59 protein-coding genes and 9 pseudogenes (1 of these 68 cut by a window edge) are annotated in these 57,671 nt (G+C 31.3%); 19 read left to right on the forward strand and 49 right to left on the reverse strand.

The features are described from left to right. The 23 genes from MHB70_RS27430 to MHB70_RS27540 all read right to left on the reverse strand — a co-directional run. On the reverse strand, positions 1-893 hold the 5' end (the start) of the coding sequence (locus tag MHB70_RS27430; RefSeq protein WP_061530332.1) for a phage tail protein. Its footprint begins 1,492 nt before the window's first position; 893 of the gene's 2,385 nt are visible here — the first part of the coding sequence; the start codon lies at positions 891-893; the stop codon falls past the left edge of the window. 18 nt (positions 894-911) lie between these two features. After that, positions 912-1,328: a hypothetical protein gene (locus tag MHB70_RS27435; protein WP_061530331.1), complete on the reverse strand. Its 417-nt coding sequence runs from the start codon at positions 1,326-1,328 to the stop codon at positions 912-914. Next, positions 1,307-1,804 (reverse strand): hypothetical protein, encoded by a 498-nt coding sequence (locus tag MHB70_RS27440; RefSeq protein WP_061530330.1) that lies wholly within the window; start codon positions 1,802-1,804, stop codon positions 1,307-1,309. The genes MHB70_RS27435 and MHB70_RS27440 overlap by 22 nt, the downstream gene beginning before the upstream one ends. Positions 1,805-1,846: 42 nt before the next feature. After that, positions 1,847-2,443, reverse strand: coding sequence for a hypothetical protein (locus tag MHB70_RS27445; RefSeq protein WP_061530329.1), 597 nt, complete (start codon positions 2,441-2,443; stop codon positions 1,847-1,849). A gap of 12 nt (positions 2,444-2,455) precedes the next feature. Continuing rightward, a complete protein-coding gene (locus MHB70_RS27450) occupies positions 2,456-2,872 on the reverse strand; it encodes a hypothetical protein (protein WP_061530328.1) in 417 nt (138 codons plus the stop codon). After that, positions 2,869-3,285, reverse strand: a complete 417-nt coding sequence (locus MHB70_RS27455; RefSeq protein WP_033663286.1) for an HK97-gp10 family putative phage morphogenesis protein — start codon at positions 3,283-3,285, stop codon at positions 2,869-2,871. Before MHB70_RS27455 ends, MHB70_RS27450 begins: the two co-directional genes overlap by 4 nt. Position 3,286: 1 nt before the next feature. Then, on the reverse strand, positions 3,287-3,613 hold the full coding sequence (locus MHB70_RS27460) for a hypothetical protein (protein ID WP_000392019.1): 327 nt from the start codon (positions 3,611-3,613) through the stop codon (positions 3,287-3,289). Between the two features lie 28 nt (positions 3,614-3,641). Further along, entirely contained in the window at positions 3,642-4,175 is a 534-nt protein-coding gene (locus tag MHB70_RS27465; protein WP_061530327.1) for a hypothetical protein, read from the reverse strand. A gap of 13 nt (positions 4,176-4,188) precedes the next feature. Continuing rightward, on the reverse strand, positions 4,189-4,353 hold the full coding sequence (locus MHB70_RS27470) for a YqbF domain-containing protein (protein WP_000691127.1): 165 nt from the start codon (positions 4,351-4,353) through the stop codon (positions 4,189-4,191). A 16-nt stretch (positions 4,354-4,369) separates the two neighbouring features. Further along, positions 4,370-5,350, reverse strand: coding sequence for a phage major capsid family protein (locus tag MHB70_RS27475; RefSeq protein WP_061530326.1), 981 nt, complete (start codon positions 5,348-5,350; stop codon positions 4,370-4,372). 20 nt (positions 5,351-5,370) lie between these two features. Further along, positions 5,371-6,561: an XkdF-like putative serine protease domain-containing protein gene (locus MHB70_RS27480; protein ID WP_061530325.1), complete on the reverse strand. Its 1,191-nt coding sequence runs from the start codon at positions 6,559-6,561 to the stop codon at positions 5,371-5,373. Between the two features lie 28 nt (positions 6,562-6,589). Further along, complete coding sequence (locus MHB70_RS27485; RefSeq protein WP_061530324.1) at positions 6,590-7,930, reverse strand: phage portal protein; 1,341 nt, start codon at positions 7,928-7,930, stop codon at positions 6,590-6,592. 93 nt (positions 7,931-8,023) lie between these two features. After that, the gene (terL, locus tag MHB70_RS27490; protein ID WP_230306532.1) at positions 8,024-9,271 is read right to left on the reverse strand and encodes a phage terminase large subunit; all 1,248 of its coding nucleotides are present in this window, start codon (positions 9,269-9,271) and stop codon (positions 8,024-8,026) included. A 189-nt stretch (positions 9,272-9,460) separates the two neighbouring features. Continuing rightward, positions 9,461-9,952, reverse strand: coding sequence for a hypothetical protein (locus MHB70_RS27495; protein WP_000113634.1), 492 nt, complete (start codon positions 9,950-9,952; stop codon positions 9,461-9,463). A 17-nt stretch (positions 9,953-9,969) separates the two neighbouring features. Next, positions 9,970-10,155: a hypothetical protein gene (locus MHB70_RS27500; protein WP_000892958.1), complete on the reverse strand. Its 186-nt coding sequence runs from the start codon at positions 10,153-10,155 to the stop codon at positions 9,970-9,972. Between the two features lie 233 nt (positions 10,156-10,388). Beyond that, positions 10,389-10,889 (reverse strand): sigma-70 family RNA polymerase sigma factor, encoded by a 501-nt coding sequence (locus tag MHB70_RS27505; protein ID WP_001205172.1) that lies wholly within the window; start codon positions 10,887-10,889, stop codon positions 10,389-10,391. A 271-nt stretch (positions 10,890-11,160) separates the two neighbouring features. After that, entirely contained in the window at positions 11,161-11,541 is a 381-nt protein-coding gene (locus MHB70_RS27510; protein WP_061530322.1) for an ArpU family transcriptional regulator, read from the reverse strand. 63 nt (positions 11,542-11,604) lie between these two features. Next, the gene (locus tag MHB70_RS27515; RefSeq protein ID WP_080451889.1) at positions 11,605-11,781 is read right to left on the reverse strand and encodes a Fur-regulated basic protein FbpA; all 177 of its coding nucleotides are present in this window, start codon (positions 11,779-11,781) and stop codon (positions 11,605-11,607) included. Then, positions 11,762-12,400 (reverse strand): hypothetical protein, encoded by a 639-nt coding sequence (locus MHB70_RS27520; RefSeq protein ID WP_061530321.1) that lies wholly within the window; start codon positions 12,398-12,400, stop codon positions 11,762-11,764. Before MHB70_RS27520 ends, MHB70_RS27515 begins: the two co-directional genes overlap by 20 nt. A 236-nt stretch (positions 12,401-12,636) precedes the next feature. Beyond that, positions 12,637-13,419, reverse strand: a complete 783-nt coding sequence (locus tag MHB70_RS27525; RefSeq protein ID WP_176548852.1) for an ATP-binding protein — start codon at positions 13,417-13,419, stop codon at positions 12,637-12,639. Beyond that, positions 13,403-14,167, reverse strand: coding sequence for a conserved phage C-terminal domain-containing protein (locus MHB70_RS27530; protein WP_061530320.1), 765 nt, complete (start codon positions 14,165-14,167; stop codon positions 13,403-13,405). Before MHB70_RS27530 ends, MHB70_RS27525 begins: the two co-directional genes overlap by 17 nt. Positions 14,168-14,247: 80 nt before the next feature. Next, the gene (locus MHB70_RS27535; RefSeq protein WP_061530319.1) at positions 14,248-14,532 is read right to left on the reverse strand and encodes a hypothetical protein; all 285 of its coding nucleotides are present in this window, start codon (positions 14,530-14,532) and stop codon (positions 14,248-14,250) included. Between the two features lie 529 nt (positions 14,533-15,061). Continuing rightward, a complete protein-coding gene (locus tag MHB70_RS27540) occupies positions 15,062-15,262 on the reverse strand; it encodes a helix-turn-helix transcriptional regulator (protein WP_061530318.1) in 201 nt (66 codons plus the stop codon). A gap of 137 nt (positions 15,263-15,399) precedes the next feature. Between MHB70_RS27540 and MHB70_RS27545 the strand changes: the two genes are divergently transcribed. Continuing rightward, on the forward strand, positions 15,400-16,044 hold the full coding sequence (locus MHB70_RS27545; RefSeq protein ID WP_000834515.1) for a LexA family protein: 645 nt from the start codon (positions 15,400-15,402) through the stop codon (positions 16,042-16,044). Between the two features lie 539 nt (positions 16,045-16,583). Here MHB70_RS27545 and MHB70_RS27550 read toward each other — a convergent pair. The 4 genes from MHB70_RS27550 to MHB70_RS27565 all read right to left on the reverse strand — a co-directional run bounded on the left by MHB70_RS27550 (position 16,584) and on the right by MHB70_RS27565 (position 19,390). Then, entirely contained in the window at positions 16,584-17,108 is a 525-nt protein-coding gene (locus tag MHB70_RS27550) for a nuclear transport factor 2 family protein (RefSeq protein WP_048566947.1), read from the reverse strand. A gap of 152 nt (positions 17,109-17,260) precedes the next feature. Beyond that, the gene (locus tag MHB70_RS27555; RefSeq protein ID WP_061530316.1) at positions 17,261-17,653 is read right to left on the reverse strand and encodes a nuclear transport factor 2 family protein; all 393 of its coding nucleotides are present in this window, start codon (positions 17,651-17,653) and stop codon (positions 17,261-17,263) included. A 4-nt stretch (positions 17,654-17,657) separates the two neighbouring features. After that, positions 17,658-18,479, reverse strand: a complete 822-nt coding sequence (locus MHB70_RS27560) for an MBL fold metallo-hydrolase (RefSeq protein WP_061530315.1) — start codon at positions 18,477-18,479, stop codon at positions 17,658-17,660. Between the two features lie 290 nt (positions 18,480-18,769). Beyond that, positions 18,770-19,390, reverse strand: coding sequence for a DsbA family protein (locus tag MHB70_RS27565; RefSeq protein ID WP_061530313.1), 621 nt, complete (start codon positions 19,388-19,390; stop codon positions 18,770-18,772). Between the two features lie 1,169 nt (positions 19,391-20,559). Here MHB70_RS27565 and MHB70_RS27570 point away from each other — a divergent pair. Both MHB70_RS27570 and MHB70_RS27575 read left to right on the forward strand, forming a co-directional pair. Beyond that, entirely contained in the window at positions 20,560-20,964 is a 405-nt protein-coding gene (locus tag MHB70_RS27570; RefSeq protein ID WP_061530312.1) for a DUF3221 domain-containing protein, read from the forward strand. 201 nt (positions 20,965-21,165) lie between these two features. Beyond that, positions 21,166-21,270: pseudogene (locus MHB70_RS27575) on the forward strand (recombinase family protein); the annotation flags it as partial. Positions 21,271-21,457: 187 nt separating this feature from the next. Here MHB70_RS27575 and MHB70_RS27580 read toward each other — a convergent pair. Together MHB70_RS27580 and MHB70_RS27585 are read right to left on the reverse strand one after the other, a co-directional pair. After that, positions 21,458-21,586: a hypothetical protein gene (locus MHB70_RS27580; RefSeq protein WP_000737532.1), complete on the reverse strand. Its 129-nt coding sequence runs from the start codon at positions 21,584-21,586 to the stop codon at positions 21,458-21,460. Next, positions 21,586-22,695: a response regulator aspartate phosphatase gene (locus tag MHB70_RS27585; protein WP_061530311.1), complete on the reverse strand. Its 1,110-nt coding sequence runs from the start codon at positions 22,693-22,695 to the stop codon at positions 21,586-21,588. The genes MHB70_RS27580 and MHB70_RS27585 overlap by 1 nt, the downstream gene beginning before the upstream one ends. Before the next feature lie 427 nt (positions 22,696-23,122). Between MHB70_RS27585 and MHB70_RS31215 the strand changes: the two are divergent. Next, positions 23,123-23,261: pseudogene (locus MHB70_RS31215) on the forward strand (BtrH N-terminal domain-containing protein); the annotation flags it as partial. A 100-nt stretch (positions 23,262-23,361) separates the two neighbouring features. Next, complete coding sequence (locus MHB70_RS27590) at positions 23,362-23,820, forward strand: hypothetical protein (protein WP_061530310.1); 459 nt, start codon at positions 23,362-23,364, stop codon at positions 23,818-23,820. A 177-nt stretch (positions 23,821-23,997) separates the two neighbouring features. On the opposite strand, the pseudogene MHB70_RS27595 reads toward MHB70_RS27590, so the two are convergent. Further along, a pseudogene (locus MHB70_RS27595) lies at positions 23,998-24,290 on the reverse strand (DUF3967 domain-containing protein); the annotation flags it as partial. Positions 24,291-24,698: 408 nt separating this feature from the next. Between MHB70_RS27595 and MHB70_RS27600 the strand changes: the two are divergent. Beyond that, the gene (locus MHB70_RS27600) at positions 24,699-24,887 is read left to right on the forward strand and encodes a hypothetical protein (protein WP_061530452.1); all 189 of its coding nucleotides are present in this window, start codon (positions 24,699-24,701) and stop codon (positions 24,885-24,887) included. Between the two features lie 414 nt (positions 24,888-25,301). On the opposite strand, the gene MHB70_RS27605 is transcribed toward MHB70_RS27600, so the two are convergent. The 3 genes from MHB70_RS27605 to MHB70_RS27615 form a co-directional block, all read right to left on the reverse strand. Further along, a complete protein-coding gene (locus tag MHB70_RS27605) occupies positions 25,302-26,051 on the reverse strand; it encodes an ADP-ribosyltransferase (protein ID WP_061530309.1) in 750 nt (249 codons plus the stop codon). 164 nt (positions 26,052-26,215) lie between these two features. After that, on the reverse strand, positions 26,216-26,362 hold the full coding sequence (locus MHB70_RS27610) for a hypothetical protein (RefSeq protein ID WP_154698711.1): 147 nt from the start codon (positions 26,360-26,362) through the stop codon (positions 26,216-26,218). 649 nt (positions 26,363-27,011) lie between these two features. Beyond that, on the reverse strand, positions 27,012-28,448 hold the full coding sequence (locus MHB70_RS27615; protein ID WP_061530307.1) for an IS4 family transposase: 1,437 nt from the start codon (positions 28,446-28,448) through the stop codon (positions 27,012-27,014). A 334-nt stretch (positions 28,449-28,782) separates the two neighbouring features. Between MHB70_RS27615 and MHB70_RS27620 the strand changes: the two genes are divergently transcribed. Further along, positions 28,783-29,136: an SdpI family protein gene (locus MHB70_RS27620; RefSeq protein ID WP_061530306.1), complete on the forward strand. Its 354-nt coding sequence runs from the start codon at positions 28,783-28,785 to the stop codon at positions 29,134-29,136. A gap of 601 nt (positions 29,137-29,737) precedes the next feature. Here the strand turns inward: MHB70_RS27620 and MHB70_RS27625 are convergent. Continuing rightward, a pseudogene (locus MHB70_RS27625) lies at positions 29,738-30,036 on the reverse strand (DDE-type integrase/transposase/recombinase); the annotation flags it as partial. 379 nt (positions 30,037-30,415) lie between these two features. On the opposite strand from MHB70_RS27625, the pseudogene MHB70_RS27630 reads away from it, so the two are divergent. Next, a pseudogene (locus MHB70_RS27630) lies at positions 30,416-31,459 on the forward strand (Fic family protein). A gap of 383 nt (positions 31,460-31,842) precedes the next feature. After that, positions 31,843-32,099: pseudogene (locus MHB70_RS27635) on the forward strand (hypothetical protein). Positions 32,100-32,194: 95 nt separating this feature from the next. On the opposite strand, the gene MHB70_RS27640 reads toward MHB70_RS27635, so the two are convergent. Beyond that, on the reverse strand, positions 32,195-32,632 hold the full coding sequence (locus tag MHB70_RS27640) for a hypothetical protein (protein WP_230306530.1): 438 nt from the start codon (positions 32,630-32,632) through the stop codon (positions 32,195-32,197). Positions 32,633-34,121: 1,489 nt separating this feature from the next. On the opposite strand from MHB70_RS27640, the gene MHB70_RS27645 reads away from it, so the two are divergent. Next, a complete protein-coding gene (locus tag MHB70_RS27645) occupies positions 34,122-34,418 on the forward strand; it encodes a hypothetical protein (RefSeq protein ID WP_061530304.1) in 297 nt (98 codons plus the stop codon). A gap of 129 nt (positions 34,419-34,547) precedes the next feature. Here MHB70_RS27645 and MHB70_RS27650 read toward each other — a convergent pair. Together MHB70_RS27650 and MHB70_RS27655 are read right to left on the reverse strand one after the other, a co-directional pair. Next, positions 34,548-34,670 (reverse strand): annotated as a pseudogene (locus tag MHB70_RS27650) (IS3 family transposase); the annotation flags it as partial. Further along, entirely contained in the window at positions 34,664-34,834 is a 171-nt protein-coding gene (locus MHB70_RS27655; protein ID WP_176546226.1) for a hypothetical protein, read from the reverse strand. The pseudogene MHB70_RS27650 and the gene MHB70_RS27655, both read right to left, overlap by 7 nt. A gap of 471 nt (positions 34,835-35,305) precedes the next feature. Between MHB70_RS27655 and MHB70_RS27660 the strand changes: the two genes are divergently transcribed. The 3 genes from MHB70_RS27660 (at position 35,306) to MHB70_RS27670 (ending at position 38,136) form a co-directional block, all read left to right on the forward strand. Further along, positions 35,306-35,980: a hypothetical protein gene (locus MHB70_RS27660; RefSeq protein ID WP_061530303.1), complete on the forward strand. Its 675-nt coding sequence runs from the start codon at positions 35,306-35,308 to the stop codon at positions 35,978-35,980. Between the two features lie 456 nt (positions 35,981-36,436). Next, entirely contained in the window at positions 36,437-37,798 is a 1,362-nt protein-coding gene (locus MHB70_RS27665) for a YncE family protein (RefSeq protein ID WP_061530302.1), read from the forward strand. A 71-nt stretch (positions 37,799-37,869) separates the two neighbouring features. Beyond that, positions 37,870-38,136 carry a hypothetical protein gene (locus MHB70_RS27670; RefSeq protein ID WP_000404246.1) on the forward strand — a complete coding sequence of 89 codons (267 nt, stop codon included), beginning with the start codon at positions 37,870-37,872 and terminating at the stop codon, positions 38,134-38,136. Between the two features lie 260 nt (positions 38,137-38,396). Here MHB70_RS27670 and MHB70_RS27675 read toward each other — a convergent pair whose 3' ends face one another. Then, complete coding sequence (locus MHB70_RS27675; protein ID WP_061530301.1) at positions 38,397-38,690, reverse strand: ArsR/SmtB family transcription factor; 294 nt, start codon at positions 38,688-38,690, stop codon at positions 38,397-38,399. Between the two features lie 301 nt (positions 38,691-38,991). Here MHB70_RS27675 and MHB70_RS27680 point away from each other — a divergent pair, with 301 nt between their 5' ends. After that, positions 38,992-40,086 carry a Rap family tetratricopeptide repeat protein gene (locus tag MHB70_RS27680; protein WP_061530300.1) on the forward strand — a complete coding sequence of 365 codons (1,095 nt, stop codon included), beginning with the start codon at positions 38,992-38,994 and terminating at the stop codon, positions 40,084-40,086. 431 nt (positions 40,087-40,517) lie between these two features. Here the strand turns inward: MHB70_RS27680 and MHB70_RS27685 are convergent, their stop codons facing one another. From MHB70_RS27685 to MHB70_RS27710, 6 genes and pseudogenes are all read right to left on the reverse strand, one after another. Further along, positions 40,518-42,881 (reverse strand): putative mucin/carbohydrate-binding domain-containing protein, encoded by a 2,364-nt coding sequence (locus MHB70_RS27685; RefSeq protein WP_061530299.1) that lies wholly within the window; start codon positions 42,879-42,881, stop codon positions 40,518-40,520. 1,799 nt (positions 42,882-44,680) lie between these two features. Next, positions 44,681-44,864 (reverse strand): annotated as a pseudogene (locus MHB70_RS27690) (trypsin-like peptidase domain-containing protein); the annotation flags it as partial. A gap of 450 nt (positions 44,865-45,314) precedes the next feature. Continuing rightward, positions 45,315-45,773 carry a CcdC protein domain-containing protein gene (locus MHB70_RS27695; RefSeq protein ID WP_000370728.1) on the reverse strand — a complete coding sequence of 153 codons (459 nt, stop codon included), beginning with the start codon at positions 45,771-45,773 and terminating at the stop codon, positions 45,315-45,317. A gap of 100 nt (positions 45,774-45,873) precedes the next feature. Beyond that, the gene (locus tag MHB70_RS27700; RefSeq protein WP_061530298.1) at positions 45,874-46,542 is read right to left on the reverse strand and encodes a response regulator; all 669 of its coding nucleotides are present in this window, start codon (positions 46,540-46,542) and stop codon (positions 45,874-45,876) included. Continuing rightward, complete coding sequence (locus MHB70_RS27705; RefSeq protein WP_061530297.1) at positions 46,539-47,696, reverse strand: sensor histidine kinase; 1,158 nt, start codon at positions 47,694-47,696, stop codon at positions 46,539-46,541. Before MHB70_RS27705 ends, MHB70_RS27700 begins: the two co-directional genes overlap by 4 nt. A gap of 245 nt (positions 47,697-47,941) precedes the next feature. Further along, the gene (locus MHB70_RS27710; RefSeq protein ID WP_001095938.1) at positions 47,942-48,448 is read right to left on the reverse strand and encodes a hypothetical protein; all 507 of its coding nucleotides are present in this window, start codon (positions 48,446-48,448) and stop codon (positions 47,942-47,944) included. A gap of 1,379 nt (positions 48,449-49,827) precedes the next feature. On the opposite strand from MHB70_RS27710, the gene MHB70_RS27715 reads away from it, so the two are divergent. Further along, complete coding sequence (locus tag MHB70_RS27715; RefSeq protein ID WP_001160625.1) at positions 49,828-50,220, forward strand: hypothetical protein; 393 nt, start codon at positions 49,828-49,830, stop codon at positions 50,218-50,220. 491 nt (positions 50,221-50,711) lie between these two features. On the opposite strand, the gene hepT is transcribed toward MHB70_RS27715, so the two are convergent. The 3 genes from hepT to MHB70_RS27730 form a co-directional block, all read right to left on the reverse strand. After that, positions 50,712-51,125, reverse strand: coding sequence for a type VII toxin-antitoxin system HepT family RNase toxin (hepT, locus tag MHB70_RS27720; RefSeq protein WP_000787543.1), 414 nt, complete (start codon positions 51,123-51,125; stop codon positions 50,712-50,714). Beyond that, positions 51,115-51,522: a type VII toxin-antitoxin system MntA family adenylyltransferase antitoxin gene (gene mntA / locus MHB70_RS27725; RefSeq protein ID WP_000577212.1), complete on the reverse strand. Its 408-nt coding sequence runs from the start codon at positions 51,520-51,522 to the stop codon at positions 51,115-51,117. Before mntA ends, hepT begins: the two co-directional genes overlap by 11 nt. Before the next feature lie 233 nt (positions 51,523-51,755). After that, positions 51,756-51,893 (reverse strand): hypothetical protein, encoded by a 138-nt coding sequence (locus MHB70_RS27730; RefSeq protein WP_000570755.1) that lies wholly within the window; start codon positions 51,891-51,893, stop codon positions 51,756-51,758. Positions 51,894-51,910: 17 nt separating this feature from the next. Here MHB70_RS27730 and MHB70_RS27735 point away from each other — a divergent pair. Next, positions 51,911-52,093 (forward strand): annotated as a pseudogene (locus MHB70_RS27735) (TetR/AcrR family transcriptional regulator); the annotation flags it as partial. Between the two features lie 133 nt (positions 52,094-52,226). Here the strand turns inward: MHB70_RS27735 and MHB70_RS27740 are convergent. Then, entirely contained in the window at positions 52,227-53,006 is a 780-nt protein-coding gene (locus MHB70_RS27740) for a hypothetical protein (RefSeq protein WP_061530296.1), read from the reverse strand. 136 nt (positions 53,007-53,142) lie between these two features. Here MHB70_RS27740 and MHB70_RS27745 point away from each other — a divergent pair, with 136 nt between their 5' ends. Further along, a complete protein-coding gene (locus MHB70_RS27745) occupies positions 53,143-53,670 on the forward strand; it encodes a matrixin family metalloprotease (RefSeq protein ID WP_001011319.1) in 528 nt (175 codons plus the stop codon). A 23-nt stretch (positions 53,671-53,693) separates the two neighbouring features. Beyond that, on the forward strand, positions 53,694-54,467 hold the full coding sequence (locus MHB70_RS27750; protein WP_061530295.1) for a hypothetical protein: 774 nt from the start codon (positions 53,694-53,696) through the stop codon (positions 54,465-54,467). A gap of 596 nt (positions 54,468-55,063) precedes the next feature. Here MHB70_RS27750 and MHB70_RS27755 read toward each other — a convergent pair. After that, entirely contained in the window at positions 55,064-56,713 is a 1,650-nt protein-coding gene (locus tag MHB70_RS27755) for a S8 family peptidase (RefSeq protein WP_061530294.1), read from the reverse strand. Positions 56,714-57,075: 362 nt separating this feature from the next. Between MHB70_RS27755 and MHB70_RS27760 the strand changes: the two genes are divergently transcribed. After that, positions 57,076-57,543 carry an RsfA family transcriptional regulator gene (locus MHB70_RS27760; RefSeq protein ID WP_000237091.1) on the forward strand — a complete coding sequence of 156 codons (468 nt, stop codon included), beginning with the start codon at positions 57,076-57,078 and terminating at the stop codon, positions 57,541-57,543. The last annotated feature ends 128 nt before the right edge of the window (positions 57,544-57,671 follow it).

The following is a 57,671-nucleotide window of genomic DNA, read 5'->3' on the forward strand; positions in this document are numbered from 1 at the left end:
CAGCCTTTAGAACAAATATCACTGACCCATTGTACTGCCTGCTTTGTATATTTCACAATTGAATCCCAATTTTTATACAGCACATATACTAAAGCAACCATTGCAATTATCGCAAAACCCCATGGGCTTAATACTAATGAAAACATTGATTTTCCAAGACCAGTCAATATCTGTGCAAACTCACTAAAAACTTTAATAAGTTTTAAGGCATCTTTAATAATCGCCGTAATTGCACCCGGTATTTGCATTAATGTTTTAACTATATTTACAAGGCCACCAATGATTTCACTCGCCTTAGATATAAGACTAGAAACAGATTTGATTAACTCAACCGTTTGTTTCAACGATGGTATTACTATATTAGAAATCTTCACGACTTGTTGAGCGATAGGTTGAATAGTTCCAGCCAAACTCTTTGCATCTTTTTCAGTTAATCCCAGCATATCCTGTAGTTTTTTTTGAGAACCTTCCACATCGTTAGCAAATTGTAAAGCTTTGCTATTGACTTGTTCTATCGGTTTTGTGACTTTATTTGAAATAGTGTCACCAAACGTTTGCATTTGCTTGCTAATATTCCCAAGAGAATCTGCTGATTTTTGGATTTTTTCTTGCATTGTATTAGAGGCTTTTTGCACTCTCTCTTCAAACTTTTCTACACCTTTATATGCCTGATCCGCTTTGTTACCAATCTTCCCAAAAACATTGGTCGCCCCGCTACCAAATTTTTGAATTTGGCCATTTATTTGATTAAGTACTTCTGCTGGTTTTTGAAATTTTTCTTGTATGTTCTTAGAAGCCTTTTGTAAACTTTCCTCAAACTTTGCTAAATCCTTATAAGCTTCATCTGCTTTAATTCCAATTGTACCGAACAACTGGAATACTTCTGTAAACATTCACTCCCCCCTTTCTAACTAGGAAGTTTTTTGTTCCTTATCGTCTTCAAACTGAAACTCTGCAATCAGCTTATTTGCATGGTCGATACATTCCTCTTTGGACCAAACTTCCAAAGTCTCATTTTCTTCCCCATCCGACCTAGATTCCGTAAGTCCAAAAGCTTGCAAATAGTCATGAAAAGTTGTTCCTTCTTCTAATTGCCTTGTTTGAAATCCGATAAAGGCCATCTTTTTCCATTCATTTAATTCTTCTTGTTGCTCTTCCTGACTAATAAAAGAAAATAAGTCCATTAAACGAGAATACGGTATGGATAAGACATAATCATCTGTCCATCCATACCGTTTTTGGACTTTATCAAAAGCCCTTAGCATATTTTGCTCTGTTTCTTCTATGTATTTATTAGAATCATTTTCTACATTTTTTGTTTGTTCCACTTGAGACTTTGAGATTTGATTAGACCCTTGACCTGATTGAAAAAAGACATTAAATCTTCACTTTCTAATAATCCTTCAATAACTGCTACCATAGCTTCTGGTGGTAACTGATCGAATTCTTCACGCTTAATCTGTAATAGACTAGAGAAAAATTCTGAAAACTCATCTTCACATTCCGGAATCATAGACAATAATTGAAAGACAAACTCTAAACCCTTTTCTTTTTGTTGTTTTTCAATTTCATTTAACTGTTCTTGTTGCTCTTCATTCATTTGGGCTAATTTGATTTTTTCATCGTTTTCATTCTTTTCTTTCCCAAACTCCATAAAATCAGTCATTGCATGACGACCAACTTTAGAAATAATCTTAGTAAAACGCCAAACATCTTTTACATTTAAACGTCTCATCTTCATCTTCTGACCTGAAATTGTAATTTCTGTACTATTATGCATCATTTTTTCTAGCATTGTTGTCATATTTAATATCTCCTTTTATGACCTAAAAATAAAACCTACAACTTATTTACTTGTTGTAGGTAGTTTAGGTGCTTTTTTCTTTGGTAAATAAATTTCATAAGGGGGTGTATTAGGCGAATTTTCGCTATAATGACCAATAAATTTGCATTTAAGTCCTACAGTTCCTTTACCATCTTTTAAATCAATTTCTACAGAAGAAACTACCATTGCATTTCGGATAACAAAAATAACCGGAATATCACTTCCTGAAACTACACCTACTATTGCAATATCACTATAACTTGTGTCTTTAATTTCATTGGTTGGTTTTACAATGTTATAATCGTTATCAGTCGTACTATCTACATCTACGCCTGGTAGAGCTAACTCTAAATTTTCTTTCGTAAACTCTACAAGTGTAACCTCCATATGTGGTTCATCTTTTAATAGCCATTTTCCGCGAACTAGTTTTCCTAAAACACCATCAATATCAGCATCATAGTATTCTCTAGTAAACCCCACTTTACATCCACCTGTAGTAGCTCCTAGCATCTCACCTAGGTCTTTTACACTTTTAAAACCTTTATACATTACACCCGGTCCAATAACAAAATTATCAGTTGTACCCTCACGTACACCATTAATAAGCTTCCAACTCATTTTTTTCCCTCCTTAATATAATTCCATTCTTCCTACCCGTACAAGAAACTTAATACTAATATGAATAATTGATGGATCTTCATCTGGAACTGTAATACTGCCTGCTCGATGAATTGTAATAATACCAGAATCTCTTAACAATCCCGCTTCTCTGTCTAACAAATGTTCTATTCGCCTTGAAATTACATCTGCTTTTTCATAATCACCTTGGCCACAATATATATCAAAAGTGAGGATCATACGATCAATTACCTCTATATCATCCGGATTATTAGATTCAATTCTCATTACCGCATAAGGCATTTTCATATCTTTTTGTGCAGTTTGAAATGTAAGAGCGGGCTCTCCTTCATATTTCGATAGATTACTTTGCACAATTGTATCTTTCTCAATAATATTTCTGATTGTTGCAATCGCTTTTGTCGTCATTGTTCTCCTCCCAATGTCCTTTTTAATTCCCCACGCTCTTTTTCAAACGTTTTTAAGAAAAAAGGTCGGGCTTCTACAGTACTTGTACCATTTTCGACATACACCGCTCTTTTTAATTGACTTCCAATCGTTCCTACTACTTCGGTATCTGTAATATGTAAGCCATATTTAATAGAATCTTGTAATTCTCCCGTTCTAGAAGCAAATGTCTCTCCTGGTTTTGAAGCAATATATGTGCGACTCGATCGTGGAATTTTATACTTCACGCCATTGTGACTACCTGATACTGTTTGTTTCATTTCTCGTTGCAGTTGATTGCAAGCACTTATAATTCTTTCTACCATTATTTTATTAAGTTGTTCTTTAACCTGTTCTACATTACGTGTAACCATGAATTCCGATGTATTCGTCATTTTATTCCAACAACTCACAATACAATTCAATATGGTGATTTAAAAATGATGGATTTCTTGGTTCTCCTCTTACCTCAAATACATAATCATGAAAATAGATTACATCATTTGTATGGATGTTATGTTCTGCAGAAGTATAAATTTTAAAATTCGGCTCAAAATTTTGTTTATTTCTTTTTAACCTTTCATTATCTACCGCTGTGTGTGTTGTTACACGACACTTCATTCTTTCATAAATAATGACAGGCTCTTCTTTAAAATTTCCTGCCGGCTGTTTTACCTTTTGATTCCTTTTCACAGTTACTTCATGTATATATAATTCTTCCATATCTAATGTTCACAGCCTATTCTTTCATTCATAATGCTATTAAAGGGTTTCTACTTCGGTATTTTTTTAGTACTTTTAAAACCTTTTTATTAACAGTTTCCTCATCTAGCGATTCAATATTTATTTCATATGAGTAATCTCCGATATTTGCTGATTTTTTCATATTTTCATATTGTAGATTTGTTCGAATTACCGCATAACACGTCATATCGATGATGCATTTTTTCATTAAAGTCAAAAGCCCATCATAATCTTGTATTGTATACTCAAATTCATATAATTGATTCTCACTTAAACCATATACAGTGCAACCATCAGAAAAAACTGAACTGGTAACTTCTTCTCCAGAGCCAATATGGATTACCTTAATCAAATTTTCTGCTCGAAAAGAAAGCCAAGCCAATTTACTTGTTCTAACTTTCTCTTTCATTGGGTTACTTGGCTTACTTTTCAAGTAGTTTTTAGTAATCAATTCATATTGACTAATGAGCTCCTGGATTACCGTATCGGGCATTCGTTGAACATTCACCCTGTTCTTTATGTCCTGTACAGTAATTTCCATCCTTCCACCTCTTTTACTTCTCTTTCTTTTTAACCTCTATACTATCTATTAACTTAAAATGTCCTGTACTCAGTAAATAGTTTGCTTTCTCATTTGCAACCTTTTCCTTCACTCCGTTAAAAAAAGTATAGCCATATGCAGTATATGTACCGCCTAATTTCAATTCTATAATCTTCATATGCAAATTATCTTACTTAATTTCCAAATTTATCAGGAATATTAGTAAGAATTGCTACTGCGTCCATTTCTTGAATAACTGCATCATCATCCAAATGAATAACATAGAATCGCTTATCTTCCATAACAGCAGATTTACCTTCTACAGTCTTACGAACTCGCGTGTCATACGTATTTACCGCAATAAAGTTTTTAGGATCTGCAAAAATAATTACATCATCTTGAATAGAAGGGACTGTGACAATCTCATACCCCAACGGCTTATTAACTTGATCCCCTGTACCTAATAACGCAGCATCGCCTAAGCCAGTTGAACGAGTTGTTAAATATTCAATCCACTTCTCTCTACGAGCAGGTGACATAATCCACTTTAAACCTTCATTTTTATATTTATTAGGCATCGCCTTAGATAAATTAAAGATCGAGTCTTTACTAAACCCAGCGCTAGCTTCAGCATCTCCCGTTCCCGTCACTAATTTAAGATGATCGACAATATGAGATTTACTTGATTGTTTAATTTGTTTTAACCAGCCATCATTAATTTGAAGAAATGGGTCCTCTGAAGTTACATCCCCATTCCAATGCAGATCTTCAAGGTCAATACCTAACTGAGTTGACATTAATGTCATAACAGTATCTTCATATCCTTCACCTTCGATATTTTCTCGAAGTAACTCCTCCGTTATCTCCCATGGTAAACGAATAGAAACTGTATCATATTCAACTTTCGACGTTTCTACACCTGCTCGATAGCCATCATCACTATTTTCCACTTTCCTACGTAAAATTCGACCACCGATTGCAATTTTATCTAATTCACCTTTTTTCGCTTTACGAATCTCTTTGCGATGCAATTGAGAAAATGGAGTTGCATCAAATACCATTCGGAAAAATTCTTTACTTTGTTCCGGATATAATAGCCCCGCTTTCATTCCTCCTGTTGTCATTGTACTCTTTTCAATTCGTTCAATACGTGCTAATAATTCTTTATTATTCATAAATTCATTTCTCCTTATCTTTATAGATCTAATCCTACCCATTTATTTACTGGTTTTCTCATCTCGTTTGTTGGCTTGGCATCGGCCCCAAGACTTTTACGAACTTGTGCTGATCGCTCAATTACTTCAAGTCTCTTTGAAATGGGATCTATTACCTTCTGAATAAATTCACTTGTCTTTTTAGATTCTCTGTCATTTCCTAATTCATTGGTATCATGAGTTGATTCAAGTTCTTTATTTAACTGTTCTTCCAACTCCTGTAACCTCTCGAGAAAAGGACCCATTTCTCTCTTTACAATGTCTTTAATTTCATCTAAATTTTGGTCTATGTTTTTTTGCAACTTATTTTCTTTAATTTGGTTCATCAAAGAAATCATTTCATCAAATTTTTTATCATTTTTCTTATATAAGATTGTGCCTACTTCATTCATGGAATTAATTGTAATATCTTCCGGTGCGAAATCTGTATCACCACCCTTCATTGTATTTAAAATGTCCTTCATTTCATCTAAGGTGGAAACCATACGCTTAATATCTACATTTCCCTCCCAAATCCCAACATAAAATACATCTTCAAACAAATTAAATACCTTTTGCATCTTAGAGTTTTGTTTATTATTTAATGACTGATTATCCATCTCCTGAGTTTGTTCCTCGTCATACTGTGACTTAAAAAAACTAAACATCTTACGAATTACACCTTTCTCATCTTGTGTAAACTCATCCATTTGTGGCATCTCCATTCTTTCTCCAACCCCTCCCATCGAAAAGCCTGTGATTTTCCCTTTTTTGATTTCTTTCCATGTTTCACTATCGTCTACTCGAACAGTCATAAGCCATGTTCCTTTTTTAATATTTTGTTTTCCAACAACCGTATTATTTTTAGAAATCCAGCTTTCTACTACTGTTCCTTTTCCTGCCAACTCGTCATGGTTTTTATCTATGTATCTATATTTCTCTAAAAAATTATAAGCCGCTCTTTCAATTTCCTCAGCCGTCATGATATCACCATGTGCATCTTCTATATTGGGTTCATAAACAACCCCTGTTACAAGTTGTTTTTCATCTTCCCTCTTTAAAATAGGAACATTTTTCAAAACATTAGAGCCATTCATGTTCATACCCTTCATAATTGCAAATGGCCTACCATTAGCCCCCTTTGTTACTAATGAAACATAACTAATTTCTACATTTTTCAATTCATTTGGCATAATATATTCCTACTTTCTAGCAAGACTACTAAATAGAATTTGAATCTTCATTTAAAAATTTATCTCCTTCTAGAACTGGTTCGTATCCAATGACCTTTCGGCATTCATTTCTTGTTAATATACTCTTTTCGTATCCATCTATTGCATATTGCATATCACTCGCTCGATCATCTGTATCAATTTCATTTAATTGAAACTGCCAGTCCAATTCCCCTAATGTCCCTGTAAACTCTTTAAATAATTGTGTATTTAATCGATGTTCTAAAATTTGTTGACCTGGTTCAATAATTGATCGTTTATACATTTCATTCATTTCTTTTGCTGTCGTCTGCCCAAGTGATCCTGTCATAGCCCAACCAATTCTATATGGTGGCACCCGATGAGCTACACAAATTTCCATAGCATTATCTTGACGATATAAACGAAAGCTCGCTTCTTTGACATCAGGCCCTAATTTCTCTAAACGAGCTTTTGCTCCTTCAGGGACAGGAACAACCGCTAACTTATGATGTTCTCCTTTTGTTTCAACAGAGAAAAATGTTTTTAATTCTCTTTCAACTGAATCATCTATTTCATCAACACCCTCAACAAACAAAACAGCATCTGGAATTGTTTTACCAGTGAAATAATTAATATTGTAATCTCTTACAGCTTGTGATCCTACAATGGAACCAATAGAACTCACATAATCGGGAATACCATAATATGATGATCTAGAACCAAATTTACGAATTACAATAACTTCACCAGCTTTTTCTTCAGTGTCTAATAACGAGTTTTCATCTAAGCTATCACTAATCGTTTCTCCATCTACTAACCTAAAATCATATGGATAACTAAATCGTTTAAACCATCTCTCCTCATTATTTACAATTTGCGCAAATCGAATCTTATCTTTATGCGCACGTACCGTATGTGCTGGAATATGGTGAAGCTGCGCTGGTTCTCCTTTCAAGTTACGAACAACCTCTATAATTCCCCAACCTACAGTTTCATAATCCTCCCAAACTGCCCTAAGTATTTCGCTACTTGTCATTTCATTGTTGCAATATCTCATAAAACGTTTTAATTCCTTATATTGTTCTTGATTTGCCTCTGTCACTTCATCTAGCGGTGCAAAATCAAATCCCATACCAGCAATATCATTTACTTTTGCACTAATACATGCCGAGTGAATAGGGTTACTTTCTCTCAAATTTAATAATACTTGCATATCATATGGAGGCTTTACTAGTTCTTTATCACCGTACACTTGTGCAAACGGATCAATTGCCATTTGTTTACTTTGAAGTTCCTCATTACGTAAAGTCATCTCACGACTTTGTACTTTAAGTACTTTCACATTCTTAATTGCTTTTTTCTCAACCATAAAACCTATGCCTCCTTTCATATACAAATTATTTATTCAATGTTTTTCATAAAAACTTTACCAATATAAAAAAGCTGAACATGTAATGTTCAGCTAAACTCTTTTTATTTTTCCACCCATTATTTTTTTTTGCTTAGTAAAAAAGTATTCTAAGGCTTGTGACGTTGTATCTACTTGATCATTATGTTTACCAGATGGGAAAGAAGCTAATTCATCTACATAATCATATACCCAAGATTGTATTTTAGGATTAGGTATATATACATTTCCAGATTGAAATTCAGGGGATATCGCCTCAGCACGTGTTTCTTTTGAACCCTGTGGATTTATTGGAATGATTCCACTTATTTCATTCTTTAATGAACTAATAATGGCAGGGCCATTTGCTTTTTTTTCAACTAATTTCGGAATGGACTTTTTAAACCCAGAATTCCGAAGAATCGACTCATATTTATGATGAAAAACAACAAATGCTTTCTTTGTTTCTAGGAAATTCATTTGTGCCCTCACTTGATCAATTAAATATTTGTCTCCATCTACTTTTCCCCAAATCTGTCCAACCACAAATGAACTTTTATTTGTAGTGTTATCAAAAGCCATATCCCAGGAAGTAATAATTTGATCAAATTGTTCCCAATTTGGTAATACATCATAATATTGAAACCAGTTCCTTTTAAAAATATTCCCTATATCACTTGATGGTTTTTGTTGCCATAAAGATAACCATGAGCGTGCAGAGGAAAACTTCTTTTTATCTTCATAATAATTTTGGCCATAGTGTTCAACCCATAAGCCTCTTCCTATTATTCTGTTTAATGGATCATCCTTTGACTCTGCTATAGCAGGAATTGATAACACAGTCCATTTCTCCTGTTCTTTCTCTAACAATCTACCAGCTAAATCGTCCTCATGCCATCGCGTCAAAATTAGAATTACCTTTGCACCTTTTTGTAAACGTGTAGATAGAGTATCTTCCCATTCATCCCATAGTCGATTTCGGTATGTAATTGATTCGGCCTCTTGGCGATTTTTAATAGGGTCATCAATAATTAGTAAATCTGCTCCTTCCCCTGTAATCGAACCACCAACTCCTACAGACAACATTCCACCAGAGTGGTTATGTAGTGCCCAATCTGTTACTGAACCTTGTCGCTCATCAATTCTAATGTTAAATATTTCTTTACCAAACTCTTCAATCTTAGCACGATTTCTTCTACCAAACTTTTCAGCTAAACTTGATGCATAAGATACCTCTATAACTCTCTTATTTGGATACTTTCCTAAATACCAACTTGGCAATGTTTCTGTTATAGACTGTGATTTTGAATGCCTAGGTGGCATAAACACCATTAATCTATTAGTCGATAATTTCTCTTCAATTAAATCTTGGCAAATCTTTGTTATTAATTTTGTGTGTTTTGCATGTTTATAGAATCCCTTATGTGTATACTGAACATAGAAAGGGGTAGTTCACTTTTGCCAATTCTTTAAATGTATTTTCATCTATTAACTTATGCACATTCATCCGTGTCATGATTGTAATTCTCCTCCTTGAACTTTTTCAAATAATTTCATAGCTAAATCAAGCATTTCCTCATCACACCCAATTTTCATGGCCATTTTATTATGCTCTACTTTCATTTCTCCTGAATGATTTACGTTTGCTTGCAATTGATCTTTCCTTCCCCATTTAGTTGGGAATTTTCTTTCTAATCTCCATGCTGCTGCTTTCCAATTAGATTTTGCATGCTCCCCGATTGTCTCAACGTCTCTCGCCTCACTAAATGCTAATGCCTGATCAATTTCCATGACTAACTTCACATAAATCTTATCTTTTCTCGGTACTACTTCACCTGTCTTTTCACTCGTTTCAATTGCTCTACGCCCTTGTTTTAACCAAACATAAACTATACTTCTACTAATTCCAACTAACGCACATGCGGTTTCAATATAATTCCCTACTTTAATATATTGAGTCAACCTATTTATCAGCTCATCATTCAATTTCATTGGTCGCGCCACTAGCAGTCCCTCCCGTTTTAACTCATCATTTGTACTTCTTTTTCTAAACACTCAATACATATTGTTGTTATATTGTCGTCAACTACCTCACGAATAAACATTTGTTCACAATACTGAATTGTGATTGGAAATTTCAAAACCCACAAACATTTTTCAAGGCAAATTGAACATATTGGCATTGTATCTATATCTTGTTCTAACATCTAATCGCATCCTTCTGTAGTTTTTCATGTACTACTGCCTATTTTGTAGTAAATAAAAAGATGCCGTCATTTTTAAAATCTCTCATTTAATTTATAGATATCCTTTGGGTCATTCATTCTTTTTGCTAGTATCCATTCTTCATTTTTTATATTTCATTTAAACTTATTTTATTACTCTCTATTTATAGGTGGCACTATGGTGACAAGAATGTGTTTGTAAATAAGAAAAAGCCTTAACTACTTTCGCAGAAAAGACTTTTTCTTACTTGTTTAGCAATTTTTATTTCAGATCTATATAGAATCGTTTTAATTGTGCTTCTTGAAACATTCAAATATTTAGCAATTTTCTCTTGTGTAATGCCTCTTCCTCTTGACATGATATATATTTCTCTTTCATATTTTGTCAAAGTAGAGAGCGCATCTTCTAGTTTTATTCTCTCCCATTCTGAAATGACACTTTCCTTGTTTTCATCATCCCATTCATATGTTGTATCAGTACTACGAAAATATCTTTGCATTAACAAGGAATCATATGATTTTTCTCGTTGGTAAGCAGCTCTACGTTCTATTCCCCGGCGATTACCCGGCATCTTTGCATTCTTCATCCACTCCAAAGCATATGTGACATCACTAATCATACTCGTTAATATTTTAATTTCTTCCTCTTTTGCACTTGTTTTAGCACGCTCTAACTTACATAAAGTTTCCTTATATTGGATAATCAAATCTCGCATATACTATTCCCACCCTTATAACAAAGCAAAATTGTTAAAAATAGAGGCCATCTAAATCTACATTTAATTTCCATTTATTTTTTCTCACCAAAAACTAAAATTATTTTAAAAAAATCTTCCTTAATACTATTTATCATTGCTACTTTGTACTTATATGATATATGTATATAACGATTCGTTTTTATCTCTTTTTCATCATTTTTTTACATAAAAATAACCACCTGCTTGTTTACACAGGTGGTTATAATCCATATTAAAAACTTATTCATCATTAGTAATCTTTACGCTCCTCAACCTCAATCCCTAATGCATATGCATAGTTGTAAAAAGCAGTATTTCTTTTTCTATAATAATCTCCCTCGGATAAATTCAACTCTTTCATAACCTCATATCTATTAACTCGATTCTTTAACAAATATTTTTGAATAATTATTCTATCACTTTCAATATCTAGCTTTTCTAACCCTTTGTTCATCGCAATAATATAATTGATCCGCTCTTCTTTCGCATTTTCTTTTAATATATTTTCTGTTGAGAGTATCGTTCCATTAAGATAATTACACTTCATAAATAATCTGTATTTCTTTATAGCTTTCAGTACATTTTCTTTTGTAGCTTCTTTATTTAATACTGGTAATTCTATATTTAGCATGTGAAGCCCCTTTCCTATCATTTATCCTTAACCATAATTTAAATTTCATATATTAATTTGCTATTAAGGCTTACATTCTTTATGTATTATTTCATATATTGTATCGCTAACATTTATTTTCTTATCCTTATGATTTTTGATTAATTTTATTAACTCATCACTATTTAATTCGTACAATTGTTTATCCTTATATTTGTAAATTCCATTTTCAATAAGTTGATTAATTAAAAATAACTTCATCTTGCCACACCACCATATCTTCAACGAAAAATTGAATCTCAATATCTTTTGAATTATAATAACAAATTGCGCCCCCATTAATTGGAACACATCCTACTACAATTTGAGATTCATTTCCACTTTTTACAATAGCCACTTTATACAATTTATTATCTCTTTCAATTACATCACCGAGTCTAAACTCATCTATTTTACGCCCTTTGATAGCGAATAATTTTGCCCGTTCAAATAATAATTTTTCACTTTTTTCAGCTTTCCTAATTTTTAATTTCGTACGCTTTTCAAAATGACCATAATTATTAGAGAACTCCTCTCCATTAATCCAGAACCAACTACCATGCTTTATTTCTTTTTCATTTTCTTTACAATATTCAGCGATAAATTTTTCACTATTTTCATTTTCAATATACAATAGTTCTCCTTTTCGAATAGTCTCTCTACAATCTATAAATTCGTTCTCAAAAAAGAAATTAATTTGTTGATAGCTTTCTTTTTTACCTAAATAATCAGCAATCACTCTTTCACCTTCTATCTTCCAACACATCGGTGTCTCTTGTACTGTTGTAATCCAATTTGTTTTCATTCGTTTAATTGCTTCAAATCCTTTATATGTTCTCATTTTCAAGATGCCTCCATTTAATTATTTAAAACATATTAAATAAACTTAAAAACTGCTTTCAATGTACATACGTGTAATTTCTGATCAAATGCTCTTTCCATTCCTCATATTCTTTCTTAACTTCCTAATCACGTCACTTACTCGCTAATTAAAAGAACCAATTCATACAGTGCAAATTTCTTGAACAATATGCTTTTATCTGAATATATACTTCCTACACCATATATATTCTTTTCTTAAAAAGGTAATTTTCTCTTACGCTTATCTCTTGTTTTTTTAAATTCTACGTGTCGATATGTATTAAACATCCGAGATGTAACTCTTTCATCGTACGCTTTTATAATTGCCTCACCTGTTAAATTCGTTGTGATAATGGTTTTTTTCCCTTGTCGTCCATCAAATAGTTTAAATAACACACGATTTACAAATGCTGTTGCTTTTAAATCATTAATATCCATATCCCCTAGCTCTGCTCCTAGATCATCAATGACTAATAAATCCATAGAAATTAGCATATTTGTTATGCTATGCTCTGTTTCACATGATTGCGTATTAAATGTCGAACGTATGTAATCAAAGAGTTCTGAACTTGTAACATACATAACTTTATTCGAACTTTGTTCATTCATTTCATGCGCTATAGAGTATGCAATATGACTTTTTCCAGCTCCAACTTTACCCACGAGAATCAAATTAAATCGAATATCATTTAAATAGTCCGTAAGAGCCTTTTTAGCTAAAATTAAATTGTTTTCATCCTCTTCACACTCTGATATAAATGTCGAAAATCTAGCTAATTTAATAGTTTCATCTTTAATAAGACTATGATCGTAAAATATACTTTTACGTTTTCTTTCCTCTTTTTCATAACGAAAAACATTCATTTCTTTTTCTAACCTTCTATTTTCTTCTTCTAAACGACATACTGGACAAATCGTTTCACCCTGAATTTCCATCAATCTTACCATTCGCTTTCTCTCCTGCTTACATATCAGACATGTATCAGAAAGGAAGTTCATTCTCTTCGAAAGACTTTGTACTATATCTGTTACCTTTGTTAAAGCCATTTGATTTCACCATCTTTTTCTGTTGTAAATATCCCTCAAATTTAGTTCCAAATAAGGTTTCTGGTCTTAAATATTTTGCCTGTTCTGTATAAAGCCATTCTTTCGCCTTCGTCTCAATAACTTCTTTAAATTCATTTATATTAAATCCCTCTTGTAGCCTAGATTTAATTAACATTTGCGTCTTTTTAGTTGAAATACGATAACTTGTATTACATACACTGTTGAGATAATTAATTATCTCTACTATATCTTTTTGAGTGGTATTCTCTGAGTTAATCTTTTGTGTAGTCTCTGGTATTGGTTGAGACATATTATCATTTTCCATCATGACAATATGTTCTTTTCGTTGAGACAATTTGTCACAATCGTTATCTATTTCTAATTCAACTAGTCTGTTATAATTTATTGAATACCATTTTGTTTTATCAAACTTTAATTTGTTATAGTTACCACTTATCAATAAGTTAAACTCTTCAAGATTTTTAACAATACGTTTCAACGTTCTTTCATTCCAAAACGGGAATTGTTTATGCCAATTTGTAATGCTATTATAGACCCAATAACGATCATCATAATAATGTTTCGAACGCTTGAGCCAATAATGTATTTGTTGAAGAAAAATTGCCTCGTTCAACCCAATCTTACTTGCTAATCGAGGTAATACTAATAGTGGCTCATCCTGTATTAGCAAACTACTCATTTTATCTTCCTCCATAACTCTTTTCTTAAAATTGATATATTAAACTTCTCATATATTAAAGGTTTGATTCTCCAAAACTTTTAAATTTCCCAACCTATTAATATTTGTATAGCCTGATTAGCTTGCTTCCTTGTAAGATCACTCAGTGATTGAATTTTAAGTTTTTCTTTTAATTTATTTTTGATTTCTTCTTTTGATATTACTCCATCATATTTCAATGCTAATATATGCATTTTGGCATAAATCATTTTTAACTGTTTATTCGAAAGTTTTTCCGATTCAAAACAACTAGTATTACTAAATTCTTCATTTTCATTAGTACTCTTGCTGACATATCCTGGTTTTTTTGTCACTTTAAAAACCATGTTTAATCCTCCTCCCTACAATAGACTTTACTATAAGATTTATTTTTTAAGACGATAGTCTTTCTTTTCTTACACCTCATTCTCTATTAGCCAATTTAATAAAAATGCCTTCGTTTCTTTAGCCAGAAAACACCATTTCCCGCCCACTTTAAATTTTTAAAAACACAGATTAAAAAAAGAATTCTTTTTGAATAGTATTTCACGACATGTACGTTCTTTTTTTTAATTGGCTTGTATCCTAAAATACAAATTCTGCATCCACTTCTTTAAGCTTTTCTTCTAATTTTTCTAAATATAATCTTCTGATCGCTCTTTCACCTACTTGAATATTTAGCATTCTATATTTCACCTCAATTTTTATATACCAAATACACTTTAGCGTTTCATTTTTTGAATCTCTTTCCTTCTTTTCTAATTTAAAACCTATATATAAAGTACCTTTAATAGTAGGATTGTTAGATATTTTATTTAAAATAACCCCAAAAACATCCTATAATCCAGATATAAATACGTGCATTTTTGTCACAAATTATTTAAAAAAAAGATCAGGGAACAACTCTTCTATAGATTTCTCTAAATAGCACGATAGCATATGTGCCTCTTTCAGAGTAAATTCACTTTTATTATGTTCTTTTGCCCAATATGTACGTGGAGAAACATTAAGAAAATCAGCAACTTCTTCAATAGTTTTTCTCTTTAATTTTCTTTCTAAAAATATCACCTTGTGCATTTTTGTCACCTCTTTTCAAATTCAAATATAGTACTACGTGACAAAACAGTCAAGTATTTTTTTACCAAATAACGAAGAAAGTTGCATTTTTGTCACACCAATTATATAATCAATCAAGACGGAGGTGACAAAAAGTCATGAAATCATTCGGTTTAAAATTATCTCAATTGATGAAGAAAAATAATATGACAGACGAACAATTAGCTGAATTATTATCTGTTAGTAGAACTACTGTTTTACGGTGGAGAAATGGTGAAAGAAGCCCTAAAATGTCAAAAATATCACAAATCGCTAAGATGTTAAATGTCCCTGCAACCTACTTTATTGATGAAAATGAATCCTATTGTCCTGAAGATCACATAATTACCAAACGGGATATTCCCATTTATGGTACAATCGCAGCTGGTAAACCAATTGAAGCAATAGAAAATGTAATTGGTGATATACAGGTACCTGATATCATTTTAGATAAATACGGATTTGAAAAACTATTAGCACTTCGTATAAACGGAGACAGTATGAATAGAATTGTACATGATGGACATATAGCTGTACTTGAGAGGACAACAAATATAAATAATGGCGACATAGCCGCTGTACTCATCAACGGATATGACGCCACTTTAAAAAGAATTTACAAAACCAATAATAGAATTATCCTAGAACCAGATTCTTTTAATCCTAGTATACATCCATTAATGTTTGATTGTACAGATATAGAAAATTGTCCAGAAATAAAAGTAGTTGGAAAATACATTTGGAGTTGTGCACCAATTCAATAATATTTCATCAATGAATTAAGTTGTTTTTTAATAAATTTTAAAGTAAGGGGGGCTTTCTCCCCTTCTTTTTTATAGCAGGAATTTATCTTGGTTAGTTTCAGGAAATTTTGATTTTTTTTGGTGTTTTGTGGGTGAATTACTCTTCTTTCAAATAAAAATGTTTTTCCCACAACATAAAAAACCCTCAACACGTTTTGTGTCAAGGGTTTGTACCTCTGATTATAGAGACATATACTGTCCGCTTTCGCCTCTTAAACGTTCAATCATACTTAGTACTTCTTCAAAATCTATACTTGAATGCTTTTTCTTGCTCAATACAAAATACCTTTCTTACAAATTAATACGATAATCTAATATTAACATGGTGCAGTTTCAGGGGTAAGTTATCAGAAGACATATGAAGTAAGCATCTTACAAATTATAATAAATTGAATCTTGGTAAAACAAAAAGAGATGTCTTAGTAGTATACCTAGGACATCCCCTTCATTTTATAATATCTAGATTCTATACATCTCTAACAATTAAATATATCTTCTACTTAAAACATCGTATTATCATTAGCCGCTTCACTTGGAATCTCTTGAATTACATCCCAGTGTTCCACAATCTTTCCATCCTTGATACGAAATATATCCACTATAGCAACTCCCTTATCTTGAGAATTAGTACGAGAATGTACATGAAGAGCAACTGTATCTCCTTCAGCTACTACACGTTTGATCTCTGCAGAGGAATTAGGATTTTTAACAAAATCCTCCTTAAAGAAATCCATGAAGGCTTTTCGTCCATCAGCAACAAAAGGATTATGTTGTTTATAATCTTCACTTACATATTTAGGAATAATATCGATATTATGTTTATTAAAAACTTCATTATAGAAATCAACTACCATCTTTTTATTCTTTTCATTTTCTTTCACTTCTTTTGATACAGAAGCAACATTCTCGCTCTTTATTGAGTTACCTTTGTTATTACCGGTGGAAGCTTGAAATATCAAAGTCGACACAATTCCTAAAATAAACACAGAAATAATTATTACTATTAAATTTTTCTCTAATTTCATATATACCTACCTCTTCTAATCATATAAATTATATTCCATAACACGATTGAGAAGTAAAACCCTTCCCCAAAATGTAATGCCAGGGGTAATGTTAGGAAATTTCATTTATCCTAACACTCCCCCTATACACGGCATATTAGAAACGATTAACTCTAACTTAATACCTCATTAACAGTTGCACTGTCCACAATTTGAATAAACTTCTTAACCTTATCGTTCTCATCAAATTCATAAAGATGACAAAAATCTGCTATGAACGATTTCCCTGTAGCTGTATATGTTCCACTATATTTCCCATAAACGATAACAGTATTGTTATTAAATGCATAAATTTCATCTTTAGCGCTATAATTATCCCATTCCGTGCCAAGGCGTTCATGTACATTTTTCACTACTTCATCTGGACCTATATAAGTACCTGCATATGGAAACCCAGCAGCTTCTGTCCAAGATACATTTTCACTTAAATACGTTTTGAACGCGTCCAATTTACCTTCGCCAGTTAACACATACGTTTCATGTAATAGTTTTTGATATTTATTCATGGCATTAGCCCCAAGGCATTTCTTTTGTTACAACTTTTGCACTTAATTCTAATACACCTTTATTTGCATAACCTGGATATGCTGCTTCAAGTTTCGCTACAAAATCTTTTGAAGTTTTACTTTCCTCAGAAGCTTGAACCGCAGTTCTTAGGTAATCCATAGTTGCAGTAAGTGCCTGATTATTTAAAGATTTTTCAATTGATCCATGACTAGGTACAATTATGTCAGCATGTAATGCTTGTAATACTTTCAAGTTTTCAATCCATGCCTCCATTGCCGCTTTTGAGCTAGTATCCGCTAAAAATACATGTATTTCGTTAAATACATCAATACCACCAATTAATACTTTTAGCTCTTTATTAAATAAGCTAGTTCTGTAATGATCTAAACCTACTAGTTCAAATGTTAACCCTTGAAAATCAATAACTTTTTCTTTAAACACTTGAGGTAATACTACGTTACTTGGTGCGTTTTCTCCTAGGGCGTCTTTCCAAACTTTTAATTTACCTAAGACAGAATGAACAATATGTTCAACAGTAGACTCTGTAGCATACGCTATAGCTTCTGGGTAAGCAGCTTTAATACTTTCTAATCCAAAGTAATAATCAGGATCTCCATGAATAATAAAAATTTTATCTAAAGATAAGTCGTTTTTTTTCAAATACTCTACAATTTCTTTCGAATCAGACTGAGTAAATTTTGAGTTTATTAAAAATGTATGTCCCGCTTTCTCAACTAAGGTTGCAGTAACCATAAAGCTTTTTTCGTCTGAACTAAAAACCGTCAATTTCACATCTTTTTGATTTGTATCGATTGTCTTAAACATAGAATGTTATTCTCCCTTGTTAAAGTTATTAAATGGTTAACATATTCTTATCTTGTTCCGCCAGAAGTTCCCTCTTCCATTCACCTGAAAGTGTGATAGCACCATCAAATAGGACAGGGATGAATATCAGTTGGTGTAAGATAACATGGTTGCTACTATGGCCTATAATAAAATTAAAATTGGACTCTTTAAAAACCAAATTGAAACCAACTGTTATAAAAAGGTTTAAGCCCATTTACTTCAACTCTTTTTTAAAACGTTAAATGCTATATACTTTAGCTTAAAATTTTTTAATATAAACTTTTAAAACGCGCTTCGATTTTATCTGGTGTCATCACCCCACCACCAATAGGAATAATTTGATTGTCCTTTTGTAAAAGTAATGAAGGATAACTATTAACACCAAGTTGTCGAACTTTATTGAAATCATTTTGGACATCTATTATTGTTTCTTGAGCGTTTAAACGCTCTAGCACTTGTTCAGGATTCAAACCATGATCAATTGCAATCTTACGATATGTTTCAGGATCACTTAGACTTTTCCCCTCATAATAAAACGCTTTTTGCATAGCCGAAGTGAATTCTAACAAACGGTCTGGCGCTAATGAGCGTAATGCCGAAAAACCAATTGCAGCATCTTTCGAATTCATTTTAAAAGTACCTTCTTCCACCAATTTTTGATATAAAGGACCAAATTCTGCACCTGTAAGTTGATTAATTCTTTTATTTCCCTCTTCTATATATGAGAAGTTTTTCATTGGTAAATTATCTAAAAATAACCCTCCACATAAAACTGTTAATGGTACTTCAGTGTGGTTTTTGTAAAATCCTTTAATACTTTCTGAAAAGCCATAGCACCATCCACAATATGCGTCCCATACGTAAATAAGGTTATCTTGTTTCGTCTCCATTTAAATCTCCTACCTTTATTTTTATTATCCAGCTCAGCTAACTTTTTGGTTTATATAAGTACATCTTTTTATACCTTGTTCTTTTTGAGATACCTTACTATATTCCCCAAAAACTAATATTTCCAAAGAAAGATTAACCAAGGTTTTTAACAAAAGATAACGTTGCACATTATTGCCCAGTATTAGAAATTACTAAAGTTAGGATTATGCATTAATTTGAATGCATTAGTAACTTTCTACACCGGGTGGCAACGTGTGTATCACCATTCTTAATTAAATATATAAATCATATTTTTATTTTAAGCAGTTATTAGTTGTAACTAGATTGATTACACCTTTATGTAACCATTCTAGTTACAACTAATATAGAAGTCAATTCTTTTTTTCCGAAAACATTAAATTTCTACCCTAATGTTTCCAGAATTCTAACATTAAAAACTTTCTTCTTGTTCTTAAATCTTTCAAAAAACTTAGTAAAGCCCTTAAAAAATATATGCTACTGAGTTGATAAGAAGCTATGTTATCCATTACCCCTGTATTTTCTACAGGGTCTTTATTGATTAGTTTTATTTTTAAGTTGCTTATAACCAACAATAAATTCTTCAAAGAAAGACTTTTGTTACATTTTTTAAGTATTCCATGCCAAACATGATAGTTAACAACATGTAAATAGTGTTAACTATCTTAATTGAATATTAGTAATAGTAAGTCAAAACATTATCAATTTACTATATATTACATATGTGTAAAAATAATAACATAAGCTTTTTCAAATCTTTCACCTAATAAAGATTTGAAATTAGCACTTCATTACTCTCCTTACTGTTAATATGCCTAGAAAAAGAACCCCATAGGGTTCTTTTTCTGTTTATAACATAATATAAAATTTTATGTTATAAACAGAAAAAAGAAGAGGGATCTCTCTCCTCTTCACCAATAAAATTGAACATATTTAAAATTAAGGAAGGGTATACATTCATCAAGAGATGAAAGGAACAATAATAGTTCACCTAGTGAATTATAACATAAATTCATCCCTATTAATAGATAATATTAACATTTATGGAATACATGTGACATAAATGTTAAATATCTTAATATTAAAAGGCTTTATATGTATACAACTAGAAAGTGAATAGTGTAGGGATAAAATATAAGGGGGATCTATCATGTTTACAAACAATCAAAAATTAGTAACAACCGTAACAGCTTTAACATTAGGATGTGGATTTACTTTCGGATTAACACCGGCCTTTGCAGATTCAAATAATTCTTCTGGAAGCGCTACACCTGTTCACTCTATTCAAAATCAAGAGCAAGAACCTTTTACTGGATATGTTATCTCGGTAGACAAGAATTATTTAGTAGTTGCAGCTACTTCTACAAAAAATGAAGCACTTGCTTATCAAACTGATTGGTGGGAACTAGTTTCCCAGAATAAGATTCTAAGAGTTCCTGTTTCCAATGGAGAAGATTACACTTTAGGTGAAAAGTTAAACATATATGCAGCTGCATGGACTAAATCTCTACCACCAATCGCTGTTATGCCTACAATTGAAAAAGTATTTCAGTAGGTAATATTTCCGATAATAAATCTATCCCATTTAAAAAGAAGTCGTTATTCGACTCCTTTTTTCTTTTGACGTTTCCCAGAATTCTTTCCCCTCTTGTACATCTAATATTGGATAACCCGCTTTTTCCTCACCAGCTAAAGCAGTTTTCACCTTATACTCTCAATAACACTTATCAAAAATAATATATAAAGAGGGCTAAAAATGTGCTATGGATACTTTCTTGTAAGTGCACAAGAATAAAATCTAGATACACAGATTGAAGAGCTCATGAAATATAGCGTAGATGAAATTATTAAAGAAAAAATAAAGGTATGTGAAATTATTAAATTAAGTATAAACATAAATTTTTATTAAATGAAAAAGCCAAATGAACCCCACTATACATTTGGAACCCCTTTACAATTTTTACAAATATTGCTATAATTAGATAAACCAAAGCATTACCCCATTAAGAAAGGGACTCCATAATTGGAGTCCCTTTCTTAATTAGCTATTAAAAATGATCAGCATGTGAGTATTGTATAATTTCTTCCTTTTTTAGAGCATGTTGTGTATCACCTGTATTGTTACTAAATGATAATGCTATCACTAATCCTAACGCCGCTAATACAAGCTTCTTCATTATTTTAACACCCCTTTGCTTAGTAATTTTTGTTTCGCTTCGTAACATACATCGAAATAATCACTAACTTTTTCATGCTCATTCAATTTGCGGAATCGAACCGCTAATACTTCTGCATATTCTTCTACGAAATCCCATAAATCCTGCTTTTCGAAGTAAGAAATACTTTTTTCCACTTCTTCTTCTAAGAGTTCAATTGCTTCATCTTCATTAAGAGAACGTAAAATATTGAAATGATATACATACTCTTCATTTCCTAATTCTATACAAACTGCTAATCCTTTTTCAATAAGTTCTTTTGCAATATTTGTTTCTCTTAGCTTATAGTGTTCACGTGCTTTTAAGAACAATGCTTTAAAATGGGCAGGATTCTTCTCTGTCACTTCTGATAAATGACGAATCGCTAATGTAGATAAGTTTTGAGTTGCATATAATAATCCTAAATTATGCCTTACTACTAAAATCAATTTTTCTACATTATGTTTTTGCAAAAGGTCAATGGAACGATTCAAATGTTCTTCCGCTTTTTCAAATTGCTTTAAGAATATACAAGCTGTTCCTAGTGTGTTTTCGCAAGAAGCAACTTTCACCTCATATCCAGCATGCCTTTCAAAGATTTCTTTCGCTTTATTTGCGTATTCAATAGATATTAGCATACTAGACATATGATGATTTAACACCGCATATTTTTGATAAAACTCTGCATGCTCTAATTCGTCAGAAATATGTTCTAATAGGCTCTCAGCTTCTTCATATTGCCTTCTGGCTTCATTATAGTTACTAAACATTAAAGCATGTTCTGCTTTAAAAGAATGATAGTAATAAGCTGTGAGTGTATCTGTCGATTCATCAATTGTATCAATAGCTTCAAAACTATCTTTTCGAATACTCACTCGATCAGTTAGCATTCTATATTTTAGGTCTAGTAAAGAATAATATAATAATAAATTTTGATTTTCTTTTTCTTCTGCATGTTTAATCTGTTCAATTTTTTCATCTATTTCTTTCTTTAATTCAGTTGCTTTTATAATTTGCTGCGACAACATCATTTGATAAAAATCATTAAGTTGTTGCATAACTGCTTCATGCATTAAAATATTTGTGCTCATATCACTACGTCCTCCTCAACTACTCCTATTTACCTAAATATTACCATAATTCTTTAGATTACATAATAGTTCAACCTGCAATCGTAAATTGATAAAATAATAACAGAATATTCTAAATTAAAGGTAGGATTGGCTGACAAATGGTTACTGTAAAAAAAATAAAAAACTTGTGATATTGCTTGTATCATATTTGATCTTATATATGGTTATGTTACAAATTTTTCTAAGTTAATATAATATAAACTCTAGAAAAAATGAATAAAGATCACTACAGATGAGTTATCTTTAATCCATACAATAATTATAAGGATTCCAATAATTCACATTATTATTAATGAAAAATATTTAAATATTCCATTTTTTCTAACGGTATATTATACTGTTATTTGCTAAGGGTTCATTTTGGTATTTCATGGTAACTATTCGATTTTTCGGACGAAATAAAGATAGAAAAGTCCTAATTGAAGTCCAACAATGCGTAGAAGATATATATATTAGAAAAGGAATTTTGGGAGATCTTATCCTATATAACTAATACATATAGTGTTGTAGCTTTAAATCAATAAATTTGTAGATAAGCTAGTTAATAGATTATTGAATTTAATCTTTTGGAGTAGTTAAATAAAAATTACATTCTAATTTTAAAATTATTAGGTGGTGCTGGTAATGTTTGAGCATTTTTTAATTAAAGCTTTATTGAGTATTTTCTTAATTAGCCTAATCGTGTTAATCAGTGTGATATGGACTAAAATAGAAAAAATTCTGGACGATACTGTATTTAAAAATGTTTCTAAAAAAACCAAATATGTAATAACCATGATAATTGTTATGGTAGGAGAATTTGTTCTCATAGTCGTTACTTCATTAAATTGGAGAGCTTCAATTATTGACACACTCTTTTTTGGTAGTATTATTTTGTTCTGCTGCATATGGTTAATACCTTATTTTGTTAATCAACAACAAAACGTCGCTAAAGTTATGGATAAGCACTTTAGTGGAGGGGTAGATTTAGGTGAAATTCAAGTCCATCGTACAAAACTTTCTGCATTTAATTTAGGAAGTATTGTATTTTCTATAGTGGGAATTATTATACCTATTTGTTATTACTTTAAATACTTCTTATAACAGTTTATTGGTTCTGTTGCAAATTTTTTTTAGATACAGTAATAGATGAGATTACAGATATTTATGTAGAAACAACTTAGATGTATAAGACAATCCATTTGAGCGAAAACAGTAAAATACCCTAAAAAAAGAGAACCTATAAGATCTCTTTTACTTGTATGAATTAAAAAATGATACTCATTTCCAATTCATCCACCAAGACTTCTTCTTCAACTTGGTTGCCGCTATTTCTTCCTGGGCTAATACAATAGTATGCTTTGCATCTTGAATCTCTCTGACCATCTTTATAAGATTATCATCTCTTAGTTATAACCTCTTTTCTATCCTTTCTTCACGTTCTTTCCGTTCTTTCCGCTCTTTCATATCTTCTCTTATTAATTTATTTCTTTAATATCCTCTTCTATTAATTCGTTTCTTAGATTTATACGATCACCGAGTCTCTTTTCCATTTCTAATAGGTTCGCTTGCTGTCCGAACTGCTGTTAAATCAATAATAGTTGTATGGTTTATAAAAGAAGCTAAGGATTATGCTTATCAAGCTAATACTTTGAGGTATTCCTAAAACAAAGGTTCCATATCACTACAACCATTATTTATGAAAATTCAGGTCATTTTTTTTAGTTTTGGCGAACAATGAATTTCTTAGTTTGATAATCATGTCGTGCTACCCCATAATGTACGTTGATATAATCTTATTTTTGTCTATATTCAATAACATAGAGTATTTAGAACTGTTTAAGGTTGTTTTCGTAAAGATCGTTGCTCTTTTATAAATTTTAATAATGTATAGTATAATAGAAATAAGTAATAAAAAAAGAGATTGAAAAAATCCTATTTGACACATATTAACCATTAAGAAAGGGATGAACACGATGACAATGACGAAAATATCTTATAGTGGTTTAAAATATAAAGAAAATGATGTCGAAATAAATTTATTGGTGGATATACAAAATGATTGGTTTGAGGTAACACATACCAAGGAAGTGTCTCAAGTAATGAATAAATCAACAGGTGAATATATCATAGTAAATCGAAACAGCTTAAAATGTGAGGCTGTTTCATAATAAGAAGAAACTATGAAACACCTAAATTGTATGCAACTGACTATAACAGTTGCATTTTTTGTGCATTTCTAACCATCTTAGCAGTAGCATAATCTGCCTAAATATAGGCTATTACAAATTTAGTTGTAAATGTTTTTAAAAACAAAAGTAAACTTTTAGCCAAAAGTTTACTTTCATTTTATTTCAATCACTGTGTTTATAACATTTCTTCGTATATCGAATAAATCTCCGAAAAAGTATACATTCTAAACAATGTTATTTCCTTTGTCTCATAAATACCATTTTTCAGAAGAGGTACCAGTCCAATTTGTTTGTCTCAAAGTCTCGTTATTGCAAACTCCAAAATTACGAACACCATCATTCTAATATTTAGAATGATAATCAGCATTAATCCCTACAGGTTTTCCACTATTTTTAGATAGTAGCATCAACTAGTACATAATTGCTATTACCATTTTTAACATATGAAATATCATTCACTTTATAGGTCGTATTTCTCGGCAGCAACATCTCCATTTCCCATGGATAAGCGCTTAACGGAGCAATATATGCGCCATGGCTTCCTTTAGGTACCGTTAGACGAATTAAAATTGGTCTCCCATTAAAGCTTTCTGAAGGATCTTTAAGAATAGATGTGCTCATATACGTGTAATCAGTTTTATATTCCCACAATAATTTGTTTTTAAATTCAGAAAATTCTTGTTCATTTATTTTATTATCTTTTATGAGCGTGCCTTCCGTTAAGCCAAACGAGCTTTCCTTGCTCCTACGATATACCACTATGTCATCAGGTACACTGGAAGAACTAAATGCTCGATCTAAATGCTTGATTTTTTGTTCCATTTTTATATCTTTTCCTGTTAATTGCCCCTTATTTTCCAGAAGATACGTATTTAAATGATGATAGCCTGTCTCCATATATGACTTGAACTCTTCTATCTCTGTACTACTAACGTTTGGAATCCACTGATGATAGAATTTTTCTCCCCATGCATCTGCAAGAGGTTTATTGGCCAAACTATTAAAATCTAAGGGCTTTTGGATATTTTTTTGTACGACCGACTCTGTATCCGCATGAACTGTTGAAGTTAAAAATGCTGTACTTCCAGTAACCATTGTACTGAGTGCTAAGACAACTGGTAAAAAATTTTTCTTGATTTTCATATGTATCCTCCTTATTTATACACTTAAGAGCAGCCAAATTTCTTAAAGTGATGGATAGTATCTGTGTGGCAGTTCGAGTTCAGTCAGGTGATATTATCAGCATCCCGCCTTTGGCCATCCATGGTTATAATCTTTGCTCCTCTTGTTGTATCTTGTAAATAATACTAATTGATGGCCTGTGTAACAGAGAGTTCTCTTATCTCCCTTAATAATCCTTTTCCTATTCCCTTTGCTGGTTTACCTATCACTTCTTTATCAATTATTTTTTTCTCCTGACTTTGAGGAGAGTTTGCATGTGCAACCTCTGCCATTACTTCTCCCAAATTTGTTCCCAGAATACCAACAGTCATTGTGAGTGCTAATTTTTTTACAAAATGAACACATCCTTTTTCAGAATATTAACCATCATGAAATTTTATTTGGAAAAACAGGTATTCTTATACGCCGATTACGTATTAAAAAATCCATAGGGGGTATACAACTCATTCTAGATACTATTTATTAAATAAAATGAAAGTTAAAATAAAGATTTTATAAAAATTTCGCTGGATAGGAATACACCTCCAGAATTATTCCACGCAAAAACTAAACCAGATCGTCTGCTGTTCCAAACTACATAAGCTTGCTTATATTCAAACGTCCATTCAGCATTTAACTGATTGCTATAACTCCATATAGGGTAGCAACCCAACACTATCAGGCAAATATTTTAGAGTATCCCAAAAACGAAAATTTTCTTTCTCTACAAGTAGTTACTTTGAGAAGTCAGCTCATTTTTTTCGTTTTAGGGCGTTTATTTTTCTTAAGTTGATGGGCATGGGGTCACCATATCATGCCCATCAACTTAAGAGTGTAAACAAACTGAAATTTCGTTCAGCTGGTTTAAAACATTCTTAAAATAGAAGTATATTCTTAAAAATACGCATACTAAATAACCCCTAACGGGTTTCACTTTTTTAATTATGCAACCTTCTTTTGTTTTCTCAATCCATTATATTCATAGACAACACCCATGATATCAAAGACAGTCTTCTTCTCGTATCTGTGAGATTTTCGTCCATTCTTCTGTAGAAGATCGAACAGTCGGATTAAAATCTTTGCTATTTCCTGGGTGCCTTTCTGTATGGCTTGATACAAAAGAGATAAATGATCTTGAATCATACCAATCGCTTTATATTCACTTAACTCCTTTTTCTTCTTTTGTAAAAGAAGTTGGCGCATTTTAAACATTGTAGAGGAACATAGGAAAATAGCGATTAGCTTTCCATATAATTGGCACTCCAACCGTTCCTGTTTTACATGACGATGATGGTCTATTTTGAAGAGTGATTTCCACGTTTTAAAGATAATCTCTATTTGCCAACGTAAAGTATATAATTCATGTACCTGTTCCATCGGAACCCATTCCCAAGGTGTATTCGTCACGTACACGTTTAACCCAGCTACCAATTTACTTTTCTCTGAGTATGTTCTATTTTTAGACTTTTCTTTTTTCGCAATCTTTGCTCGTCGTTTTTGAAGTTGCTTTTCTGTTAATCGATTAAAAATAACACGTGCAAATAGTTGCTGTTTATCACCGATATAAGCATGTTTTAATTCAAATATTTCTCCAGGCTGTAGTTGTTTCAAAATCTGTTTCACATCGATTTGTATGTATTCCGATTGTTTCTTAATGGCACCATTCTTAAAGTATTCTGGAGCTGGATTTTTCACATATACATTCGTATTTAATTTTAAACGAGAAATATAGTATGTACCTCGTTGATCCATTTGATCTAAGTCTTCTAATGAAAAATAACCCAAATCACGAATACATAAATCTCCTGGTCGTAAAGTATTTAAGCACTCCGTGCCAAATGTTTTGTCATTATTTTTTCCTAGTCCAACTTGAAAGTTAAGAAATTCTCCACTGTGCAGGTCATATTCTAATTGAATTTTAATTCCAGCTGCTTGGGCACATCCTCCAGAGCCTGGATATACATTCTTTAAAGCATTTGGCACTTGAAATACGGTGGCATCTAGGATACGGATTCGTTGGAAATAAGAAAAGAGACGGTTAGAAATTTGCGTTTGTTCACATACCTTTTGTTGTAATAGTAAAGAAAAAATATGTTTTAAAAACAAAACTGCTTTCACATTTAAACGTTTATTTAAGCCCTCAGGGCTGAGTAAAGTACCTGTAGCTGCATGAAGCCTACTACATAATCGGACTAAGGGATCACTTGCCACCCGTTGACTAATCCAAATACAAATATTAGCTAAATCTGAGCCAGAAAACTTACGTTGTCGCTTTATAAATCCGATTTCTCTTGCAAGTTCTTCTAAAAATACAGGTTTAACATATCGCTGTAATTCTTTCGCAAATGCTTGTAGCTCATCTTGAATCGAGAGATTCATAAGAAAACGTCATCCTTTCTAATCTAGCTTGTTTAGAAAGAATAACGTTTTTTGGTACTTAAGAGTATTAAAATTTTTTAAGTTTATGGGCATGGAACTAAAAAAAGATTAATCAAAATGGATTCCTCACTTTTGGGATGAACTTTCCCCCTTTTATAAAAAAGTTGGATTAAAAATCCCTTGGAATTCTTTAATTGAAAGAAGCAAAGTAACAAACATCGTATCTTTATTTTAAAGCCACAAATAGTGATTTTATAAGTGTTAAAATGCCGTCACAAAACACCATTAAAATGGTATAATTGGTTTATAATAACATTTTATGGAGGTGATTAAAATGATATACAGTCTTGTGAATATAGGAGTAAGTCTGTTAATTGGGATTATCTTTATATCAACTTCATTACTATTGAAAAAAAGACCACCAACAGATATTAATGCAATATATGGCTATCGAACAACTAGGTCTATGAAAAACATGAAACTTTGGGAAGCTGGAAATAGGTATAGCGCTGAAATCATGACACAAAATGGATTTATAATTATTATACTAGGAAGTATTATCAGCCTATTTTTAAATAACCCTTCCACTGCAATACTTTTAATTATGGGATCTATGCTATTACTAATAATCAGTATGATTATTAGAGTGGAGAATAAGCTAAAAAAACTGGAAGAACCATGTAGCTAAAATTTTTGTATGGAGTATTTGTGAATCTTTATAAAAAAGTTCGATTAAAAATACTTTGCAAACTTATATTGTACGATAAAAAAACGAATCTATTTTGAAATATGATTCGTTTTTTTGAATAGGCATTAGAAAGAAATATATTTTTTTTGTACTTAGGGGTAGTGAAAATTCTTAAGTTGATGGGCATGGGTCACCATATCATTTCGGGAAAATTGTACGTTCAGACACAATTTGGACACAAAATAACCGATTCCCTGTACATTAAGGAATCGGTTATTTTTTACTGTTTAATGATTGTGATTTTGTCTCTTTCTAGTCCCAAAATAATACCTATACCGTCAATGGAAAATTTAAGGTCCTTACGTTTGAACTTATTCATCTCGTATTTCATCCCACTTTTAAGCGACTTCTTCCATTGAATAGAAGCGGTAAAAGGATAAAAAGACTAATCAATGTGATTATCATGAAAAAGACTACTGCAACAAGATTTATTATTAGTGGAAGTAAGTAAACTATAAATGATATACACGAACCGTATAGAAAAATTCCTATTCCTAAAATATAACGTCTCACACGAGCTTTATTCATTGCATAACGTTTGCTTGTCTGTTGTGAGAACCGTTGGTTCTCCAAAATGTTTTACTAACCTTTTCATAAACATATAGGCGGCTTGATAATCCCTTGTTTTACGGAGTTGGATATCCACTGTTCGATCAATCGCACGATAAAGATAACACCACTCTCCTTTGAGTTTTATGTAGGTCTCATCTACATGCCATACGGAATGTGCGGATTTATTTTTCTTCTTCCAAATTTGATAAATAAAATCACCATATTCATGAACCCAACGGCCACCAAAATAATATCCTTTCTAAATTGTTTTCCTTTATAGCATCTCATGTACCATTTGCCTCTTCTCAATTTTCTTACAGTTTAGCTTAGCTCAAAAAACTTTGCAACAGAACCACATTGCATATTTATTTTAGTTTTGCAACACCACATGTTTACTTATGGAAGGGGGGGACAATCAGAATTGTTCCTGATGTATCTATTCGAGAAAGCGCTTTAGATTTATGCGCTGAAGGGTTTATGATGATGGTCATGTATGGTGAGGCATTATATAGGATAATTTATCACCTCAAGCTTGAATGGAAACATAAATTCGGAAGTAAATTAATAATCAATTATTTAGTAGTAATATCGTACAAACTTATTGTAAAATCTTTTTAAGAATAGATTAATTTATATAGTAACACTTAAGGAGCAATGGAGGTATTAAATGAGAGATTTTTTTGAAGATAAATACTTAGATGCAGAGTTACAAAGAGAACTGGTAAAATTAATAAGTGAAATTAGTGAATACAAAGGGAAAATATCCGCTTATCAAGAGAGAAATCCTGATATATTCAATAAATTGGAGAAAAATATCCCCCTGAATTACATAAAAAACTTTAATAGTGTTTTTCTGGGTATAAAAGTTCCAAATAAAAGGTTAAAAGAACTTATTTTGAACGGCATGTTACCCAAAACAACAGAAGAAGATGCCATATTTTGTTATTATCAAACACTATCTCTTGTACAAAAGAAGTTCTATGATCTCCCCACTAACCCAGAAACCATACAAGAATTACATTTTCAATTAATCCATTATATTACTTCTGATAGTGCAATGTGGCGTGAAAAAGAATTTATTGTCCCAGGAGTTCCAGAATATGGGATGCATTCTAGTAGCTATCGACCTCTTTCACGGAAGCTTATCCCAAAATCTGTGTAACAATTATGTGAGCAATATAATATATTAGAGGCGAATAAAGAGTTCCCTGCACTGATACTAATAGCTCGATTTATGTTGAATTTCTATTGTATTCTCCCTTTTAATCAGGGAAATCGAAGACTCGCATTCATATTGATGCAATTATTATTAATGAAAAATGAACATACATTTATAAAATATATATGCTTAGATAAATATATAACGAAGCATGAATCAAAATACTATGAATCAATCTTTAAATCTTCAGTTAATTGGTATTGTAGCGGGCATAATATCAGCTTTTGGTTGAAAATGTTCTTAACAATCATATTAGATGCATATCGAGATTTACATCTAATCGTTCAAGGTTCTATATGCAGGTATACTAAAATTGAGCGAATCAAAAATTATATATTAAAACAAAAAAAGCCTTTTACTAAAGAAGATATTCGTGGTGTTTACCCAGACATAGCCGAAAGTACAATTAGTAAGGCATTAGCCTCTTTCCAGTCCCTTGGTCATATAAAGCTAGTTTCAAGAGGAAGGAATGCTCAATGGATACGGATTTAATGGTTCTGGTGCAAAGATATTGAAACACCAAAAGAGGACGGCGGATTCCTAGACACAATCTAATAATTAAAGATGCATTCAAATTAGAAGGATTCTCTATTTATAGCGAATCCTTCTGTTTTTGTGCAAATAATGACGAATCAAACGTTTGTTTAAAAATTACGGCATGGATGTATCCTGTCTGATATGTGTTTTTCATTACAAACCAAATTTTAAAGGATCATTTTCTTGATCCTTTTTATTTTATGTTTAAAACTTAGAACACCATACATATTCAAATGCTATAAAAAAATCGGACATGACACTATAAAAATTAGTGCCATTAATTGCAGAAAGTAGGTTGAAAATTGAACATATAATATGATAAGTATGAGTTATTAGAGATATTTGAGAGTGAACCAGAAGACTTTTTAATTGAAGGTGCAGGTGTATATCTGTATCGTAAAATAGATCACTTAGGATTTAAATTATAATGATTATGTTAGTTTATGAAAATACAATTAAATTAAGCCTTTCTTATAATAAAGGATGTGTATTTGACGTTAATATGGAATTTTTAAAAAGAGTCTATACTCTCAATGAAACACTCCATATTCAGTGCTATGTAGAGAAAAATAATAGGAATATAATTGTTCCTTAAATATACAGTAAAAAGGAACACATACTATATAGCTGATATGTGTTCCTTTTTATTAATAGGGAGAAATATTAAAATTAAAGATATAACTTCACAGATTACCTTAATGTAATCCAAATAATATTTGATGTGCAATGTAGTGCTTTTTTTATTGTATCTTCACCCAGTACTTTTTCTTCTTCACTATAATAATCAGCAATTTCTTTTATCGTCCATCCCTGAATTTGAAAACGTACAAGCCATTCAAAATGTTCTTTATTTCTTTTTTCCTTCCCTTCTACATATCCTAATTTTTTCATATGATTTTCTGTACAATTCTTATGTAAATCTTTATATTGTTTAAAAGCAATATCTAATTTTTTCTTAAATTCATTCCATGTTGGATCTCTAGGATCCCATGCATACCCAAATGTATACCCTTGTATATTTTCTTTTCTTCCATTAAAGGCCTCAAATAAATCAAATTTATAGTTGGTATAAATGTTCTCATAGCTATGTGCTTCAATGGGAAGTCCTGTAATGTTATATTGATTCATATTTTCAGAGTTTGGAGTAAAAACAAAAGGAAATTCATCTCCAGTGAAAACTTTGTCTTTAATTTTATTTTCGTCTAATTCTTCTTCGTCCTCTACATAAATTGAGTCAGTTATAGATTAATTAATAATATACTGTGGTAGCTCTCTACCCATTTGGCTATAGAATTTCTTTTTTTCTCTACTTCTGCAAGATGATTTCGTTTGCTTGGTATAGCCCAAAGTCCAATTTCTAAAAACGTTTTCTTATTTAATGAATTATCCACTAAATTATATTTTTGAGACCATTCAATAATTGCATCTCTTAATTATAGAAGATGAGAATTACATTGATTATTTGCTTTTTCAAGCACTGCCAAATCACTCATATCTACAAAACTACCGTTAGAATCCTCTAATGCTTTATGTAATCGCTCTGCTGTCGTATAGATTGATACAATCTTATTTAAATCTTCCACAAATTGAGGATCAAGTGCTTCTATAACACGTAAAAAAATAATTAATTGCCTGATACTGGTAATGATTTGTGAATACAGGGATATTATCTATTTTATCTCTTTCCGGATGAAAATATATTTTCATCCGGAAATCACCTCAACTTTTATTTAATGCTATTGTCTCACCTTTATTTTTACTTTAATAGGAAATACAAAAATCTTTTCTAATTCTTTTTCACACATTAACCTAAGTTGGGATTATACACCATAATTACATTTATAAAGTATGTATTAATAAAATAACCACTTCAAAAGTTACGTATACCTTTTGCTCTTTTCTAATAATTTATCATTTACATCTACTATTGAATAATACCCCGCAGTTCCGTCAAAACTATAAATAACCAAGTCTCCAATTCCCCTGGAGCTGAGCAGTTAGTTTATTCTAACTGCTCTTTTTCTTTTTATCGTCACCTTTCCATTGCACATCCATATGTTGTATAGAGATATCTCCTTTTAAATTGTCATTGATGCCTCTTTCAAGTCCTAATACACATGTTAAAAAGAGCACTTTACAAAAGTGCTCTTTTTACTTTGCCAGCCACTGAACCTATAATGAAGTCAGATTTTAACTTATGAATAATTTACGGAATCCTTTCCAATAATACGAATAGATTGGTAACAGCCAATCTGTATCCATAATGAATCTCTAATTTTCTTGAATTCTCCCTGAGACAAGGTAGCTATTTTTTAGCTACCTTCTTGTATGAACTGCAAACATATGCACATACTATTAACGGAATGCTTGAATAATTGTCATTGAAAATGTTCCGCACTTCCGCTCCTTAGGAGAACAGTCTACGCAGCTGTTCTCTTTTTTATTTTCTTTTTTTAAATATAAAATGACAAAGTATAATTAAATCCTCAACAATTAATAACATTGCAACATTTTCAACGTCCCCTCAACAATTTCTCAATATTTTTCATGGACAATAGCACACTTTCTCAGCAGTTTTAATATCTTAATATTAAATACTGCATGGAGGTGCTGAAAAATGACTTGGTTTATTATCTTAGGATTTTTGCTTATTTTAATTATAAGCGATTTTCATGCACATAGTATTCATATCATTTTCAAAATAGGTTCAGATACAAAAGCTGTGCCAAGTTGGTCTTTCGTTAATAGAATAAACTTCGAAACATTTAAAGAGTTAATAAAAAGACCAAATAAGGATAAACTTAAAAGCCTTACAATAGGAGAACTTATTATTCCATTAAGTTTCTTTAACAAATTGTTTGGCAAAACGTTAATTTTTCTATTCCTATTCTTTTACTCTCAATACTTAAACTAAGTGTAATATGAGATGAGTTAAAGAATAATAATCACTAAGCGTAGCAATCCAACAATCAATTGCCTATGATGAAATGGACCCAAAGAGTTAAACAAAAAATTAAGCGGCCGTTTGAATGTGAGTCCGGTATTATACTGGACTCATTCCTTTTAAATGTACTTTAATTCTTTTATGATTGTAATAACCTATATAGTTAGCTAATTCTGTCTTAAAATAATCCATACTTTCGAACTCTTTAAGATACATTACTTCCACTTTGTCTTGTCCTGTAATTCCTTCTCTTTTTGAACTAAGGCCTTTAACTTTTTTAAATAATCGATTTCCATACGTAAACATTCATTTTCATCTTTTAATGCCTCTATAACACCTTCAATAGCTGCATTATCTAACTTTGATCTTATATTTGTATTTCCCATAGCTGGATCCCCTTTCTTCTTTTATACAGGAAATCCATTTCTTTTAAATCATATATTTCCCTTCATCTACGAACTATTACAATGAATTCCTTAACAAAAACTATTAATTTTTTTCCTTTGTTTTTAATCCATTTCTAAACATTTCAGATATCCCCTTTGAAAAATCCCTCTATATTCATTCCATAGTTCTCTCCTAAATGAATCTTGGTACATATTATCCCCCAATACATTTATAGGTTTTAATAATATTTTTAACAAAATCTTCTTACATTTAAATAGACATACCACTTTAATCTGTCAACTCCATTTATATTGATAAATATGAAACAAATAATATATTTGACATTTCAATGACTTATAACAGGAAAATATATACATCCAATGAAACCTGATGTATCTTTGCTTTGTAAGTCATAGTTAGTTGGCCAACTTTCAATGCAATTTAACAATAAAAAGTAAGGGGGACCTAAAATGAATCAAGTAATAAAAAAAAGTAAGAAAAAAATGATGTATCTAGTTGGTTCACTTCTAATTTCTCTATCAATGTTTTCAACTACAAGCTTTGCAGCTACAGAAGGTGCTGTAAAAATTGTTACAAATAGTAACTATACCGGGATTGCAGCTGATATAAATCTACCAAAGTCAGTTGTTGTTAAGGATGGATATGTAAATTGGTATTTAGGTATTGGAGCGTCTAAAGTTGAAGGTGGTATTTCAAAAACACCAAGTGGATATAAAGTATTTCTTAATTCAGGATATAATGAATCCGGTCAAAACAGTAAGTATTGGAATACACAGTATGATACATCAATTAAAGATGGTGATCGAGTAAATCTTAAATTAGTTAATAACGGAAATGGTACGGTTACTATGTATGTAAATGGAAGCCCTAGATACGCAAATCAGCCTGTATATGGTACATTTTCTCAATATGAACCAGTAAAAATGGTTCAGGGTGTTGAAGATACTGGTCGTAATTCTTTTAGCCAAGCTAGCTTTTCAAACGTCCTTCTAAGAGAAGATACATCTGGATCTACCTATAAAAATTGGAACAGTTCAATTTCTTCTTCATTTTCCAGACACGGTACTTATGGTAACAATTTCACAGTTTATTCACAAGTACCATTAAGCGCAAGTTTACGTTAAGGATGCTATTTGCATAAAAAAGTTTTTGAGAAAAAGTAGCTGTACTGTTGTGCAGCTACTTTTTCTATCCAATAAATCAGTAATAGATATTCGAGCTGCCATAAATACCCCTTTTATACTTTGGCTTCCTCGAATTTAATAGCACTTTATCGTATGTCCTATCATTAGACTTAGCGCATCTAGATTAACCTTCTATTTACTTCAATATGTTTTACCATTATTGGACTATACCTTCTAACGATTAAGATAACCACAATATGTACAAGCATTAGGAAATAAGAAGCATAATATAGAGCATTGCCACCTAATTGTATGTTGTATCAAAGAATACAGTTCTTTCAAACATGACTATCTTATTAAAAAGCATAGAATCTAAAATTTTTTTAATACGGTATGTAATCAACTTTATAGATTCCATGAAAAAACACATAATTTTTGATAAAGGAAGTGAAGTACATGTTACCTTGCCAAGGTACGTGCAATCAACATGTAGATTTTGAGGTTTTAATTACAGCTCCTGAAGGATATATAATTAATGATACGAATTACACCGGTGCCGTTACATGGAATACAGATCGATTAAAATGTGCATTTGAACCATGTACACTGCAAACACCAAACCCTTGCCTATTACAAACCGATTTACCAAATTCTTCCTATCCAGTACACAGTGTTCGTATATATGGCGTACTTTCAATGCTTGTTAGTATTTCTCCTGTTCAAAATCAATATGGACAAGGAGCCGCAGCTTTTTCTAAATGGCACAAATTCTCCATTAATCAGATTGTTTATTACACAACTGATTCTAATTGCTGCTTTGATTTTAGCGGATTTAAACTTAAGAGTTTAACAGTCACGCCACAAGATGATAATACATTTATCTTAAATGGCACCCTTTCTCTCTTACCAGTGCCACCAAACCCTCCTATTTATGCTTTTACAGCAAATAAAGACGATAATACTCTCTCAGTAATTAACACCGCAACAAAGACTGTTGAGCATGTCATTAACCTTCCCTATCAGCCAATTAAGGTTGCTGTTAACCCAAACAAAGCATACTCTTTAGTTTTACATTCCAATGATAATAGTGTATCTATGATTAAAAACGAAACTCTTACTATTACCTTTACTTTCTCAATAAACAAACCAATCGATATTGGATTTTCTCCTGATGGTCAGTTTGCGTATATACTAAATATTTCAACTGACTCAATGGAAATTACTACACTTAATCTTCTAACTCAAACCATTTCCAATACTACTTCACTTGGGGAGTTTGGCTTTTCAAGTATAGCCATTGATTTAAATGGACAATACGCTTATATCGTAAATGCTATAGCTTGGAGTATTATACAAGTGGATCTAAATACAGGAAATATCGTAGCAGAACATCCTACTTCAAGCGATTATCCAAATATCATAGAAATCAGTTTGTTTGACGGATTCGCTTATGTTACAGGAGAATTTCCAGGGTCTGGGACAGCTCTTATAGTTATAGACTTGTCCACTTTCCATGAGGTTGGAACTATTCTTACTGGAGCTTATTACAACTCGTTCCTTTCTCTTTCACCTAATCACCCCTTAGCATTGCTAGGAGACAAAACAACCAATGAAATCAATATTATTGATACAGCACAACAACTATCCACAGGAACGATTTCAATCAATGGTCCAGCAGACGCTACATTTACACCTGATGGGCAATTCATCTATATTACTCAGCCGGAACAAAATACAGTTACAATTCTTAACTCCGTTGACTATACCGTAAATACAGTAATAACAGTTGGAACATCACCTATAAGCATTGCAATATAAAAACTCTACCAAATCACTAAAGGAATCTCCTTTCCCCTATCGAATTATTATAGAGGAAAGGAGATGTATGCATGGAAATCCTAGGACTAGATACCCGCGCTTTAGCGACGTTAGGTGCACTTGAATACACAAATCGTCGCAATAAATTAATAGACGACTCAGAGAATAGCATATACGAGTGTAAAGAAATGAAAGAAATACTTCAATCACTTCCTAAAGAGAAACGGATTGAGGTTCTTGAGAATCAAGCATACTTTGAAGCAGTGGCAAAGATGATTGAACAAAACAATTTAATTCTTTTAGAACAGATGAAAGCTTTACAACTAATTCAGAAATAAAAAACTTATGATTGATTAATCTTACATACACTTCCATAAATTATCTAGCATATTAGCCTCTGTTTTTACAGGGGCTTTTGATAAGTTCTATTGAAAATAAATAAGTAGACCTTATTTCATTACACTCCTTTGAAATGTACAGAAATTATATGAGCAATATTTTCTTATCTACACAGTAATTCTTACAAAATGAAATTATTATATATAAATAAAAAATTTCATTACTTTATAAAAGGAATTTTTTTTTGCATATTATTAACCTACAAACCTAAAATTTCTACAATCTGACGAGCTTTAGCATTTCCAATATAATAATATACTTCTAATCCTCTTCTTTCTGTATGGAGTACAATTCTTCTCAATTTTGATAAATGCTGTGAAACAGTGGATTGAGAAAGCTTTAATATTTCCGTTAACTGTGTAACATTGTATTTTTTATGATGCATTAATTCATTTACAATTTGTAATCTTACTGGATGAGCCATAACCTTTAACAAATCTACATTCTCTTCCGAAATTTCTTTTATATCCCAATTATTGTTTAATGCTATCATTTCGCATTCCCCTTTATTATATATTTCTATTTTCTTATTATCCTCATACATAGTACTTATAGATAAATAACTTTTATCCTGTTGAGAAAATATTTCTTATCTGCTTTATAGCCTAAATAAGAGATTATTTTTTAAAAATAACAATAATAAATACTATTTAAATCAAAATCAATCCAAATATTATTGATAGAATATTCCGTCTTATATTGAAAAATGCTGTTTAATAGATTTTAATAGAGGAAAACTCTGCTATGATACTAATTGCTGTATAGTATCTATAGAGAGAGGATGAGACTGAACAATGAATGTTCAATTAAAAGGGCACGAACAAATAAATCATTTATTAAATGAATGGTATCAAGAAATTAGAGCTAGGCATGTAGATGCCGCTCAATTACTGAAACAAGAAATTGAAAATAAAATCCAAGATATAGAAGAAAATCAAAACATACTATTATACTACTCACTTCTTGATTTTAGACACCAATATCTAGTTGATAGTTTAAGTATTTCTAAAGATAGTTTTAAACAATGTGATGCTTACGGGACTCCTACAGATGACTTCCTTTCATACTATTATCACTTCTTTAAAGCAATACATTCGAATGTTACGGGTAATCATAGTCTTGCAAGAACACATTTTGATAAAGCTGAAAGTTTATTATCAACAATACCTGACGAAATTGAATACGCTGAATTTCATTATGAATTGGCTGTTTTCTACTGTCATACACATAAATCTATCTTATGTATTAATCATGTTATGAAAGCTAAAGATATCTTTTCAAAACATATGGGATATGAATTAAAAGTTGCCTTTTGCAATAATTTATACGGCCTGGCATGTACTCATTTAAGAGAATGGGAATTAGCCGAAGAACATTATATTTCAGCGATGGATGCATTCCAAAAAGAAAATTTAGAATACAACATTTTAATTGTCCGTCACAATCTAGGATTTATGTATGCTACACAAAACCTTTCTGAGTTAGCATTACGATATTTATCTGAAGTTAATCAAAAACTGCCAAGTGATTATAAAGCTTTATTTATTGAGGCAAGAGAACATTATAAATTAGAAGAAAACCAATTAGCTCAAGGGCTAATTGAAAAGGGACTACAACTTTCCACTCAGTTATGTATTGAAGGTTATATACATCACTTTAATATTTTAGAAAAAATGAACCTTAATAGTTGTGCAAGTGATGTAGAAAAAGCCATTTTAGAAGGAATTTCTTATTTTGAACGCGAAGAACTATATGAGTATATAAATGAATATACTGAAAAGTTAGCAACTCAATTTTATAAAGAAAATAATCATGTAAAAGCAAGCTATTACTTTTATGAAGCTAGCAAAGCCAGTGAAAAAAAGTTTAAAAAAGGAGCATTAAAATGAGAAAATTAGCGGTTAGCTTACTTGGTATCTTAATTGTTGTCACAGTAACTTTTGGATCGAGTTCTTCAACAGGTACTCAAAGTACGGTAAATATTATCAAATATTCACATGGACATACTGGATAAGAAAAGGAAGAATTACACCTTCCTTTTCCTTGTATATTCCCTTTAAAAGCCCATTAAAAACTACTTATCTTTTAATGCCTTAGGTTGGAGAGACTGGTTAGGTTCTGTAGTTGGTGCAGCCATTATATCAGCTGGAATGTTTACTTTAAAGAAATTTAAAGTAAGAAACTTCACTATTAAGGAATAATATAGTTCATAAGAAAAAGGCACCTAAAAGGCGCCTTCTTCTTATGAGATAAAATTTATTTAGCTAGTTATGAAGTAACTATTCTCTCAAATAGACTATATTTATATCAGACGATATCATCAACTTATTGAAATTGGTTTCCATAAGGATAACGAGAATATCCAATTTGAATCCCCATTTCCTTGATAACTTTGAACAGCTTCATAGATTTTACCTTGATACTCTACTCTATCCCCTTTTGTATATGCTTTCCTCGGACCCCATTTTTCATAAGAGGTATTTTGCTCTTTTGTTTTTACACTAAGAACACTGCTTTGAATAGACTCATTTCCAGCTGCATCTATAGCCTTCACAGTATATTTGTATTCTATGTTAGCAGTCAGTTTACTATCAATAAATGTAGTTCCCTGTACCGTTTGAATGAATTTCCCATCACGTAATACTTGATATTCTTTCACACCTACGTTATCTGTTGATGAATTCCATTTTAACTCTACGCTATTTGCAGTAGTGTTGGTTGTTTGTAATCCTTCAGGCCGTGTAGGAGATTCCGTATCTGGGTTAGGGTTAATAATTTGATCAACTTTCTTAAGACCATTAACTGTAACTTGATACACTATCTTCTTACCAAAACTCTCCTGTATATTTTTATCCACATTTATAAGAGTCGCCCGGTTTCCACCCTCTAAATGTGTAAACTCAATATAGTCTCCGACTTTCACCGAAATTTTTTGTGTTTCAGCATTTTGTTGCCTGTTTCCATAAATATCTTTACTATATACCACTTTTCCAGATGAATTTTGGACTTTCACACTCGCATATGTACTATCAAAGTAATGATGTGGTATACCTGCTTTTAATTGAATTTGCATTTCTTCTTTTGTCTTATTAAAATCTAATTTTGCAAACTCAAAATCTCCTATTCCTTTCATTGACCATACATATTGGTTTCCCTCTAAAACATTATTTGATATATCTGGGCTATATCCCAAATTTGACAAGATTGACTTTAAATCTGGCAAAACACCAATTTTATCTGTTAACGGATTTTGAGATTTGGTACCTGTATTTGGATTACTTAGTATATTTCTTAATTCAGCTGGTTTATATGGACGACCTAAATGTTCTTTAGCCACACCTTGTATTGAAGTCGCTGCTCCAGCAATAATTGGAGAAGCACTAGATGTACCACTAAAGCCAGTTGTATAGAGGTTTTTAGTAATCCTATTAGGTTCAGCACGAGTTGTATCTACGTTTTCTCCCCAACCATAAACATCAATTCTACTACCATAATTTGAAAACCATAAACGTTTATGAGGAACAGTTGACGATGCGGCTCCAATCATTATAGCTCCTGAATCTTTAAAGTCCGGACTATTGCGATTTAATACCTGTTTTCCATTCCGATTTCTAAATTGATCAAGGTCATTAGAATCATTTGCCCCAGCTTCTATCACAATAATTCCTTTATCCGTTCCAGCTCGTATTGCATCAAAGATATCTGGCTGTACTTCAACAGGTAAATATTTATCTCCATATCCATCATAAGAAGCTTGTGCCTCTAATAATAAAATATCCCCAGCTTGTAAATTATGTACAGCATTTATTATCGCATCAGCCGTATTATACGACCCATCACCTCTTATTTGGGATACTACTTTTACCTTAGCCTTTGGTGCAATTCCTATATTACCAACCTTATTATCTTCAGCAGAAACAATCCCAAGAACAGAAGTTCCATGGCCAACGTGTTGATCTATATTTCTACCAGATATAAGCTCAACTTTTTGATTTACTAAATCTTCATGGTCTAATAACCACCCATACTCCATATCTACAAAAGTAGTTCCTTTTCCATCTCCACCTTTAATGCTCCATGCATAAGATGCATTAATCCCATATGGTGCTTCCTTAAGATATCCCTGGTTTAAAAATCTTGGATCGTCGTAAGGGTTAAGCGATACAGTAGGTAATTGTACTTCTGGTAAAAGAGTTGGTTTTTCTTGCATATATACTTCTTCAACAAGATGAGATTTCTTAAACTTGTCCATCAATGTTTCAGCTGTTACTTTATTAGGCACTTCTACAATATAATAATCTAGTAAATTAGAAGATGAATTATTTTCAGTTTCCCTCGTATGTTTATCGATGTTTTCAATCTCTTTCGGATTTACAGATGTGAATAAACGCTTTAATGTTAGTTGCGGAAATTCAGAGAATATTTTTACTAATTCCGAATCGCTATCTTCATCTTTTATTTGATTTTCGAGTCCATCCTTATACGGGAAATTCACTTCACTTTTAAACTTTAAAATAATTTTATCCCCTTCTTTAATATCTTCCTGGAATTGACTAATATTTTGTGAAGAATCTTTTGAATCTGCATACACTACATCTGGATCTTCATTCATATTAATTAACTCTAATCCTGTAAAAGATGTAAGTGCAATCGTAGAAAAGAATATTCCTTTTATTAATTTCATAATGAATATCTCCATTCTTATTATTATATATAAGAATTTATAGATTATTCGTGGTTATACTTTGAACAAATAACTCAACAACACTTGTGTGTATACATGAAATATTTTAAAAGATCATTTATTATACACTCAATTTTTTATCCTTTATATACAAATGAACTGTTAACGCCTATGCCCTTTTCAAACAACACAACAAATTTCCTCTTTATATAAAAAATAAATGAAAATCATTTGAAATACGTCAAAAATATTGAAAATGCACTTATAAACAACCGAATAATTTTATTACCATATTACCTTCTTTATAAATAATTTTTCATATTTTCATAGTAGATAGTGACACATTTTTCTGACCCTATTAATCTTATTGGACAAAAAGTAATGAATGTGATGTTAAAACTTAGACAAGTTACCTATAATGGTATTTGTACAGTTTGTAAGATAGAAGAATGTAATTTGTATGCTGCAATTTAACATAATTCTAATAGTATGAGATGTACATTTCTCCATAAAAGTAACTTATTTTTATCTCTTTTAAACAATTTATTATATTATTTTCATCTAATTAGGCACAGAAACGATTTGCAAAATCTTACTACTTTTAGGAAAAACGTTTTTAGGGTACATTTTAAAATAGCTCTTTTTCTTTGAAATGTTTCTGTGCTTAATATTTAAAATATCTTATGTCAAAATTTCCCGCAACAAATATGTTAAATGATTTATAATTATATATAATATATCGTATTTAATTTATTATTAATTAATTTATTAGCCTAAGTATGAATTATAAAGTATGTTCGTTTAAAATTGTCACAATATAATTTTATTTTCGGCGTTTTTAATTAATCGTGAAACATTTGCAAATGTTTTAACCATTATCTATAAGATAAATACCCCCTCATAATATAATATTTACTTAATTTAGATTATTTCTCTCATAGTCGCAATGTCGAAAAAAGTCGAATTTTTATATTTTTTCTTTATTTTCTAGTTGTAAACGTTTTATTTTCATGTTAACATCTTAATCAAACATTAGATGGTAATAAAACTTAAAATATTTCTTTCCCTTAGAGACATATAAACGTTCGGTAATACCATGAAAATAAGGCCAAAGAAACATGAGGTACCTGATAAATGATTTAATAGGATTTTTACCACCTTAATTTTCTGTTAATTCAGAACGTATAACTTTAACATTTTGTCCCTAAACAAAATTTAAATTTAAGTGTGGTAAACTTAAAAAACTAAATCACCCACCCAAGTTAATAAATGATATTTCCTATTGTATCTAACGATCAGTCATGAGAAATAGATTTCTTCCTAAGAAAACTTAGCCCATTAATAAAAAGTGTCTAGATTTCTATCTTTATTACCATCTATTGTTGATAACATATTTACCAACTATAAAAAAGAACCTATTGAAGGTTCTTTTTTAATATAATCATTAGCACTTCAATTATTGAAGTTGAATCTTTATTCCCTCAACTTATACAGTTTTCTTTTATTAACACTTGAAGATTTATTGTGGTACGGTTCTGATTTTAATTATTGTTTTTTTATTTTTAATCGACTATTTTCCAAATGATGAAACATCCACAGTTTTATATCTATTAAAGAAAGAATTATGTCTGTTTCAAGTGACATTTTGCTTACCTCCTTCTCTCTTATGGGTTATGTAGATATTATATCTCTTGAATCTGGAACCAATTTGGAATATGTATAGTTTTCCTGTGAAGTCTTTAAATTGTTTACTAGTACTTCTCCATACAAACTCCAGATAGTAAAGTTATAATGGCTACTAGAGTTGCTACTTTTTTCACATCTGTTCCATCAATTTCTAATACAGCTAAATCTAAAATTGGATCTTTCCTTACTACTTTAGCATTAAGATTTTTTACCATTATTCAATTTCACTTCTATTTTACTTGCACCGTCTATCACATAATTATTTGTGACAACGAAAACCTTATTACCTGTTTTTTTACCGTCTCTATTCATGTTTTTCTTGTTTGATTTGTATCATAGTGTCCCATTTTGAACACTCCTTTCTCCTTTATTATCACTTGGATATTTCCATCTTTATATTTTCACTATAAATCCTGCATCTGGAGTGTACATGGAGATAATCGGGAGTTTATCGAGAGCTGTAGACCTTTAATACAAAAAAAGAACCCTTATAATAAGGATTCTGCAACAGGAAAACACAAATATATAATATTAGAGAGAATTTCTTATATAATAACTAATTAGGAATTGGGGCAGCGTCACATGCCCATCAAGCTAAAAGTACGAATTATCCCAAAACAATAAATACGAGCAAAATGCACAAAATTTTCGTTCTGGAGTATTTGCTTTTCTTAGCTTGATAGCAATGTGTTGATGTTAGAAAAACACTGAAATTTGCTACACTACAATAATTACCCTTAGCAATACTTAATGTTTTGAATGCATCAAACTTTTTGCTTTTAAGTATAGAATCACTCTTCTTATACATACATTCGCCGCAATAAAGCAAAAAATACCATTCGTTACTAAACCTAGCGCATACTGACTTGAACCTTTAAAAATATACGTTACAATAAAACGTAAAATAAATACAACAATCCATATACCTAAGGCGATATAAGAATTCTTAGCATAAACCTTCCCATTATTTTTATCGATTCGTATTATAGTTGTAGAACCACGCACAGCTCCTACAATTCCTCCAAGAGCAAGTATTACTACAAATAGACCTATTTCTATTAATGTGAGATCGTTAAATACATGAGTAAATGTATAGTATGCGATCAATACAGGAGCAATCCACATCCGTTGAACTTTCAATTCCCTTTCTTTTAGTTGAAGGAGAATTATAAGAATTAAAATAATAAGACCCGTTGTATTATCCATGCTATACTCTCTTTCTTTCTTATTATGATCTGTTTAATTTCAATTAGAAAAACAATATGTTAATTTAAAATTTCATTCTTTTTACTACATACAGCAGATATCACTTTACAATTTTTTTTCGAATTGCCATTACAGCTGCTTGTGTACGATCTATTACATCTAGTTTTTGAAGAATATTGTGGATATGAGTTTTGACTGTCCCTTCGGAAACATAAAGGATTTTAGCTATTTCATGGTTTTGTTTTCCATAAGCTAATAATTGTAAAACATCAATCTCCCGCTTAGTTAGAGTTTCCGTATATTCAAGTTCTTCACCAGCTAAATTATAATCAGTATTATCGTGTTTTATAAATTGTGTAAAAGCTTGATTTGCTGTCGTGCTATTATAAATCATTGCCCCTTTGTTCATAGATCGAATACTATCTAGCATTTCCTCTGTTTCAGTATCTTTTAATATATAACCCACTGCACCAGCTCGAATACCATCTAAGACATATTGTTGTACATCAAATGTTGTTAATAGGACAACCTTTGTGTTTGGTAATATACTCATAATGTTTTTAGTAGCCATAATGCCTGATACGTCAGGCATTTGAATGTCCATAATTACCATATCTGGTGCAGTTTCTAAAGCCACTTTAATTGCTTCCTTACCGTCTTTACATTCCCCAACTATCTCCATGTCATCTTGCATTTCAATAATATAGCATAGGCCTTTTCGAACAAATGGTTCATCATCAGCTAGCACAATACGAATCTTTTCCGTCATACTTCTCCTCCATTTTTCTGAATTGGAATAGTGGCTTCAACTCGAAGTCCTTTTGGTTCATTTAGAAAAAAGGAACAATTACCTCCAACTGATTTACAGCGTTTTATCATACCATTGAGTCCAAAGCCATATTTTAATGGCTTATCCCCTGTATATATACCATTATCATCAATTGTAAGTTTTACTACTCCATTTATTTCTGTTACGTTTACAATGACAGAATCTGCATAAGAATGTCGTAAGACGTTTGTTAAAGACTCTTGTAAGATCCGGTAAAGAATTGTACTTTCCTCTATCGTCCACTCTGTTATATTTCCATCTTGAATGAACTCAATTTGTAATAAAGAATTCGCTTGAACCTGTGAAATCAATCCTTTTAATGAAGTAAGCCCAAGATCTTTTTCATCACTTGTCCATTCTCTAACAGCAACTCGGATTTCTTCCATTCCTTTTCGTGCCACCTTTAAAAGTTCTTCAACATGATCTTGGGCAGCAACAGGATCTTTCCTTAACATAATCTTAAGAGCCTGTAATTGAATAATAAGTGAGGTCATTTGATGTCCAAGTCCATCATGAATCTCTCTTGCTAATTTTGTTCTTTCCGTAAAAGCTGCATAGCGCATAGAAAATACCGTTGTTTCTTGTAGTTCAGCATGTGCTTCGTCTAATTCTTTTAGTTGTTTTTGATTTTTTTGATATGCGTCTCTTAGCTTGGATGTACTTCGGATCGAGACATAGAGGCCAATAATAATTAATGTTTCTTGATAAGGAAACGTATTCGCATGTATAAATAGAATAATAACTATCCCCGTTATAGCAGCTAAAATTGTCGTTACTCGTGTCCACTTGGGTTCTGCAGCGGCAAGAAAAACTAAGAGTGGCCATAAAGCATAATTTGGAAATTTCGGATGAGAAAAATATAATACACATGATATGCTTATTAATATACTCGTAAACAAAGTGTACTTCCTTGCATTCCACCAAGATTTTGGTGAATACAACATCCATAGATAAACTGTTACAAAAACGCTACAAACCCATATTGCAAAGGTACCATGAGGTGCGAAACCTTTATAAAAAAATACACATATTAAGATGCTTCCTATCGCATTTCCTGCATGACTATCCATCATTTTTAAAAATACTTTTTCCATGTACTTATTCCCTCGCAACCTTACAGTTTAGTTTTTATATTTCTTGGCTATAGATGAATATCCATTTCTTGATTTAAGGGCTGGAAATTTACAACTCCCAATTATAATAGTTCATTGTTGAGTTAAATCCCTTTAATGCATATCATCTAAAATCTGAAATTAAAAGAATAATGAAGTAGTTATTATAGTGTGTTTGCTTTACCTACTTCATTATACAAAAGAAGTTGTTTTCTTAACCTTTTTCTTTAATTTTCTTTTAGATTTTTTCTATATCTTTGTATCCTAATCACAATTCCAATAGTACGAATAACTACCATCGCAATTGTAAAAAATACGAAAGCAGGTGCTATAACATTAAAATCCAATTGATTCGATACCATGAAATCTACAAATTGTTTTGGATACCAGTCTGTCGCTACATAAGCTAATACGACACGCCATCCAAGTCCAATTATCCATAAACATAAATAAGGAATACCAGCAGTTACGTACGCTTTATTGTCAGAACCATAATCTACTTTCACTGTAAAAAGCATTAGCCCTCCCATAATCATGCCGACCATTGTCATGATTATGAGTGCAGTCATATTTGAACCTGAGGTAGGTATTTCCTCTACGAATAAATAAACACTTATACCACAAAGAATAAATGGCAATACAGCCTTTGTGGTTGTAAATACTTTTCTTCCGATTTGTGTTACTAATACAATTGTTAAAAATGCGCCAATCATTATCCAAGCTTGAGTATTCAAATTAAAACCCCCATAAAGTATAAATTTATTGTTTATTTGCTTACTTACTGGAGGATTGTAACATCCCTACTATTTTAGAACATCTATCTGAAAGATGATTTTTTTGAGTATCCTCTATCTATAGATAGAGTTTTTCATGATTCTTTTGCGAAAAAAGCCACTTGGATATATGGGGCAGCGTCAAGAAAATGCGGATTTATAATACAAAACAAAATTTCATAAAGAAAAGGCCGCTTTCCGGTACTCTAAGAGAATAATTGGCTTTTTACTGTTAAGTAGTTTGTAGTGATTGTAGGGAGTCGAATGATGCAATTTCTTTTATACTAAATCGGTATTTTCCTAGAATATTAATGTGTTCCCATTCTAATGGAGAAATATGTTTCAATAATTCTTCATTAAGATGGGAATTAAATAACTCAACTTTCGCACCTATAAAATAAGCGGAGAGATTTAGCTATATTGAATTTAGAGTCTATCAATTGTGGATTGGACAACTTGAGCAAAATAAAAAACACCTCGATCCTTGGTATAGTGAAATTACCTAGAAATCCCTACCACAGAAGAGATGCCTTAACTACAATAAATCAAAGTAACCAATATCATCAACTACCAAAAGAACTTAATACTATATTTTCCGAGCTTGAAATGAATATCCAGCTAAGAATGCAGTCTATCGCTTCTTATAAACGGTGCCAATATTCAATTTGCGCCGTTTCCTGCTGCTGTTTAGTATGAATGCGATTAAAAAAGCAACTCGACTTACGCCAAAGTACATCAATATCATCCTTAAATTTCAAAATACAAATTATTAATAAAACAAGTACAGTAGCTATATTAAGAACATTGAAGATATACCCAAAAAACAACCCGCCTGTCAGTACATCAGATTTAAATCATTCTTTGATTTTTTTGAAGACAGCATAACTTTCTCTAGTATAAATATGATAATGTAAGAAACTCGTTTTACATATAGTAAACACCTTATAATGATTACTGAAATCTTGCTGAATATATAGGGATGAAAGATGAAAAAATGGAACTCATTAAACAAGAAATAGACTTAACACAAAAGATGCGTTTTCAGCGATACAAATAGGATTGGACTAAATCGCAAAATCTTTACAACAAGGAGAAAAAATACAGTTACTTGGTTTTTGAGGATATCCGACGTCCAGGAACTTGCAGAGCATAACCATCGTAATCCAAAAACAGAAGAAGCGATGAAGATTCTCTCTTCAAAATTACCAGGTTTTAAAACCAGCTAAGAACTTAAATATATGGTAAAGTAAAAAAGTATTTCCCTACATATTAGGAAAATACTTTTTTTAAAGGAACCTCAAAACTCACACACACCCTATACAGTAAAGGAAGTTTGGTACATGCAATTTTCTATAGACGCGATTCGTAATTTCCTCATACATGACATGGAATCCTATCGTGAAATGCTCCTACAAGAAAATGATTATGACAATATGAAATGGAGTTACACTACATTCATTGATATGAATAATTACCTAAAGAAAACAGATATGGATCAAGAGGAAATTCAAGAGTTATTATCGGTAAGCCGTGAAGGGATCTCTTTTGGTTCGGTAACAAAACGTGATATGCTCTTTATACATTCTCTTACTAGTCCAAATCGATGTTTGGAACTAGTGGAAACCTATAAATTGATGGAACGAACAAACGAATACGTTCCCAATATGAAAAAAGAATTGCAATGGCTCAAAGATCGATGGGAAAAAGGGTTTTATATTTTTGTTAATCAATAAATATGTTGTATTTATTAAAGCGCTTACCATAGCAAATGTAGAAGAGTCAAAGAATATGAATATAGCTTAGAAAAAAGCTAATCTTCATAAAAGGGAGGCTTGCTTTTTTCTTATTCCCCCTTTTCGAGGGGATGAGCAAAAAACACCCTTAGTGAACTTTATAAGTTATGTTTGGTACTTGTTAACAGCAAGAGGAGCAAAATAGGTGTTAAAGAATCGTTATTTTATTGGAATTTCCAACTCGTGTTGTTTTAGTATGTTTATCCGTGAGGAATGAAGACTGGTTTTTATTTAATATTTTTCGAAAATAAAAAAGAGACCTACTAACTAGGTCCCTTTTTATTCTATATTTAAGTTTCATTTCTGTTTGTTTTTGAAATTGTAAGATATAAAATTGTATATGATAGTGTTTTCTTAACCTTACTATCTATAGCTAATTCGTGAATCTCAAAATTGCTTACTTTCTTAGCTCTACTATTCTGTTCCTTCCCCTAAAATTCCAATATCCCCATAACTTCTTTCGTAAATAGTTTAAAATCAGTTAAATGTTTTTCAATAATTTGACGAACAATATCTAAATTTACACTTTGATAATCATGAACAGCAATATTACGAAATCCAACCATCGCCTTTAACTTATTTGCTAGCTCTGCGTTAAGTAACCCCGCTGTAACCAATAAATCAAAAGCCTCTCGACTAGATTGGGGTAGTCCTAATTTTTTCCCAGCAACAATATGCATTGCTAAATCAATACTCGCTTCACAAGCTCTTTGTATATTCAATATTATTGAATCTTGCTTTGTGTAATCCTCCAAATTTTCAGGGTCATTTCCATATACATCTTGGATTCTTTTTATACAGCGCTCTATTGTGGAAATTTTATTTAAAATAACCTCATTCTTCATATATAGAACCTCTTTTCTTTATATCATCGAACACTATCTTGCGTTCCTCATTCAATTTTGAATACATTTTTAAAGTTTTCATTTCAAAAATAATTTTCCGTTCTTCATCAGAACAAAATATTGTCTTTCCTGTATGTATAATCTGAGCTTGAAAAACTGTAGAAGCTTCGGATAAATCAACTAAATCAACATCTCTATGAACAATGTTAGCTAACTCCTGTGCTAATAAAAAACGTTCATAGTTCCCTAAAGTTGTGTCACTTAAATAAGCTATATCAATATCACTATCTTCCCGTTCTCTGTTCTCAGCCGTTGATCCAAACACAATTATCCAATAGGGATTCACCGTCTCTTGTAATTTTTCTATAATAGCTGTTATGATGCTTTGAAAAATCATTTAATTTATCCCCCTTATTATACTTGAATTTTATTATATCATAACCATTACAAAATCCATTAAGCTACAACAAGTACATAAACAAAATTAAACCTTCTTAGTACTTAAAGCACCTCAAATTTACGTGCTTATCCCTGTAAAAGTAAAAGACTTACAATAACTGTCAGTCTTTTGCTTTTGAAACTCTAATCAAATAGGGGCTATATTTCTCTAACAATGGCGTCTTTTATATGTTAATTCACCTTTAATTTTTCTTTTACTTTTGTAGGCAGTTCGTCTTTCTTAACCTCTTCCAACTTTTCATAAACGTAAATGACCTCCGTTGCTCCTTCTACATACTTACCTTTTGCATTTTTCGGCTTTTCTATCAACTTGTAGCCTGGAATTTCTTATTAAAGAAGGAATCGAAAAAAATGAAACTAAAAATGATTTAGATGTTATGTCACTTGCTTCTTTCCTATCTTCTTTAATGAAAGAAGCTATTATAGCTAGTCGAATATGAAAAAATAATATACACCATCATTATTTTATAGAACAAATAAGACATCTTTTTAATTCATATTCTGCATAAAGAATGCAAAAGAAAACTCAAAAAAAATTAGACTCTTTTTTGAGCTCTTTTCTTTTCATAATGCAATTTATTATTTTAAATCTACGCAAATTCTATCCTTTAATGCAGGGTAGATTTATAGCCTTTGAAAATGTTATTTCATTTTTGAAGACCTCTTCACAAAATCCTTAATATCCTTTAATTTTTTTCCACTAATATTATCTTTGATGGTTGAATCTATTTCATTTTCAATATAAAAAGTTTTCTCTTTAACCTTTACCTCAAATTTATATTTATATTTATTTTTATCCCAATCTATTAAATTGCTTTTTAGTTGCGCAATATCCCTTAAATCAAACTGAATCATAAAAGGTTCTAAAGCTGGATAAAAATGTCCAAGTTTACTATTCTCTTTTAAAAAAACTATATATGTGTCACCAGATTTAGGTTTTATATACAATGGATCTTTATTTTTTACTTTTTTTGTAAACACTTTCGTAGCACCTTTCAGAATTATTCCATTGTCATCAATAACTTCATTACTTTCCTCTAATACAAGGCTTTCTGAGTATCTATGATTTACTAAAATTTTACTCTCTACAGAGTCCCCTTTTAAAATTTCTTTAACATGAAAATTAAACAGATGGCCTTCGACATCTTCATCTTGAATCTCATATGATGAATTGTTTGCCATATTCCATTTAGAGTGTAAACCGTCATATTTACCTAGTACAATTACATCTGCTTCTTCTACCATTTCACTTAAATGATTTGTAGTTTTGAATGTCTTACTTAATACTATAGTTTCAGAATTCGATGAAACATTAGACACTTCTGCTATGTCTGTATTTGACCAAATTGTCTTACCAATAATAATTAATAAAGTAAATATTAATAAACATAGACTCCATTTTATTACTTTATGTTTATACATTATAATAACGTCTCCTTAAAAGATATTTTATACCATTTTCTCAATATAAATATTCCGAATTTTTAAAAAATATTAATTCAAAACAAGATAATGATGCTATAATTCTCTTGTTAAAAATAATCTTTGGAGGGATAATATGAATTTTAGAAAAGGGATTACTGCATTTTTATTAGGTAGTGTGTTTGTCTTTTCCAGCGTTGGAGTTTCAGAAGCTTATGTAAAAGAAGGATGGAAGCTACCTTCAAAATCAGCTACATATAAGTGGGGAGACAGATTAGACGATGGATCCAGTATCATTAAATCCGGTTGGCAAGCTGCAGATTCAGCCTGGTACACTGCTTCTCGTATTAACTTTACAGTTTCTTCTTCTTCTGTGAACAAATTAAACTCTTGGTTTGAAAGTTCCTCTACTTATTATGGAAGAATGAACACAACTTATAATACATCCACTAAAAAAGTAACAAAATTCGCTGGTGATATTAATGCAGGGAATACAAATATTACAAAATCTAATGTTGCTAAAAGTACAGGAGTACATGAGTTTGGTCATGCAATAGGAATAGGTCACAACAGCGGCACTTCAATTATGAACAGCAATCGTAATCGTACTACTATGCATGTCCCTCAAACTGACGATAAAAATGGTGTGAATGCAATCTATTAACAGAAAAAGGAGATGTTTTCTTAATGTTAAGTAAAAAAGCAAAAACTATAGTAATTGCAATTCCTTTAGCTGCAATGATTGGTTTTGGAGGATATTCAGCATATAATAGTCACTTCTCCAATGTTGCTGGCGGAGATAAGAATGCTGAAACTGTCATTCTCAGTAAAGATTTCCCTGCTACAAGTGATTTAAATCAAATGATTAATGAAGCCGATCTAGTTGTAATTGGTGAATATGGAGGTCTTGACTCTAAGTGGAATATGGCACGTAATCCAAATAATCCATCGGAAGAGGACAAAGAAAATTATGTTGAAGGACATCTATATAATTTTAATATTTCCGAAACAATTAAAGGTGTGAATGAAAATAAACAAATAAAAATCAATCATCGTTTTGCTGAAACAGTTAAGCTTGAAGATTCTAATGCAGTTGTTGCACCAGATGGCACAGTTACAAAACAAGCTACTAAGGTAACTACTAAAGAGGTTCAAAATAAGGATCCTTTATATATCGAGCCTAAAGTTAATAAAAAATATATGATGTTTTTGAAGAAAGATCAATTATTTGGAAACTACTACGGAGCAATTGAACCATTTGCAATTACTTTTGATGAAAATAACAAAGCTGACCTTCAAACAAACATAGAAACTATTAATGAAAGTAAAATGTCTTCCAAGGCAGAAATTGCAGGTAAAACAATTGTATTGAAAAATGAAATACATGAAACTATTACTGACAATATTAGCGGTAAGACCCTTAATGAATTAAAAGATCAAGTAAAACAAAATGTTAAGTAATAACCATAACTTATAATAATTTATCCTAATTCATACGATAGTAAAAATTAATTTATTAAAGTTGTCAAAAATTAAATACAAATTATCTTGAACTACCCCTACTTCCACATCTTTTAGAATTTTGGGATGAATGTCATGAAATAATAAACAAGAAAGAGCTTATCTTTAAGTAATCCTTAACATAACCCCCTCCTTCTATCTAATTATTTAAACACATTCGTTTCCATCACTCTATACAGCAATTTCTATAACAATGGATTACGTATTTCAAATAGTGAAAACTGCAAATTAGTTGAAAAATTAAACGTTTATGCGGTTGGTTAAACTTCACTATTACCAACAATTGCGGTTGTGCAAATAATTGAAAAATAGTTCATTTCTAAATTTATAAAGAGGCTACACTGAATATTATATAAATGTAGATATAAGACACTTCACTACACCAAAAATATATCCAGGAGTACTTTCCTCCTCATATGGTTAAAAGTACAACAGATAGGCTCTTATGCTATTACACATAAGAGCCTATCTGACTAGTATTATTAACAACTATTTTTATAAAAGTCTTTCATACTAAATAAAAGATATCTCTACAATTATTCTGGGAAAATGAAGCTAGAGTTCCCTTCACTATTAGCTGAATCCTCTTTTGGGAATGTAATAGTAGATCCTTCATTTCCCTTATTTCCATTATTTATTTCTTGTTCCTCAGGAAACACAATGGAAGAATCATTACTTAAATTTGGTGAAAAACCAAGTTTAGATAAGATGGCTTTTAAGTCAGGTAACACACCAATTTTATCGGCAGTTGGATCATTAGATTTCGTTCCAGTACTAGAATCACTTAAGATATCCCTTAGCTGGCTTGGTGTATATACTTTCCCCTGATTATTTTTTGCGATCCCTTGAATTGATGCAGCAGCACCAGCAATAATAGGTGATGCACTAGACGTTCCGCTAAAGCTAGATGTATATAGATTTGTCATAAATTCATTTGGTTTTGCATCTGTTGTGTCTACTGCATTTCCCCACCCATAAACATCCACTCTACTACCGTAATTAGAGAAATATGAACGTTTATGAGGGACCCTTGCAGAAGCTGCCCCAACCATAATTGCCCCTGAATCTTTAAAATCAGGACTATTACGATTTAAAACTTGTTTACCATTACGGTCTCTAAATTGATCCAAATCATTTCCGCCGTTTGCACCTGCTTCAATAATAATAATTCCCTTATTTGCTCCTATACGAATTGCATCAAATATATCTGGTTTTACTTCTACAGGAAGATAGTTCTTATCTCCATATCCATCATATGTTGCTTGGGCTTCTAATAAAAGGATATCTCCAGCTTGCATATTGTTAACTGCACTTAATATAGCATCTGCTGTATTATATCTACCATTATCTCTAATCTGGGATACAACTTTTACCTTAGCTTTTGGTGCAATCCCAATTCCGCCTATGTTATTATCTTCTGCCGAAACAATCCCTAAGACTGCAGTACCGTGATCATGGTGTTCACTCTTATTCTGTCCTGATATCAATTCGATTTTCTGATTCACTAAATCTTCATGAGTAAATAACCAGCCATACTCCATATCTACAAAAGTTGTTCCTTTTCCATCTCCACCTTTTATACCCCAGGCATAAGGTGCATTGATTCCTAATGGTGCTGGTTCAAGGTAACCTTGCCTTGTAAGTCTAGGCTCATCATATGGATTAACAGATAAATTTGGTAAACGCTCTTCTGGTGGTGCTTCTTCTTCCTGTAAATATGCCGTTTCAACAAGAGATGATTTCTCAAATTTTACAAGTAATGCTTGTACATCAATATTACCTTGGGTTTCTACAATATAATAGTTTAGCAAATTAGAAGAAATATGATCCGAGTCTTTTATTTCTTCACCTAAATTTTTAATTTCTGTAGGGTTTAAAGAACTAAAAAGTCGATTTATAGTTATATTTGGGTATTCGGCTAAAATTTTCATTAATTCAGGGTCTTGTTTTTCTTCTTTAATAAATTTTTCTACCCCATCCTGATATGGTAAATTTGCTTCATTTTTAAATTTCAAAATTAATTGTTTAGTAACTTGCTTATGTACAGTAGAATTCAATTGCTTATTTGAATAATTGTAAGTAGCGGCGTAGGCAACTTCTGATTTTTCGCTTGGAAGTATTCCACCTACCCCATTAAATGCTGTTAACGCAATTGAAGAAACTAGAATTCCCTTAAAAATTTTCAAAATGTGCACCTCTTTTAATTTATATATAATTATAAAAAAATGTATATTACCTAACTTCTTTTCTTATACAAACGTCTTCAATGTAGACTTATATTTTCAACTCCATTCATTTTTTTAATAATTGCTTATACATCACTAATACAACTAATTCATGTCATCAAATCTATTAATTCAGTTGCTCGGCTGTAACTATTATAGTTACAGCTATAGTGAATAGTCAACCTTATTTTTTATGCAATTTCGCATTTTTAAAAATACATACTTCTTTTAATTTGCTCCTAATTATCTTAAGAGAAGTTGAGCTTCTATCATTTTAAGTAATTGCATATATATAATAAAAAGCATATAAGGGGGATGGAAACGTGGTAATTTCAAGACAAGATTCCTGGACTAACGATAACGATTTACTTCTCGCAACAATAGTGCTTCAAAATATTCGTAACGGCGGAACACAGTTAGCTGCATTTAAAGAAGTAGCTAAACAATTGGCCAGAACTCCTGCTGCTTGCGGATTTCGTTGGAACTCTTACTTGCGAAAACAATACGAAGAAGAAATACAACAGGCAAAACAAAATCGAAAAGTGGAAAATAACATTTCTCCCTCCCAACAAAAAAAAGAAACAAACTCTTTATCTATTACCTTAGATGACATTATTTCATTTCTACAAAATTATAAAGAAATGGATGAATTGAAAACTTTACAAAATCAAATTGAATATTTAGAAGCAGAGAATCACTCTCTTTCGCAACGTTTAGCTATGTATGAAGAAGAGTATAGTATGTTACTTAATCATATCGATAAGACAAGAAATTTAATTGTAGCCAATTAAATTTAGAAATAGATTAACTTTTATGATTTCTAAACCGTAGTATTAGTTAAAAATAAAATTTGATTTATAGGCAAGTCTAAAGAGCATTTTTTGAAAATAAGATCGATAAAAACCCCTATTAACATAAA

Origin of the sequence: Bacillus sp. FSL M7-1020 (assembly GCF_038050415.1) — a bacterium.
Classification (GTDB): domain Bacteria; phylum Bacillota; class Bacilli; order Bacillales; family Bacillaceae_G; genus Bacillus_A; species Bacillus_A toyonensis.

Coding starts and splice junctions, on each gene's coding strand:
- MHB70_RS27440 (WP_061530330.1), bottom strand. CDS start 1,804: ATGACAACAATGCTAGAAAAAATGATGCATAATAGTACAGAAATTACA.
- MHB70_RS27445 (WP_061530329.1), bottom strand. CDS start 2,443: ATGAGTTGGAAGCTTATTAATGGTGTACGTGAGGGTACAACTGATAAT.
- MHB70_RS27450 (WP_061530328.1), bottom strand. CDS start 2,872: ATGACGACAAAAGCGATTGCAACAATCAGAAATATTATTGAGAAAGAT.
- MHB70_RS27455 (WP_033663286.1), bottom strand. CDS start 3,285: ATGACGAATACATCGGAATTCATGGTTACACGTAATGTAGAACAGGTT.
- MHB70_RS27460 (WP_000392019.1), bottom strand. CDS start 3,613: ATGGAAGAATTATATATACATGAAGTAACTGTGAAAAGGAATCAAAAG.
- MHB70_RS27465 (WP_061530327.1), bottom strand. CDS start 4,175: ATGGAAATTACTGTACAGGACATAAAGAACAGGGTGAATGTTCAACGA.
- MHB70_RS27470 (WP_000691127.1), bottom strand. CDS start 4,353: ATGAAGATTATAGAATTGAAATTAGGCGGTACATATACTGCATATGGC.
- MHB70_RS27475 (WP_061530326.1), bottom strand. CDS start 5,350: ATGAATAATAAAGAATTATTAGCACGTATTGAACGAATTGAAAAGAGT.
- MHB70_RS27480 (WP_061530325.1), bottom strand. CDS start 6,561: ATGCCAAATGAATTGAAAAATGTAGAAATTAGTTATGTTTCATTAGTA.
- MHB70_RS27485 (WP_061530324.1), bottom strand. CDS start 7,930: ATGGTTGAGAAAAAAGCAATTAAGAATGTGAAAGTACTTAAAGTACAA.
- terL (WP_230306532.1), bottom strand. CDS start 9,271: ATGCCACCTAGGCATTCAAAATCACAGTCTATAACAGAAACATTGCCA.
- MHB70_RS27500 (WP_000892958.1), bottom strand. CDS start 10,155: ATGTTAGAACAAGATATAGATACAATGCCAATATGTTCAATTTGCCTT.
- MHB70_RS27505 (WP_001205172.1), bottom strand. CDS start 10,889: ATGCGAGATTTGATTATCCAATATAAGGAAACTTTATGTAAGTTAGAG.
- MHB70_RS27510 (WP_061530322.1), bottom strand. CDS start 11,541: ATGCTAAATATAGAATTACCAGTATTAAATAAAGAAGCTACAAAAGAA.
- MHB70_RS27515 (WP_080451889.1), bottom strand. CDS start 11,781: ATGAAGTTATTTTTAATTAATCAACTTATTGAAAATGGAATTTACAAA.
- MHB70_RS27520 (WP_061530321.1), bottom strand. CDS start 12,400: ATGAGAACATATAAAGGATTTGAAGCAATTAAACGAATGAAAACAAAT.
- MHB70_RS27525 (WP_176548852.1), bottom strand. CDS start 13,419: ATGAACTTCCTTTCTGATACATGTCTGATATGTAAGCAGGAGAGAAAG.
- MHB70_RS27530 (WP_061530320.1), bottom strand. CDS start 14,167: ATGAGTAGTTTGCTAATACAGGATGAGCCACTATTAGTATTACCTCGA.
- MHB70_RS27535 (WP_061530319.1), bottom strand. CDS start 14,532: ATGGTTTTTAAAGTGACAAAAAAACCAGGATATGTCAGCAAGAGTACT.
- MHB70_RS27540 (WP_061530318.1), bottom strand. CDS start 15,262: ATGCACAAGGTGATATTTTTAGAAAGAAAATTAAAGAGAAAAACTATT.
- MHB70_RS27545 (WP_000834515.1), top strand. CDS start 15,400: ATGAAATCATTCGGTTTAAAATTATCTCAATTGATGAAGAAAAATAAT.
- MHB70_RS27550 (WP_048566947.1), bottom strand. CDS start 17,108: ATGAAATTAGAGAAAAATTTAATAGTAATAATTATTTCTGTGTTTATT.
- MHB70_RS27555 (WP_061530316.1), bottom strand. CDS start 17,653: ATGAATAAATATCAAAAACTATTACATGAAACGTATGTGTTAACTGGC.
- MHB70_RS27560 (WP_061530315.1), bottom strand. CDS start 18,479: ATGTTTAAGACAATCGATACAAATCAAAAAGATGTGAAATTGACGGTT.
- MHB70_RS27565 (WP_061530313.1), bottom strand. CDS start 19,390: ATGGAGACGAAACAAGATAACCTTATTTACGTATGGGACGCATATTGT.
- MHB70_RS27570 (WP_061530312.1), top strand. CDS start 20,560: ATGTTTACAAACAATCAAAAATTAGTAACAACCGTAACAGCTTTAACA.
- MHB70_RS27580 (WP_000737532.1), bottom strand. CDS start 21,586: ATGAAGAAGCTTGTATTAGCGGCGTTAGGATTAGTGATAGCATTATCA.
- MHB70_RS27585 (WP_061530311.1), bottom strand. CDS start 22,695: ATGAGCACAAATATTTTAATGCATGAAGCAGTTATGCAACAACTTAAT.
- MHB70_RS27590 (WP_061530310.1), top strand. CDS start 23,362: ATGTTTGAGCATTTTTTAATTAAAGCTTTATTGAGTATTTTCTTAATT.
- MHB70_RS27600 (WP_061530452.1), top strand. CDS start 24,699: ATGACGAAAATATCTTATAGTGGTTTAAAATATAAAGAAAATGATGTC.
- MHB70_RS27605 (WP_061530309.1), bottom strand. CDS start 26,051: ATGAAAATCAAGAAAAATTTTTTACCAGTTGTCTTAGCACTCAGTACA.
- MHB70_RS27610 (WP_154698711.1), bottom strand. CDS start 26,362: ATGGCAGAGGTTGCACATGCAAACTCTCCTCAAAGTCAGGAGAAAAAA.
- MHB70_RS27615 (WP_061530307.1), bottom strand. CDS start 28,448: ATGAATCTCTCGATTCAAGATGAGCTACAAGCATTTGCGAAAGAATTA.
- MHB70_RS27620 (WP_061530306.1), top strand. CDS start 28,783: ATGATATACAGTCTTGTGAATATAGGAGTAAGTCTGTTAATTGGGATT.
- MHB70_RS27640 (WP_230306530.1), bottom strand. CDS start 32,632: ATGAATCAATATAACATTACAGGACTTCCCATTGAAGCACATAGCTAT.
- MHB70_RS27645 (WP_061530304.1), top strand. CDS start 34,122: ATGACTTGGTTTATTATCTTAGGATTTTTGCTTATTTTAATTATAAGC.
- MHB70_RS27655 (WP_176546226.1), bottom strand. CDS start 34,834: ATGGGAAATACAAATATAAGATCAAAGTTAGATAATGCAGCTATTGAA.
- MHB70_RS27660 (WP_061530303.1), top strand. CDS start 35,306: ATGAATCAAGTAATAAAAAAAAGTAAGAAAAAAATGATGTATCTAGTT.
- MHB70_RS27665 (WP_061530302.1), top strand. CDS start 36,437: ATGTTACCTTGCCAAGGTACGTGCAATCAACATGTAGATTTTGAGGTT.
- MHB70_RS27670 (WP_000404246.1), top strand. CDS start 37,870: ATGGAAATCCTAGGACTAGATACCCGCGCTTTAGCGACGTTAGGTGCA.
- MHB70_RS27675 (WP_061530301.1), bottom strand. CDS start 38,690: ATGATAGCATTAAACAATAATTGGGATATAAAAGAAATTTCGGAAGAG.
- MHB70_RS27680 (WP_061530300.1), top strand. CDS start 38,992: ATGAATGTTCAATTAAAAGGGCACGAACAAATAAATCATTTATTAAAT.
- MHB70_RS27685 (WP_061530299.1), bottom strand. CDS start 42,881: ATGAAATTAATAAAAGGAATATTCTTTTCTACGATTGCACTTACATCT.
- MHB70_RS27695 (WP_000370728.1), bottom strand. CDS start 45,773: ATGGATAATACAACGGGTCTTATTATTTTAATTCTTATAATTCTCCTT.
- MHB70_RS27700 (WP_061530298.1), bottom strand. CDS start 46,542: ATGACGGAAAAGATTCGTATTGTGCTAGCTGATGATGAACCATTTGTT.
- MHB70_RS27705 (WP_061530297.1), bottom strand. CDS start 47,696: ATGGAAAAAGTATTTTTAAAAATGATGGATAGTCATGCAGGAAATGCG.
- MHB70_RS27715 (WP_001160625.1), top strand. CDS start 49,828: ATGCAATTTTCTATAGACGCGATTCGTAATTTCCTCATACATGACATG.
- hepT (WP_000787543.1), bottom strand. CDS start 51,125: ATGAAGAATGAGGTTATTTTAAATAAAATTTCCACAATAGAGCGCTGT.
- mntA (WP_000577212.1), bottom strand. CDS start 51,522: ATGATTTTTCAAAGCATCATAACAGCTATTATAGAAAAATTACAAGAG.
- MHB70_RS27740 (WP_061530296.1), bottom strand. CDS start 53,006: ATGTATAAACATAAAGTAATAAAATGGAGTCTATGTTTATTAATATTT.
- MHB70_RS27745 (WP_001011319.1), top strand. CDS start 53,143: ATGAATTTTAGAAAAGGGATTACTGCATTTTTATTAGGTAGTGTGTTT.
- MHB70_RS27750 (WP_061530295.1), top strand. CDS start 53,694: ATGTTAAGTAAAAAAGCAAAAACTATAGTAATTGCAATTCCTTTAGCT.